Source organism: Nocardioides sp. F233 (genome assembly GCF_057813895.1).
Window position 1 is genome coordinate 1 of the sequence record NZ_JBVASH010000004.1, and the last position, 56609, is coordinate 56609.

55 protein-coding genes (1 of these 55 running past the window's edge) are annotated in these 56609 nt (G+C 71.9%); 35 read left to right on the forward strand and 20 right to left on the reverse strand.

Going from position 1 to position 56609, the window contains the following annotated elements:
* The 5 genes from ACZYRU_RS15985 to ACZYRU_RS16005 form a co-directional block, all read right to left on the reverse strand.
* Positions 1-661, reverse strand: a 661-nt coding sequence (locus tag ACZYRU_RS15985; RefSeq protein WP_488958090.1) for a DUF222 domain-containing protein, incomplete at its 3' end; no start/stop codon positions are given.
* 286 nt (positions 662-947) lie between these two features.
* Positions 948-1994: a DNA glycosylase AlkZ-like family protein gene (locus tag ACZYRU_RS15990; protein ID WP_488958091.1), complete on the reverse strand. Its 1047-nt coding sequence runs from the start codon at positions 1992-1994 to the stop codon at positions 948-950.
* 10 nt (positions 1995-2004) lie between these two features.
* Positions 2005-3675 (reverse strand): DUF885 domain-containing protein, encoded by a 1671-nt coding sequence (locus tag ACZYRU_RS15995; protein WP_488958092.1) that lies wholly within the window; start codon positions 3673-3675, stop codon positions 2005-2007.
* 58 nt (positions 3676-3733) lie between these two features.
* Complete coding sequence (locus tag ACZYRU_RS16000) at positions 3734-4090, reverse strand: DUF4345 family protein (protein ID WP_488958093.1); 357 nt, start codon at positions 4088-4090, stop codon at positions 3734-3736.
* Positions 4091-4144: 54 nt separating this feature from the next.
* The gene (locus tag ACZYRU_RS16005; protein WP_488958094.1) at positions 4145-5110 is read right to left on the reverse strand and encodes a helix-turn-helix transcriptional regulator; all 966 of its coding nucleotides are present in this window, start codon (positions 5108-5110) and stop codon (positions 4145-4147) included.
* Positions 5111-5164: 54 nt separating this feature from the next.
* Here ACZYRU_RS16005 and ACZYRU_RS16010 point away from each other — a divergent pair, with 54 nt between their 5' ends.
* The 9 genes from ACZYRU_RS16010 (at position 5165) to purE (ending at position 13351) form a co-directional block, all read left to right on the forward strand.
* Entirely contained in the window at positions 5165-6277 is a 1113-nt protein-coding gene (locus tag ACZYRU_RS16010; RefSeq protein WP_488958095.1) for an epoxide hydrolase family protein, read from the forward strand.
* Between the two features lie 90 nt (positions 6278-6367).
* Positions 6368-7441: a DUF1214 domain-containing protein gene (locus tag ACZYRU_RS16015; RefSeq protein WP_488958096.1), complete on the forward strand. Its 1074-nt coding sequence runs from the start codon at positions 6368-6370 to the stop codon at positions 7439-7441.
* Entirely contained in the window at positions 7438-8676 is a 1239-nt protein-coding gene (locus ACZYRU_RS16020) for a sulfotransferase family protein (protein ID WP_488958097.1), read from the forward strand. Before ACZYRU_RS16015 ends, ACZYRU_RS16020 begins: the two co-directional genes overlap by 4 nt.
* A 58-nt stretch (positions 8677-8734) precedes the next feature.
* Positions 8735-9562, forward strand: coding sequence for a biotin--[acetyl-CoA-carboxylase] ligase (locus ACZYRU_RS16025; RefSeq protein WP_488958098.1), 828 nt, complete (start codon positions 8735-8737; stop codon positions 9560-9562).
* Between the two features lie 29 nt (positions 9563-9591).
* The gene (locus ACZYRU_RS16030; protein ID WP_488958099.1) at positions 9592-10113 is read left to right on the forward strand and encodes a PH domain-containing protein; all 522 of its coding nucleotides are present in this window, start codon (positions 9592-9594) and stop codon (positions 10111-10113) included.
* On the forward strand, positions 10106-11032 hold the full coding sequence (locus ACZYRU_RS16035; RefSeq protein ID WP_488958100.1) for an adenylate/guanylate cyclase domain-containing protein: 927 nt from the start codon (positions 10106-10108) through the stop codon (positions 11030-11032). Before ACZYRU_RS16030 ends, ACZYRU_RS16035 begins: the two co-directional genes overlap by 8 nt.
* A 113-nt stretch (positions 11033-11145) precedes the next feature.
* On the forward strand, positions 11146-11472 hold the full coding sequence (locus ACZYRU_RS16040; protein ID WP_141799855.1) for a winged helix-turn-helix domain-containing protein: 327 nt from the start codon (positions 11146-11148) through the stop codon (positions 11470-11472).
* A 27-nt stretch (positions 11473-11499) separates the two neighbouring features.
* Positions 11500-12678: a 5-(carboxyamino)imidazole ribonucleotide synthase gene (locus ACZYRU_RS16045; protein WP_488958101.1), complete on the forward strand. Its 1179-nt coding sequence runs from the start codon at positions 11500-11502 to the stop codon at positions 12676-12678.
* 184 nt (positions 12679-12862) lie between these two features.
* Complete coding sequence (gene purE / locus ACZYRU_RS16050; protein ID WP_488958102.1) at positions 12863-13351, forward strand: 5-(carboxyamino)imidazole ribonucleotide mutase; 489 nt, start codon at positions 12863-12865, stop codon at positions 13349-13351.
* Between the two features lie 3 nt (positions 13352-13354).
* On the opposite strand, the gene ACZYRU_RS16055 is transcribed toward purE, so the two are convergent.
* A complete protein-coding gene (locus ACZYRU_RS16055) occupies positions 13355-13774 on the reverse strand; it encodes a CoA-binding protein (RefSeq protein ID WP_488958103.1) in 420 nt (139 codons plus the stop codon).
* Positions 13771-14463 carry a TetR/AcrR family transcriptional regulator gene (locus ACZYRU_RS16060; RefSeq protein ID WP_488958104.1) on the reverse strand — a complete coding sequence of 231 codons (693 nt, stop codon included), beginning with the start codon at positions 14461-14463 and terminating at the stop codon, positions 13771-13773. The genes ACZYRU_RS16055 and ACZYRU_RS16060 overlap by 4 nt, the downstream gene beginning before the upstream one ends.
* 89 nt (positions 14464-14552) lie before the next feature.
* Here ACZYRU_RS16060 and ACZYRU_RS16065 point away from each other — a divergent pair, with 89 nt between their 5' ends.
* The 5 genes from ACZYRU_RS16065 to ACZYRU_RS16085 all read left to right on the forward strand — a co-directional run bounded on the left by ACZYRU_RS16065 (position 14553) and on the right by ACZYRU_RS16085 (position 18684).
* Entirely contained in the window at positions 14553-15704 is a 1152-nt protein-coding gene (locus ACZYRU_RS16065) for an acyl-CoA dehydrogenase family protein (protein ID WP_488958651.1), read from the forward strand.
* Positions 15705-15805: 101 nt separating this feature from the next.
* The gene (locus tag ACZYRU_RS16070; RefSeq protein ID WP_488958105.1) at positions 15806-16414 is read left to right on the forward strand and encodes a hypothetical protein; all 609 of its coding nucleotides are present in this window, start codon (positions 15806-15808) and stop codon (positions 16412-16414) included.
* A 251-nt stretch (positions 16415-16665) separates the two neighbouring features.
* Positions 16666-17184, forward strand: coding sequence for a hypothetical protein (locus ACZYRU_RS16075; protein WP_488958106.1), 519 nt, complete (start codon positions 16666-16668; stop codon positions 17182-17184).
* Positions 17185-17253: 69 nt separating this feature from the next.
* Entirely contained in the window at positions 17254-18018 is a 765-nt protein-coding gene (locus ACZYRU_RS16080) for a class E sortase (protein WP_488958107.1), read from the forward strand.
* A gap of 93 nt (positions 18019-18111) precedes the next feature.
* The gene (locus ACZYRU_RS16085; RefSeq protein ID WP_488958108.1) at positions 18112-18684 is read left to right on the forward strand and encodes an LPXTG cell wall anchor domain-containing protein; all 573 of its coding nucleotides are present in this window, start codon (positions 18112-18114) and stop codon (positions 18682-18684) included.
* A gap of 298 nt (positions 18685-18982) precedes the next feature.
* On the opposite strand, the gene ACZYRU_RS16090 is transcribed toward ACZYRU_RS16085, so the two are convergent.
* A complete protein-coding gene (locus ACZYRU_RS16090) occupies positions 18983-20275 on the reverse strand; it encodes a glycoside hydrolase family 6 protein (RefSeq protein WP_488958109.1) in 1293 nt (430 codons plus the stop codon).
* Between the two features lie 93 nt (positions 20276-20368).
* Between ACZYRU_RS16090 and ACZYRU_RS16095 the strand changes: the two genes are divergently transcribed.
* On the forward strand, positions 20369-20512 hold the full coding sequence (locus ACZYRU_RS16095; protein ID WP_139622113.1) for a DUF1059 domain-containing protein: 144 nt from the start codon (positions 20369-20371) through the stop codon (positions 20510-20512).
* A 9-nt stretch (positions 20513-20521) separates the two neighbouring features.
* Here the strand turns inward: ACZYRU_RS16095 and ACZYRU_RS16100 are convergent, their stop codons facing one another.
* Both ACZYRU_RS16100 and ACZYRU_RS16105 read right to left on the reverse strand, forming a co-directional pair.
* Entirely contained in the window at positions 20522-21385 is an 864-nt protein-coding gene (locus ACZYRU_RS16100; protein ID WP_488958110.1) for a crotonase/enoyl-CoA hydratase family protein, read from the reverse strand.
* Between the two features lie 22 nt (positions 21386-21407).
* Positions 21408-22619: an LCP family protein gene (locus tag ACZYRU_RS16105; protein WP_488958111.1), complete on the reverse strand. Its 1212-nt coding sequence runs from the start codon at positions 22617-22619 to the stop codon at positions 21408-21410.
* Between the two features lie 23 nt (positions 22620-22642).
* Between ACZYRU_RS16105 and ACZYRU_RS16110 the strand changes: the two genes are divergently transcribed.
* The gene (locus ACZYRU_RS16110; protein ID WP_488958112.1) at positions 22643-23149 is read left to right on the forward strand and encodes an acyl-CoA thioesterase; all 507 of its coding nucleotides are present in this window, start codon (positions 22643-22645) and stop codon (positions 23147-23149) included.
* Here ACZYRU_RS16110 and ACZYRU_RS16115 read toward each other — a convergent pair.
* Complete coding sequence (locus tag ACZYRU_RS16115) at positions 23146-24024, reverse strand: LysR family transcriptional regulator (protein WP_488958113.1); 879 nt, start codon at positions 24022-24024, stop codon at positions 23146-23148. The two genes, ACZYRU_RS16110 and ACZYRU_RS16115, sit on opposite strands and share 4 nt — an antisense overlap.
* Positions 24025-24110: 86 nt before the next feature.
* Between ACZYRU_RS16115 and ACZYRU_RS16120 the strand changes: the two genes are divergently transcribed.
* Positions 24111-25070 (forward strand): threonine ammonia-lyase, encoded by a 960-nt coding sequence (locus tag ACZYRU_RS16120; protein WP_488958114.1) that lies wholly within the window; start codon positions 24111-24113, stop codon positions 25068-25070.
* A 72-nt stretch (positions 25071-25142) separates the two neighbouring features.
* Positions 25143-26615 (forward strand): LCP family protein, encoded by a 1473-nt coding sequence (locus ACZYRU_RS16125; protein WP_488958115.1) that lies wholly within the window; start codon positions 25143-25145, stop codon positions 26613-26615.
* 29 nt (positions 26616-26644) lie between these two features.
* On the opposite strand, the gene ACZYRU_RS16130 is transcribed toward ACZYRU_RS16125, so the two are convergent.
* Both ACZYRU_RS16130 and ACZYRU_RS16135 read right to left on the reverse strand, forming a co-directional pair.
* Positions 26645-27310, reverse strand: a complete 666-nt coding sequence (locus tag ACZYRU_RS16130) for an NADPH-dependent F420 reductase (protein WP_488958116.1) — start codon at positions 27308-27310, stop codon at positions 26645-26647.
* A 43-nt stretch (positions 27311-27353) separates the two neighbouring features.
* The gene (locus ACZYRU_RS16135) at positions 27354-28121 is read right to left on the reverse strand and encodes an inositol monophosphatase family protein (protein ID WP_488958117.1); all 768 of its coding nucleotides are present in this window, start codon (positions 28119-28121) and stop codon (positions 27354-27356) included.
* Between the two features lie 50 nt (positions 28122-28171).
* On the opposite strand from ACZYRU_RS16135, the gene ACZYRU_RS16140 reads away from it, so the two are divergent.
* Positions 28172-28567: a hypothetical protein gene (locus ACZYRU_RS16140; RefSeq protein ID WP_488958118.1), complete on the forward strand. Its 396-nt coding sequence runs from the start codon at positions 28172-28174 to the stop codon at positions 28565-28567.
* Here ACZYRU_RS16140 and ACZYRU_RS16145 read toward each other — a convergent pair.
* Positions 28564-30003, reverse strand: a complete 1440-nt coding sequence (locus ACZYRU_RS16145; RefSeq protein ID WP_488958119.1) for an AAA family ATPase — start codon at positions 30001-30003, stop codon at positions 28564-28566. The two genes, ACZYRU_RS16140 and ACZYRU_RS16145, sit on opposite strands and share 4 nt — an antisense overlap.
* 71 nt (positions 30004-30074) lie before the next feature.
* On the opposite strand from ACZYRU_RS16145, the gene ACZYRU_RS16150 reads away from it, so the two are divergent.
* Together ACZYRU_RS16150 and ACZYRU_RS16155 are read left to right on the forward strand one after the other, a co-directional pair.
* Positions 30075-30983, forward strand: coding sequence for a glycosyltransferase family 2 protein (locus ACZYRU_RS16150; RefSeq protein WP_488958120.1), 909 nt, complete (start codon positions 30075-30077; stop codon positions 30981-30983).
* Complete coding sequence (locus ACZYRU_RS16155) at positions 30980-31873, forward strand: glycosyltransferase family 2 protein (protein WP_488958121.1); 894 nt, start codon at positions 30980-30982, stop codon at positions 31871-31873. Before ACZYRU_RS16150 ends, ACZYRU_RS16155 begins: the two co-directional genes overlap by 4 nt.
* Here ACZYRU_RS16155 and ACZYRU_RS16160 read toward each other — a convergent pair.
* On the reverse strand, positions 31782-32912 hold the full coding sequence (locus ACZYRU_RS16160) for a phosphatase PAP2 family protein (RefSeq protein ID WP_488958122.1): 1131 nt from the start codon (positions 32910-32912) through the stop codon (positions 31782-31784). The two genes, ACZYRU_RS16155 and ACZYRU_RS16160, sit on opposite strands and share 92 nt — an antisense overlap.
* A 97-nt stretch (positions 32913-33009) precedes the next feature.
* Between ACZYRU_RS16160 and glf the strand changes: the two genes are divergently transcribed.
* From glf to ACZYRU_RS16185, 5 genes are all read left to right on the forward strand, one after another.
* Positions 33010-34212, forward strand: coding sequence for a UDP-galactopyranose mutase (gene glf / locus ACZYRU_RS16165; protein WP_488958123.1), 1203 nt, complete (start codon positions 33010-33012; stop codon positions 34210-34212).
* Positions 34209-36230: a glycosyltransferase gene (locus ACZYRU_RS16170; protein ID WP_488958124.1), complete on the forward strand. Its 2022-nt coding sequence runs from the start codon at positions 34209-34211 to the stop codon at positions 36228-36230. Before glf ends, ACZYRU_RS16170 begins: the two co-directional genes overlap by 4 nt.
* Positions 36227-37129 (forward strand): ABC transporter permease, encoded by a 903-nt coding sequence (locus ACZYRU_RS16175; protein WP_488958125.1) that lies wholly within the window; start codon positions 36227-36229, stop codon positions 37127-37129. Before ACZYRU_RS16170 ends, ACZYRU_RS16175 begins: the two co-directional genes overlap by 4 nt.
* Positions 37129-37896 carry an ABC transporter ATP-binding protein gene (locus tag ACZYRU_RS16180; protein WP_488958126.1) on the forward strand — a complete coding sequence of 256 codons (768 nt, stop codon included), beginning with the start codon at positions 37129-37131 and terminating at the stop codon, positions 37894-37896. The genes ACZYRU_RS16175 and ACZYRU_RS16180 overlap by 1 nt, the downstream gene beginning before the upstream one ends.
* A gap of 288 nt (positions 37897-38184) precedes the next feature.
* Complete coding sequence (locus tag ACZYRU_RS16185; protein ID WP_488958127.1) at positions 38185-40284, forward strand: N-acetylmuramoyl-L-alanine amidase; 2100 nt, start codon at positions 38185-38187, stop codon at positions 40282-40284.
* Between the two features lie 27 nt (positions 40285-40311).
* On the opposite strand, the gene ACZYRU_RS16190 is transcribed toward ACZYRU_RS16185, so the two are convergent.
* Positions 40312-41040, reverse strand: coding sequence for a TIGR03089 family protein (locus tag ACZYRU_RS16190; RefSeq protein WP_488958128.1), 729 nt, complete (start codon positions 41038-41040; stop codon positions 40312-40314).
* A gap of 50 nt (positions 41041-41090) precedes the next feature.
* Between ACZYRU_RS16190 and ACZYRU_RS16195 the strand changes: the two genes are divergently transcribed.
* The gene (locus ACZYRU_RS16195) at positions 41091-42170 is read left to right on the forward strand and encodes a mannose-1-phosphate guanylyltransferase (RefSeq protein WP_488958129.1); all 1080 of its coding nucleotides are present in this window, start codon (positions 41091-41093) and stop codon (positions 42168-42170) included.
* Positions 42171-42385: 215 nt separating this feature from the next.
* On the opposite strand, the gene ACZYRU_RS16200 is transcribed toward ACZYRU_RS16195, so the two are convergent.
* The 3 genes from ACZYRU_RS16200 to cofD form a co-directional block, all read right to left on the reverse strand.
* Positions 42386-43144: a DUF3105 domain-containing protein gene (locus ACZYRU_RS16200; RefSeq protein WP_488958130.1), complete on the reverse strand. Its 759-nt coding sequence runs from the start codon at positions 43142-43144 to the stop codon at positions 42386-42388.
* A 69-nt stretch (positions 43145-43213) separates the two neighbouring features.
* Positions 43214-44170: a coenzyme F420-0:L-glutamate ligase gene (locus tag ACZYRU_RS16205; RefSeq protein WP_488958131.1), complete on the reverse strand. Its 957-nt coding sequence runs from the start codon at positions 44168-44170 to the stop codon at positions 43214-43216.
* Entirely contained in the window at positions 44170-45228 is a 1059-nt protein-coding gene (cofD, locus tag ACZYRU_RS16210) for a 2-phospho-L-lactate transferase (RefSeq protein ID WP_488958132.1), read from the reverse strand. Before cofD ends, ACZYRU_RS16205 begins: the two co-directional genes overlap by 1 nt.
* 144 nt (positions 45229-45372) lie before the next feature.
* On the opposite strand from cofD, the gene ACZYRU_RS16215 reads away from it, so the two are divergent.
* The 3 genes from ACZYRU_RS16215 to ACZYRU_RS16225 all read left to right on the forward strand — a co-directional run bounded on the left by ACZYRU_RS16215 (position 45373) and on the right by ACZYRU_RS16225 (position 50005).
* Positions 45373-45627, forward strand: a complete 255-nt coding sequence (locus ACZYRU_RS16215; RefSeq protein WP_273520110.1) for a WhiB family transcriptional regulator — start codon at positions 45373-45375, stop codon at positions 45625-45627.
* A 93-nt stretch (positions 45628-45720) separates the two neighbouring features.
* Positions 45721-48579 carry a glycosyltransferase family 2 protein gene (locus ACZYRU_RS16220; protein ID WP_488958133.1) on the forward strand — a complete coding sequence of 953 codons (2859 nt, stop codon included), beginning with the start codon at positions 45721-45723 and terminating at the stop codon, positions 48577-48579.
* A complete protein-coding gene (locus tag ACZYRU_RS16225) occupies positions 48572-50005 on the forward strand; it encodes a DUF5719 family protein (RefSeq protein WP_488958134.1) in 1434 nt (477 codons plus the stop codon). The genes ACZYRU_RS16220 and ACZYRU_RS16225 overlap by 8 nt, the downstream gene beginning before the upstream one ends.
* Positions 50006-50024: 19 nt before the next feature.
* Here ACZYRU_RS16225 and ACZYRU_RS16230 read toward each other — a convergent pair whose 3' ends face one another.
* Entirely contained in the window at positions 50025-50483 is a 459-nt protein-coding gene (locus tag ACZYRU_RS16230; protein WP_488958135.1) for a metallopeptidase family protein, read from the reverse strand.
* 49 nt (positions 50484-50532) lie between these two features.
* On the opposite strand from ACZYRU_RS16230, the gene ACZYRU_RS16235 reads away from it, so the two are divergent.
* The 5 genes from ACZYRU_RS16235 to ACZYRU_RS16255 all read left to right on the forward strand — a co-directional run.
* Positions 50533-50916 (forward strand): DUF3499 domain-containing protein, encoded by a 384-nt coding sequence (locus ACZYRU_RS16235; RefSeq protein ID WP_488958136.1) that lies wholly within the window; start codon positions 50533-50535, stop codon positions 50914-50916.
* Between the two features lie 34 nt (positions 50917-50950).
* Positions 50951-52324, forward strand: a complete 1374-nt coding sequence (locus tag ACZYRU_RS16240; RefSeq protein ID WP_488958137.1) for a phosphomannomutase/phosphoglucomutase — start codon at positions 50951-50953, stop codon at positions 52322-52324.
* Complete coding sequence (locus ACZYRU_RS16245; RefSeq protein WP_488958138.1) at positions 52321-52512, forward strand: Trm112 family protein; 192 nt, start codon at positions 52321-52323, stop codon at positions 52510-52512. Before ACZYRU_RS16240 ends, ACZYRU_RS16245 begins: the two co-directional genes overlap by 4 nt.
* Position 52513: 1 nt before the next feature.
* The gene (locus ACZYRU_RS16250; RefSeq protein WP_488958139.1) at positions 52514-53539 is read left to right on the forward strand and encodes an SIS domain-containing protein; all 1026 of its coding nucleotides are present in this window, start codon (positions 52514-52516) and stop codon (positions 53537-53539) included.
* 192 nt (positions 53540-53731) lie between these two features.
* On the forward strand, positions 53732-56609 hold the 5' portion of the coding sequence (locus tag ACZYRU_RS16255) for a S8 family serine peptidase (protein WP_488958140.1). Its footprint extends 446 nt past the window's final position; only the first 2878 of its 3324 coding nucleotides appear in the window; its start codon is at positions 53732-53734; its stop codon lies off the right edge, out of view.

Consider the following 56609-nt stretch of genomic DNA (forward strand, 5'->3'; position numbering starts at 1 on the left):
CGAGCGCCTCGGCCCGACGGGACACCGCCAGGTCGAGGTCGTGTCCGTCGGCGGCATCCATCAGTCCGTCCAGGTGGACCAGCCCGTGCTCGTCGACTTCGCCGATGTCGAAGTGCCGGTGGTCGGCTGCGTTCTGGCGTTCGGCTTCGGCTCGTTCGGGGTCGAACCGCAGGACTGCTTCGGTGACGAGGCGTTCGAGCTGGGCCCAGCCGACGCCGGAGGCGTTGAACAGTTGCCGGTCCACGAACGCCGCTGCCTCCGCCGACAGGCCGCGGGTGAGGTCGGCGATACGTTCAGCCCGCCACGGGGCGAGCTTGCCTGTGGTGACGGCGTCGTAGACGTTGGGCAGCCGCCAGGCGCACTCGATGACCCGCCCGACATAGGCCTTGCCGCCATCGGGTGTGCGGCCGAGGACCGCGACGAGCTCCATCAACGCGAACTCCGAGACCAGGGGGGCGCCGGCACCGGCGATCGGGATGCCGGTGTCGAGGTAGCCCTCGGTGATCGTCGCGGCACCCTCGGGTGAGGACACGATGTGCTCGCCGGCCCATTCCACGATGGCTGCCCATTCGCGGACCAGGGAGGCCTGTCGGCCTTCGACCTCGGCGCGCAGCCCGGACAGCAGTGCTGCTGTCGAACGGGGCTGGGTTCCGAGATCCATGACTGGATTCTCCCACCCACCTCCGACACAAACGAACGCCGGAAACCCGCCTGTGGACAGGGGAAGCTCGATAGATGGGGTGTGGAGGATCGACGTCACCAGGTGCAGCTCGAGTGTCGTCGCGAGCCGCAACCCGACCGCCGAACCCAGCCACCTACGGCCCTTCCTCGTCGCTGCCGTTCGGAACGCAACCAGCTACGCGACCGAAGCGTGCGCACAGTTCCGGCAGCATCCCGGGTGGTCTCGTGACGGTCGCTGCGCGACCTCCTCAACCACTGAGGGGCGTTCACCCTCGGGCGAGGCCCATCCCCAGCCAGTCCGCGAGAGCGGTGAGCTCGGCGTCGACCGCGTCGCCGACCTCGGGCTCCCACGGGACGTCCTCGTGGAGCGCGTGCACGCGCAGGACCCCCGCCTTGCGGTCGGCCTTGGCGTCCAGCTTCCCGACCAGCCGGTCGCCGTGGAGGACGGGGAGGGCGAAGTAGCCCCACCGGCGCGACGCGGCGGGCTTGTACATCTCGAGCACGTACTCGAAGTCGAACAGGTCGAGTGCCCGCTCCCGGTCGTGGACCAGCCGGTCGAAGGGGGAGAGGAACGCACAGCGTCCCGAAAAGGCCGAGTCGACCGCGGCCAGGGCATCGGGATCGACCCGCCACGACCCGTCGCAGCCCTCGACGCTCGCTTCCGCACCGGGCCCGGACCGGGCGATCCCCAGTGCGGCGAGCTCGCGCTGGTCGAGGGCGGCCCGCGCGTCGTCGTACGCGGGGACGTCGAGCTCGCCCGGGTAGACCCGCTCGGGCAGGTCGTAGACCCGCAGCTTGCCGCGGCGTCCGGTGATCGCGACGTCGCCCATCAAGGTGAGCACCTCGAGCAGCCGGTTGACGTTCTTGTCGTTGTTCCACCCGCTCGACGCCCAGGGGACCTCGCAGGTGTCGGGGATCTCCGCGGCGGTGCGCGGTCCCTCGGCGTCGAGCAGCCCGAGCACGTCGGACCGGAACCGCTGGTTGGCTCCCAGCCACTCGTGGATCGTCGGGTGCAGGTCGTGGGGCGCGACGGCGAGCAGGAGCCCGATGTCGTCCATCGCGCGGACGTACGACGACAGCTCGGCCAGCGAGCGCTCGGTCTCCAGTGCGAAGGTCAGGTCGGAGTGCTCGTAGCCGTCGCCCAGCCGGGACCACAGCACCAGGTCGACGCTCGGCGCGACCGCCGCGGTCGGGTCGACCTGGAGCAGGGTCAGCTCGTCGACCACCTCCGCGACCGAACCGGTGCGGCGGGTGTCGAGGAGCTGCGCGCGAACCGCGATCCGGCGGGCCTGCTCCCGGTCGAGCCGGATCACGGCGCGTCCGTCAGAGCCGGCCCAGCGCGGCCTGGAGCGGGTCGAGGCCGAGGCTGCCGAGGTCGAGCGCCGCGGTGTGGAAGGCCTTGAGGTCGAAGGCCGAGCCGTGCCGGGCCTGTGCTGCGACGCGGGACTCGAGCCAGATCCGCTCGCCGACCTTGTACGACGGCGCCTGGCCCGGCCAGCCGAGGTAGCGGTTGACCTCGAAGCGAAGCGAGCCGTCGTCCATCCGCGAGTGGGCGCGCATGAACTCGTAGGCCAGGTCGGCGTCCCAGGTCTCGCCGGGACGCCAGCCGAACGGGTTGTCGGCCGGCACGGTCAGCCCGAGGTGGACGCCGATGTCGACGACGACCCGCGCGGCGCGGAAGCCCTGCATGTCGAGGAAGCCGAGCCGGTCGCCCGCGTCGGCGAAGTAGCCGAGCTCGTCCATCAGCCGCTCGGCGTACAGCGCCCAGCCCTCGCCGTGGCCGCTGACCCAGCACAGCAGCCGCTGCCAGCGGTTGAGCAGGTCGGCGCGGTGCACGGCCTGCGCGACCTGCAGGTGGTGGCCGGGCACGCCCTCGTGGAAGACGGTCGTCGTCTCCCGCCAGGTCGAGTAGCGCTCGTGGTCGTCGGTGAACGAGAACCACATGGTGCCGGGACGGGAGAAGTCCTCGGTGGGCGGCGTGTACCAGGCGCCGCCGTCGTTGATCGGCGCGACCTTGCACTGCAGGGTGCGGATCGGCTCGGCGATGTCGAAGTGCACGCCGTCGAAGTCGGCGAGGATCGTGTCGGACTTCTCCTGCATCCACGCCTGGAACGCCTCGCGGCTCCCGCAGTCGCGCGCCGGATCGGCGTCGAGCGCGGCGACGGCATCGGCGACCGAACCACCCGGGACGATCCGCCCGGCCGTGGCGGCCATGTCGTCCTCGATCCGCTTCAGCTCCTCCCAGCCCCAGCGGTAGGTCTCCTCGAGGTCGACGCTCGCGCCGAGGAAGTACCGGGACGCGAGCGAGTAGTGGTCGCGACCCACCCCGTCGACGTCGCGGCCGCGGGGGAGCAGGTCGGTCGTGACGAAGCGCCCGAACTCCGCGTACGCCGCCGACGCGCTGGCCGCGGCTGCCGCGAGCGCGTCGCGCTGAGCGTCCGGCGCTGCCGCGACGACGTTGGCGAAGTAGTCGCCCGCGGCCCCGGTCTGCCCGGTCCAGCCGCGCACCTGGTCGGCCACCTCGGCGTACTGCCGCTTCGCGGAGACCCGTCCGGCGGCCGCCTCCTCGAGCAGCGTGGTGCGGTAGCCCGCCAGCGCAGCAGGGACAGCAGCCAGCCGTGAGCCGATCGCGTCCCACTGCTCCGTGGTGTCGGTCGGCATCAGGTCGAACACCTCGCGCACGGCGTGGATCGCGCTCGAGATCACCGAGAACTCGCTGCGCTCGACGCCCGCGTCGGCCCGCTCGACGGTGAGGCCCACCCGCTCGAGGAAGGCCGCCTTGGCGACCTCCTCGCGCTCGTCGGCCGTGTCGAGCGCGGCGACGTCGGCCAGCGCCCGGCGGTGCAGCTCCTCGCCGGCCGCGAAGCCGTCGGGGGACAGGTCGGGCAGCTCCCCGTCGTGGCCGGGGATGCCGGCGTACGTCGCGGTCAGCGGGTCGAGGGCGGCGAGGTCCTCGACGAACTGGTCGGTGCGGGCGTCCACGAGTCGCGTCATGACCGGAACCCTAGGAGCAGGGGCCGACAACCGGCACCTCGATATCGCCCACGGCGGGTCAGGCTGTGGAGGAGGTCCGGCGGGCGCCCAGCAGCAGCGCCCCGGCCACGACCGTCTCCAGCGCGATGAACCCTGCCATCTTCAGGCTGGGGCGGCCCTCGAACACCGCCGACGCAGCCCGTCCTGCCGCCATCCCGGCGGTGGCGACCCCGATCGCCGTGCCGGAGGTCGGCGCGGCCACGAGACTCGCGGCGAACGCCAGCGGCAGGCCGCCGTAGACGGCCCGGATCTCGGTGCGGGTGTCGGCGTCGGGGGCGGCGTACCCGATCACCGCGGGCACGACGTCGGGCTTGAGGAAGGACGCGATGCCGAGCCCTGCGTAGGCCGCCGCACCGGAGGCGATCAGTCGGTTCATGCGGTCATCCTCGCCCGGTCGCCGCCCCGGCACATCCGACCGTGGTCGGATCGCTCAGGATCCCGCGACCGCGCCGGCGTACCGCTCCGCCAGCACCCGCAGGTGCTCGACCAGCGCGGCCGGCGTCTCGACGGTGAAGTCCAGCCCGAGCATGCCGATCCAGACCGCGACGACCTCCAGGCTGTCGCCGCCGGTGACCAGCACCGAGCGCCCGTCCGGCAGCGGCTCGACGACGCCGACGGCCGGGTTGATCCGGGCGAGGACCTCCTCGGCGGGCGCGTCGATGACCAGCCGGGCGTGCACGGACCAGCCGGTGCGGGCGACCTCGCGCACGACGAGCTCGGTGAGGTCGCCGGGCAGGGGAGCGGGCCGGAAGGTGCGGCCGCCGGGGATGCGCAGGGTCAGCCAGTCGACGCGGTACGGCGCCCAGCGCTCGCCCGAGGCGTCGACGGACCGGCCGACCACGAACCAGCGCCGCTGCCAGGCCACCAGCCGGTACGGCTCGATCTCGATCCGCTCCTGCTCGTCGCCGTAGAACGCGCGCAGCCCGCGGTGGTCGCGGATCGCGTCGGCGATCTCGGCCAGCACCCCGGCGTCGACCTCGGGGTCCTCGACGTTGGAGTCGGTGTTGACCGGGCCGGCCTCGGTGGCGTCGCGCAGCGAGGTGACCCGGCGTCGGAGCCGGTCGGGGAGGACGTGCTCGAGCTTCGTGAGCGCCCGGCCGCCGCTCTCCTCGAAGCCGGCCACACCGGTCAGCGTGCGCAGCCCGACGGCCACCGCGACGGCCTCCTCGTCGTCGAGCAGCAGGGGAGGGAGCTTGGCGCCGACGCCGAGCCGGTAGTGCCCGGTCCGCCCGCGCACCCCGTCGACGGGGTAGCCCAGCTCGCGCAGCCGGGTCACGTCGTTGCGCACGGTCCGCTCGGTCACGCCGAGCCGCGTGGCCAGCTCCGGAGCTGTCCACTCGACGCGCGACTGGAGCAGCCCGAGCAGCTCGAGGACCCTTCCCGAGGTCGTCTTCACGAGTCCGATTAAACAGGAACGAACCGTTCCGCTATGGCTCCTAACGTCAGTGCCATGAACCAGATCACGCCCTACGTCATCGACATCCCGCAGACCGACCTCGACGACCTCCGCGACCGTCTCGACCGCACCCGCTTCGCCCCCGCCGTCCCCGGCGACTCCTGGGACTACGGCACCCCCGAGTCCTACCTCCGCAGCATGGTCGAGCAGTGGAAGGAACTCGACTGGCGCGCGGTCGAGGCCCGCCTCAACGCGTACGACGGCTTCGTCACCGAGGTCGACGGCCAGCGGATCCACTTCCTCCACGTCCGCTCGAAGCACGCCGACGCCACGCCGCTGCTCCTGGCCCACACCTACCCCGGGTCGCAGCTCGACTTCCTCGACATGATCGACCCGCTCGTCGACCCCGAGGCCCACGGCGGCACCGCCGACCAGGCCTTCCACGTGGTCGTCCCGTCGATGCCGGGCTTCGGCTTCTCGACCCCGCTGGTGGAGACCGGCTGGACGATGAGGCGGGTCGCGGCGGCGTACGACGTCCTCATGCGCCGCCTCGGCTACGACTCCTACGGCATCCACGGCAGCGACGGCGGCGCGATGGTCGGCCGCGAGCTCGCGGTCGCGAACCCCGAGGGCTTCCTCGGCGCGCACGTCCTGCACCTGTTCTCCTTCCCGAGCGGCGACCCGGCCGAGTTCGAGGGCTTCGGACCGAAGGAGTACGCCGCGCTCGAGCACATGCAGTGGTTCCAGTCGGTCGGCGGCTACAACCAGATGAACGCCACCCGCCCGCAGACCGTCGCGGCCGGTCTGGCGGACTCGCCGGTGGCGGTCCTGGCCTACAGCGAGCTGTTCGAGAGCTTCGGCAACGGCACCAGCCTGGTCGCGCCGGAGCAGGTGCTCGCCCAGGCGACGCTGTACTGGCTGACCAACACCTACGGCGCGGCCGCGCGCTACCACTACGAGGAGCAGCACGCCGGTGCCGAGCCGGTCGTCAGCACCGGACGGATCGGGGTCGCGGTCTTCAAGGACGACTTCCAGACGATCCGCTCGCTCGCCGAGCGCGACAACGCGAACATCGCGCACTGGTCGGAGTTCCCGCGCGGCGGTCACTTCGCGGCGATGGAGGTGCCCCAGGACGTGGTCGGCGACCTCCGCGTCTTCTTCGCCTGACGCCGGAGACCAACCCCTTGCGAGCCATTACGTACAACCCATAACGTAATGGCTCGCAAGGGTGACGTGCGTCACCCCGAGAGGATCCCGATGACCGACCTGTCCCAGGCCTTCCACGAGCTCGTCGACGAGGTGAAGGGCGTCGAGCGTCGCTTCCTCGACGCCGACCCCGCCCTGCCCGAGGCCGACGTGCTCGACGGCTACCGGTTCGCGTTCAGCCTCCTCAAGGTCGCGCTCGAGGCCTACGTCTGGGCCGACACCGACCGCCCGCGGTTCGTCGACGTGATCACCCCGTCGATGAAGTGGGGCGGCGACAACTCCGACGCGTTCTACCAGCTCACCGCGCTCGACCCCGAGCGCACCTACCGGGTCCGCGGCCACCGTGCCGACGCCGTCTACCTCTCGCTCACCGTGTACGGCGGCCCCGACGACGGCCGCTACAGCGACCGGATCATCGCGACCGTCAACGACCGCGACCTCGAGATCGCCCCGGACGGCAGCTTCGAGCTGGTCCTCAGCGCCACGCCCCACGAGGGCAACTGGATCAAGCTCGAGCCGGACGCCGTCTTCGCGCTCACCCGCGACTACCTCGTCGACCCGGTGCAGGGCGTCCGCTCCACCTGGGAGATCGAGGCCGACGACCCGCCGGCCCGGCGTACCGACAGCGCCGAGGACCTCGCCCGCCGCCTCCGCGCGGCCCGCACCTGGGTCGCCGAGCAGGCCGCGATGGTGCCGGTCCGGGTCGGCCCGCCCAACGAGGTGGGGGAGCCGTACCCCGTGCCGACGACCACCTTCGGCTGGGCGGCCGGCGACGCGTCGTACGCCTTCGGCGCCTACGAGCTCGGCGAGGGCGAGGCCCTGGTCATCGAGGGCAGCTCGCCGGAGTGCGCGTTCTGGAACATGTGCCTGTGGACGCCCTACCTCCACACCTACGACCACCGCTACGAGCAGGTCACCATCAACGGCGGGCAGACGACCCACGAGCCGGACGGGTCCTGGCGGATCGTCGTCTCCGCGACCGACCCCGGCCACCCCAACTGGGTCTCGACCGCCGGGCGCGGGTCCGGCCTGATCTGGTTCCGCTGGTTCCTGCCCGAGCGCACGCCCGACCGCCCGGTCTGCCGCGTCGTCCCGGTCGCCGAGGTCGCCGAGGCGGTCCGGTGAGGACCGACACCGTGCGCTTCGACGACCTCGCCGCACCGGTCTACCCGGAGGCCTCCGCCCCGATCCGCGACATGCTCGCCGAGTACGGCGGCGCGCTGGTCCTCGACCCCGCCGTGCTCCGGGCGACGGCGGTCGAGCGCACCGGCCTGTCCGCGTGGGGCGACGAGCGCTTCGCCGAGAGGTTGGACGTGCTCTGCCGCTCGCTGCGCGAGGAGGCCGCGCTCTCGCCGGCCGGCTCCGCGATCGTGTTCGAGCAGCTCGTGCAGATCCTCAGCGGCCGGCTGCTCATCGAGGACCTGGTCGCGCGCCACCCCGAGATCGAGGACGTCGTCATCGACCGTCCGATCATCATCTGCGGGCTGCCGCGCACCGGCACCACGCACCTGCACAACATGCTCGCCGCCGACCCCGCCCTGCGGCACCTGCCGTACTGGGAGAGCCTCGAGCCGGTGCTCGCCGCGGCCGAGCAGGATGCCGACCCGGACCCGCGCCCGGCCCGCTGCGCCGCCGGCCTCGACCTGCTCGACGGCGTGATGCCCGAGTTCAAGCGGATGCACGAGATGACGGTCGAGCACGCGCAGGAGGAGCTCCAGCTCCTCGCATACGACGTCAGCGGGATGCTCTTCGAGTGCAGCGCGCACCTGCCGACGTGGAGCTCCTACCAGCGCACCAGCGGCCAGGACGCGTCGTACGGCTATCTCAAGCGGGTGCTGCAGGTCCTGCAGTGGCTGCGCGGCGGCGAGCGCTGGGTGCTCAAGTCGCCGCAGCACCTCGAGCACTACGGCCCGCTGCTGCGGACCTTCCCCGACGCGACCTTCGTGCTCACCCACCGCGACCCGGTCGCGGTGACCGCATCGGTCTGCACGATGGTCGCGTACACCGCCCGCATGGCCAGCGAGCACCCGGACCCGGTCGCGATCGGCCGCCAGTTCGCCGGCCGCCTCGAGGACCTGCTGCACGCCTGCGTCCGCGACCGCGACCTGCTCCCGGCCGCGCAGTCGATCGACATCCGGTTCGAGGACTTCATGGCCGACGAGGAGGGCACCATCGCCGCGATCTACGCCCTCGCCGACCAGCCCTTCGACGCCCGCGCGCGCGGGGCGATGGCCGCGTTCCGCGACGCGCACCCGCGCGGGCGGCACGGCTTCGTCGAGTACGATCTGGCCGCCCTCGGCCTCGACGCGGACGCGATCGACGACGCGGTCGCGGACTACCGGGAACGCTTCCTGGGCTGAGCATCGAGCTGAGACCCCGGGGTTTCCTCGAGGCCCGGGCTGCGCCAAGGTAGAGCCCGTGACTTCCGGTTCCACCCCGACCCCCACCCGTGGACCGCTCGACGGCGACCGTCTCGCCGGCGTGTCCGAGCTGACCCCCGACCTCTCCTTCGAGCTGCTCGCGGAGGCGCCGTCGACCAACGAGGTCGCCGCCGAGCGTGCCCGCGCCGGTGCGCACGAGGGCCTCGTGGTCGTCGCCGACCACCAGTCGTCGGGACGCGGCCGTCTCGACCGCACCTGGGAGACCCCGCCGGGCACCGCGGTGACCTTCTCGCTGGTGCTGCGCCCGACGGTGCCGCCGGCGTCGTGGCCGTGGCTTCCGCTGCTCGTCGGCCACAACGTCGCGAAGGCGATCACCGCGCTGGGCTACGACGCGAACGTGAAGTGGCCCAACGACGTCCTCCTCGACGGCGACCGCAAGGTCGCGGGCATCCTCGTCGAGCGGGTGGAGACCCCGACCGGCCCGGCCGCGATCGTCGGCGTCGGCATCAACGTCGCGATGACCGCCGACGAGCTGCCCGTCCCCACCGCGACCAGCCTCGCCGTCGCCGGTCCCGGCGCGCCCGACCGCACCTCGGTGCTGCTCGCGGTGGTCGCTGCCGTGCGTGAGGGGTACGACGTCTGGCAGGCCGGCGGCGAGCAGGGCACGGCGCGCCTCGCGACGTCGTACCGCTCCAACTGCGCGACCCTCGGCCGCGACGTGCGCGTCGAGCTGCCCGGTGGCGGGGAGCTGCTCGGTCGCGCCACCGACATCGACGACGACGGCCGGCTCGTGGTCACCACCGCCGACGGGACCGAGCGGGTCGGCGCCGGCGATGTCATCCACGTCCGCGCAACCTCGACCTGAACCGACGTACTTGGTGGAATGATCTGACCGTGGCCATCTCGAAGAAGCTGCTCAACCCCGGCGAGCGCCTCGTGCTCAGCACCCGTCAGCACCCCAAGGCGCTGTTCGGGCCGATCCTCGCGCTCGTCGTGCTGCTCGCAGCCGGCGTCGCTGCCCAGGTGATGCTCGACGACACCGGCTTCCAGCGGGTGCTCACGCTCATCGTGTGGGTGCTCGTCGCGATCGGGATCGCGTGGTTCTCGCTGCGCCCGTTCCTGGACTGGCTGACCACCGTGCACGCCTTCACCGACCGCCGACTGATCACCCGCAACGGGATCATCACGCGCCGGGGTCACGACATCCCGCTGGCACGCGTCAGCGACATCGCGATGGAGATCAACCTGCTCGACCGGCCGTTCGGCTGCGGCAGCCTGCTGATCTCCGACGCGTCGACCTTCGGCACCGTGCGGCTCAACGACATCCCGCACGTCGAGGCCACCCAGCGCCAGCTCAACGAGCTGCTCCACGAGCTGCACAGCGGGCCGGCGCCGCGCCGGGACGAAGGTGTCTGAGAGCGGTGAGCCCCGGCTCACCGCCGCCGAGGTGGCCGAGCAGGCCGGCCTGTCGATCGACCTGACGAGGCGCCTGTTCCGCACCCTCGGCTTCGCCGAGCACGGTGACGAGCGCGCCTACACCCGGGCCGACGTCGACGCGATGCGGATCCTCGCGGAGGGACCCGACGGCGAGGTCGTCGTACCGGACGTCGCTCTCAACGTCACCCGCGGCATCGGCATCACGATGGCCCGGCTGGCCGACTGGGAGGTCGGCGAGCTGGTGCAGCACGTCGCCGACGGCGCGCCCGAGGACGTGGAGGACCCCGGTGCCTGGGTGACCGCCCGGCTGGGGGAGCAGTTCGAGGACCTGCTCGTCTACGCGTGGCGCCGTCACCTCGCTGCCGCCATCGCGCGGATGGAGGCGGTCCGGGCGCTCGACGACGACCCCCACACCACCGACCTGAGCGTCGGATTCGCCGACATCGTCGGCTTCACCGCACTGTCCAACGAGGTCTCCCGGGAGCGGATCGGCGAGCTGGTCGAGGTCTTCGAGGCCCGCTGCGGTGACGTGATCGCCCGCGAGAACGGCCGGCTGATCAAGAGCATGGGCGACGCGGTGCTGTACGTGAACGACGATCCGATGGCTGCCTTCACCACCGCCGAGGGCATCATCAACGTGATCGGCCGCGACCCTCGGATGCCCGACGTCCGGGTCGGCCTGGCCACCGGCGGGGTGGTGCTGCGGATGGGTGACGTGTTCGGTCCGCCGGTCAACCTGGCTGCCCGACTGACCCAGGTCGCGCGCCGCAACCGGATCATCGTCGACCACGCGACGGCCGACCTGCTGCCGGGCGACCAGGTCGAGTCGCGTCCGCTGCCGGCCCGTCCGGTGCGCGGGTTCGGCGTGCTGGAGCCCGTCGCCGTCAGGCGAGCCTGACCTCCGTCAACCCACGTATCCGCTGGTCAGCGGTGGTTTTGGCGCGCCTTCTCAAGGCAAAATTCTTTGCATTCCGCGTCGCTGGAGGTCTCCGCGTCCTTACCTTGGCCCATGTGATCGAGGTGCAGGATGTCCGGGTCGACCCGTCGACCCGGCGAACGTGGCGTGGGGACCGCGAGATTCTGCTGTCGCGCAAGGAGTTCGACCTGGTGCACGCACTCATCGCGCGCGCCGGGTCGGTGGTCAGCCGCGAGGAGCTGATGCGTGACGTGTGGGGCGTGACCTTCTGGACGTCGTCGAAGACGATCGACGTCCACCTGGGGTGGGTACGCCGCAAGCTCGGCGACGACACCCGCCAGCCCCGCCTGATCACCACCATCCGCGGTCAGGGCCTGCGCTTCGAGCTCGGCATGGCCGCCGACGCCACCAGTTCCGCGTAGCGCCCCCGCATTGCGTAGGGTTCGGCCGTGTCGACGACCGAACCCGCGCCCCGGATCGCCGTGATCGGAGGCGGCCAGCTCGCCAGGATGATGGCCCAGCCCGCTGTGGCCCTCGGCGTACCGCTCCGACTGCTCGCCGAGGCCGAGGGTGTCTCGGCCGCCCAGGTCATCCCCGACCAGATGGTCGGTGACTACCGCGACCTGGCCACGCTGCGCACCGTCACGGAGGGCTGCTCGGTCGTCACCTTCGACCACGAGCACGTCCCGACCGAGCACCTGCGTGCCCTGGCCGCCGACGGCGTGATCGCCCACCCCGGCCCCGAGGCGCTGGTCCACGCGCAGGACAAGATCGTGATGCGTGAGGCGATGTCGCGCATCGGCGCGCCCCAGCCGCGCTGGGCCGTCGTCGCGACCGAGGCCGACGTCGAGGCGTTCGGCCTGCCGTGCGTCCTCAAGGTCTCCCGGGGTGGGTACGACGGCAAGGGCGTCTGGGTCGTCCGGACCCTCGCAGAGGCTGCCGAGCCCCTGGCGGTCGCTGCGGAGCGCGGCGTGCGGCTGCTCGCCGAGGAGCTCGTCGACTTCCGCCGCGAGCTGTCCGCCCTCGTCGCCCGCGCCCCGAGCGGCCAGGCAGCGGCGTACCCGGTCGTCGCGACGCTCCAGGTCGACGGCGTGTGCCGCGAGGTGATCGCCCCCGCGCCCGACCTCGACCCCGCCCTCGCCACCGCCGCGCAGGAGCTCGCGCTGCGCATCGCCGGTGAGCTCGACGTGACCGGCATCCTGGCCGTCGAGCTCTTCGAGGCCGTCGACGCCGACGGCCGCCCGGCCGTCTACATCAACGAGCTCGCGATGCGCCCCCACAACACGGGCCACTGGACCCAGGACGGCGCCGTCACCAGCCAGTTCGAGAACCACCTGCGTGCCGCCCTCGACCTGCCCCTCGGCTCGCCCGCCCCCCGCGCCCGCTGGACCGTGATGGTCAACATCCTCGGCGGCGACAACCCCGACGTCGGGCGCCTCTACGACGGCTACCCGCACGCCCTCGCCCGCGACCCGCAGCTGCGGGTCCACCTCTACGGCAAGGACCTGCGCCCGGGCCGCAAGGTCGGTCACGTCAACGTCTACGGCGACGACCTCGAGGACTGCCTCGAGCGGGGCCGGCACGCTGCCGCGTGGTTCCGCGGCGACCTCGGCAACGAGAGCGAGTAGCAACTCACTAGTGGTCATCTCCGGAAGTTCTCCGGGTGTCCCGCACCCCGAGCACGCACCTCGCGGCGTTGCAGACGCTCGCGAGACAACCCGGTATGGCTTCGCGCCTGCGCCTTGCGATGCGCGCAATCGGAGCACGGGCCACCCCCGAACAACTTCCGGAGATGACCACTAGGCTCGCGCCATGACTGCGCGCGTGGGCATCGTGATGGGCTCGGACTCCGACTGGCCGGTGATGAAGGCCGCGGCCGAGGCGCTGCGGGAGTTCGGCATCTCCTACGAGGCCGACGTCGTCTCGGCGCACCGGATGCCGGCCGAGATGCTGGCCTACGGCCAGGACGCCGCCGGGCGCGGACTGTCGGTGATCATCGCCGGCGCGGGCGGTGCGGCCCACCTGCCGGGCATGCTCGCGGCGGTCACGCCGCTGCCGGTGATCGGGGTGCCGGTGCCGCTCAAGTACCTCGACGGCATGGACTCGCTGCTCTCCATCGTGCAGATGCCGGCAGGGGTGCCGGTGGCGACGGTCGCGATCGGTGGCGCGCGCAACGCCGGCCTGCTCGCCGTACGCATCCTCGCGGCGACCGACCCGGCTCTGCAGAAGCAGATGACCGACTTCCAGGCCGAGCTGAAGCTCGCCGCCGAGGCCAAGGGCGCCGTCGTCCGCGACCAGTAGGGGTCAGCGAGCGCGCTTGCGCCACTCGATGGCCGGGCAGGTGTCCATGACCATCGGTACGCCGGCCGCCCGGGTCCGCTCGAAGGCGGCCTGGTCGACGATGCCGAGCTGGAACCACACGCCTCCGGCGCCGATCGCGACCGCCTCGTCGGCGAACCGTCCGGCGTCCTCGGAGCGACGGAACACGTCGACCACGTCGACGGGGAACGGCACGTCCGCGAGCGTCGCGTAGCCCTGCTCGCCGAGCACGACCGGTGCCGAGGGGTGGATCGGCACGATCTTCTTGCCGCGCGACTGCAGCAGCTCCGCGATCCGGTACGCCGTCCGGTCCGGGTTGCCGGACAGGCCGACGACCGCCCAGGTCGTGGCCTCGTCGAGCATCCAGTCGATGGCGTCGGGGTCGAGGTGCAGGGGGGAGGTCATGCAGTCCCAAGGCCCGCAGGGCCCGGGTTCTTCCCGAGCGCGTCGCGGACCTCCCGCACGACCTGCTCGACGTCGCGGCCGCCGCTGGTGATCACGATCGTCGGCGCGCCGCCGGCCGCCGGTCCGCGCAGCACGGCCAGCGCGTGGTCCAGGGCCCGGTCGACGAGCGCCCGGGCCGTGGCGGCGTCGTCGACCTCGCCGCGCAGCCACTGCCGCAGCACGTGGTTGTGCCCGATCACGACCGCGGAGGCGACCAGCTCGGCGCGCAGCGACCCGTCGGGCTCGGCGTCGAGCCAGCGGTGGACGTGCTTGCCGAAGAGCCGCACGTAGCGCTGCACGCTCGCGATCTCGCGGTCCCGGATCGCCGGGACGGAGCTGGCCAGCCGGTAGCGGGTGCGGGCGGTCTCGCCCTCGTCGAGGTAGTGGGCCAGCACGACTCCGGCCGCCTCGCGCAGCGCGACCTCGCGTCCCGCACCCGAGGCCGTGGCGAGCCGCTCGTCGACCCGGCGCAGCAGCGCCTCGTGGTCAGGCAGGACGACGTCGTCCTTGGTGGGGAAGTGGCGGAAGAAGGTGCTCCGGCCGGTCCCGGCGCGTGTGGCGATCTCGTCGACGGTGGTGGCGTCGTACCCCTGGCCGGCGAAGAGCTCGAAGGCGGCGGCGACGAGACGGTCGCGGGAGGTGGCGGGCACGGCCTGACCCTAACTCGACGGGACGGAGTCTCACTAGTACGATACTGAGTACCAACGAGATCAGGAGAGCCGTCGTGAGCGACTACCCGATGTACGCCCTGTCCGAGGAGCACCAGGCCATCCGCGAGGCCGTGCGCGCGATCTGCGACGCCAAGGTCGCCCCCTTCGCGGCCGAGGTCGACGAGCAGGCCCGCTACCCGCGCGAGGCCGCCGAGGCACTCCTGGCTGCCGACTTCCACGCGCCCCACGTCCCTGAGGAGTACGGCGGCGCCGGCGCCGACGCGCTCGCCACCGTGCTCGTCATCGAGGAGATCGCCCGCGCCGACGTGTCGGCCTCGCTGATCCCGGCCGTCAACAAGCTCGGCTCGCTGCCGGTCATGATCGGCGGCTCCGAGGAGCTCAAGGCCAAGTACCTCGGCCGCCTCGCGGCCGGCGAGGGCTTCTCCTACTGTCTCTCCGAGCCCGACGCCGGCTCGGACGCCGCCAACCAGAAGACCCGTGCGGTCCGCGACGGCGACGCCTGGATCCTCAACGGCACCAAGCGCTGGATCTCCAACGCGGGGGAGTCGGAGTTCTACACCGTGCTCGCGACCACCGACGCCGACGCCCGCAGCAAGGGCATCTCGGCCTTCGTCGTCGAGAAGGGTGATGCCGGCGTCTCCTTCGGTGCCCCGGAGAAGAAGCTCGGCATCAAGGGCTCGCCCACCCGCGAGGTCTACTTCGACAACGTCCGGATCCCCGGCGACCGGATCATCGGCGAGGAGGGCAAGGGCTTCGAGTACGCCATGAAGACCCTCGACCACACCCGGGTCACGATCGCCGCCCAGGCCGTCGGTGTCGCCCAGGGCGCTCTGGACTACGCGCTCGGGTACGCCAAGGAGCGCCAGCAGTTCGGCAAGGCGATCGCCGACTTCCAGGGCCTGCAGTTCCTGCTCGCCGACATGGGCATGAAGGTCGAGGCCGCCCGTCAGCTGACGTACGCCGCCGCCGGCCGCTCCGAGCGCGGCGACAGCGACCTGACCTTCTTCGGCGCCGCGGCCAAGTGCTTCGCCTCGGACGTCGCCATGGAGGTGACCACCAACGCGGTGCAGGTCCTCGGTGGCTATGGCTACACCCGCGACTACCCGGTCGAGCGGATGATGCGCGACGCCAAGATCACCCAGATCTACGAGGGCACCAACCAGGTGCAGCGGATCGTGATGGCGCGCCAGCTCCTCGCCGGGGTGCAGAGCGAGCTCTGAGATCACACGCATGGGCGGGTGTGGCCCTCTCTCGGGTGGGTAGGAAGCGGCCCGGGGGGACGTCCGGTCCTGCCCGACGTACTCACCCGAGGAGAAGCTCCATGCAGATGCGCCGGCTCCGCCAGGCCCTTGTTGCCGTCATCGTTCCCGTCGCCCTGGTCGGCCTGACGGTCGGTCCCGCCGACGCGGCCGCGAAGGCCCCGAAGATCCCCGCTCCCGCGAAGGTCGCTGCGGTCTACCCGAACCTCGCGGGTGTCGCGCCGACGACGTACTCCGGTGCCGCCAAGTCGAGCACCTGCACCCCGGCCACGCTGGTCAAGGGCGCCACGACCTCGAACGCTCTCTACTCGACCACCGCGACGCCGACGGCTGCGGCGCCGTACGTGACCGTCGCGGCCATCCGGTTCAAGTCGGCTGCCAAGGCCAAGGCGTACCTGAAGAAGGCCATCGAGTTCTCCAAGTGCGAGGCGGCGGCGCTCGGCTTCACCCTCACCGCCACGCCGTTCAAGTTCAAGGTCAAGGGCACCGACCAGCGCGTCGGCTTCAACGCCGTGCAGACCATCAGCGGCTACTCCGTCGCGAGCGAGACCCTGCTGGCTCGCAAGGGTGAGAAGCTCGTCAGCGTGACGGCCGTCTCCGGTGACGCCACCGTCCCGGCCCTCGCGCCGGCGCAGGCCCTGCTGAAGGTCGCGGTCAAGACCGCCCGCTGACCCACGTCAGACGGGGAACGCCCCGCAGCCCGCTGGGCTGCGGGGCGTTCTGCATGTCAGGCGTGCGAGGGAGACCCCTCTCCGATCCGCGGGTATCAAATGGTGTGACCCGAAGTAGCGCGTACAAGGTAAAAAAACTCCGGAACGGCCGTAACGAACCTCACAGGGGCCCGTTTGACCATCAAGTTCGCCCATCCACCGGGGCGATGGGCGAAGCGTCCGTTTTTCATCTTTCGGGAGATGGGGTCTAGATGCGTCGTTACCTGGTCCTGGGGAGTGCCGTCGTGGCGCCCCTCGCGTTCCTGCTCGCCCTGTTGGCGTGGGGGAGCCCCGCGTCCGCGGACACCTACACGCCTGCCGTGCCGACGTCGTGCCGGGTCAGCGTGCCGGCCGCCGTCGTGGGCGACCGCGTCGTCGTGCGGGTCCGGGTGAGCGCGGCCGGCAACGTGCAGCCGACCGGGAACGTGACCGTCGCGGTCGACAAGAACTTCACCAAGAAGGTGCGCTACGACGGCGTCGCCGTCGAGGTCCTCGGGCCGCGGCTGAGCCGTGGCGAGCACAAGGCGACCGCCACCTTCGTCCCGGACGATGCGAAGAAGTTCTCCGGGTGCCGCGACGGCGTGAAGTTCACCGTGGGTGCCGAGCAGGCCGGTGGGGGCAAGGGCGGGTTGCCCAACACCGGCGGTCCGCACCTGGGCTTCCTCCTCGCCGGGGTCGGGCTCGTGGCGACCGGTGGTGGACTCGTGGAGCGAGGCCGCCGCCGGGCGTGACACGCGGGTCCGCACCGCGTTGGATGGGGTGGGGCTGTCCGACGTGGGGCCCCGCGAGGAGGGAACCCCATGACCCAGACGGACCGGCCCGAGGGCACGGACGTCGCGCCCGAGCGCGTACGACGACGGCGCTCGCGCCCCGCAGACGCCCCGTCCGGCAAGGCATCGGTCTCGACGGGCCGCCGGATCTCGTTCTGGACCGGCTGCGGCCTGATCGTCGCCGGCCTCGCCGTGCTCGGCTGGGTGGCGTGGCAGTTCTGGGGTACCAACTGGCAGTCGGGCCAGCGCCAGGACGACGTACGTCGTGCGCTCCAGTCCGGCTGGGGTGACGGCCAGGACGTCGTCCGCACCGACTTCGGCAACGCCACCGCGATCCTGCACATCCCGAAGTTCGGCAAGGACTACGCGGTCCCCGTCCTCGAGGGCTCGAGCCAGGAGGTGCTCGCCGCGGGCGTCGGCCACATGGCCGACACCGCCGACGCGGGTGCCGCCGGCAACTACGTCCTCGCCGGTCACCGGGTGACCCACGGCGAGCCGTTCGCCGAGCTGCCCTCGCTGGAGCCGGGCGACGAGGTGGTCGTCGAGACCCGCGCCGCGACGTACACCTACGTCCTCGACACCGGCGGCGAGGACCTCGTCATCCCGTTCACCCAGACCTGGGTCCTCGACCCGAAGCCGGTGAACCCGAACGGCGGCACCCAGCCGCCCGCCGACGCGGGGGACCACCTGATCACCCTGCTCACGTGCTCCGAGATCTTCCACACCGACAACCGATCGGTCGTCTTCGGCCACCTCGTTGAGACGAAGCCCACAGGCGAGTCTGCAGCCGGCTGACCCGGCGCGGGTGATGTGCACTACGCTGAGCGACGCACTGCCCGTCACCTTGAACATCACGGGTCGTTGCATGGGGAAGTTCAAGGAGGACACGTGCTCAAGAAGCTGGCTGCGCTCGCCACGCTTGCCGCCGCATTCGCTGTCGCGCCGTCGGCGCCGGCGCTTGCGGATGACGGCTACACGGTCAAGATCCCGACCGTGACCCACATCCAGGTCATCACCGCCGAACCGGGTGAGCCGATCGTGCTGGAGGTCAGCGCGAGCGCCAACGCCCCGACGCCGCCCGCCGGCAACATCGCGGTCACCGTCTCCGCAGGCGGCAATGCCGCCCGTGGCGCCCAGGCCGCCGCTGCCAAGCCGGTCTTCTCGACCACGGTGCACTTCGTCGACAAGCCGATCCGGGTCACGGGTCCGCGCCTGCCCAAGGGCGGCTACCTGGCCCACGCGGCCCTGTCGCCCGACGACACGGCCCGGTTCCTGCCGTCGTCCGACACCACCACCTTCCGCATCGGCGCTGCCGGCGGCGGTGGCGGCGACAAGGGCGGCGCGCTGCCCAACACCGGTGGCCCGGACCTGATCTGGTTGGTCCTCGGCGCCGGGCTCGTCGCGGCGGGTGCCGGTGGGGTCAGCTACGGCCGCCGCCGCAGCGCCCTGGCTGCTGCCTGACGCACCACGAACCACCGCACCGGCCGTCCCCTCGGGGCGGCCGGTGTGTTTTTGCGCTGACCCGGCACAAAGTGGCTCCTGGATCACGCTGACCCGGCAGGAAGTGGCTCCTGGATCACGCTGACCCGGCAGAAAATCACGCTGCGTCAGGCCAGTTTGTGCCGGGTCGGCGTGGATCTCGGGGCAGTTCGGGCCGGGTCGGCCGGGTTCTCGGGCCAGTTCGGGCCGGGTCGGCCGGGTTCGGAAGCCAGTTCGGGCCGGGTCGGCGTGGATCTCAGGCCAGCTCGGGCCGGGTCGGTCAGGGAGCGAACCAGCCGGTGCTGCGGGCCATGCCGAGGGCGCGGTCGGCACCGCGCCAGTTGGCCTGCATGAACAGCCAGGGGCGGGCGTACCAGAGGAATCCGTCGACGTACTTCTTCGCCTCGCGGCTGGTCTGCTTCGACAGGCCCCAGCGCTCGTCGCCGACGCGGGAGGTCGGGGGGATGCCGAGAGTGACGCATCCGCGGCGGTCGGAGGTGGAGCCGCAGACGCGGGCGTTGTCGTTGACCCGGCTGCCCTGGGCCTCGACCTCGGGCCAGGTCATGCCGTTGCCGTTCTGGGCGGTGTCGATGACGAAGTGGACGCCCTTGATCCCGCGCTGGCGCAGGGTCCGGACCAGCTCGGCGCCGTAGGCGACGGACTCCTCGGCGCCGACGTAGTGGGTGGCGTTGAGGGCGAAGCCGCGGGCGCCGGCGATGCCGTTGGCCATCAGCAGGTCCGCGGCCTGGGAGGCGCGGGGGGCGCCGACCTGCGGCGTGCTGCTCCAGTCGGCGGCGCCGGCGTCGAGGTAGACGCTGGTGTTGGGCTGGGCGGAGAACGTCGTGACGGCGTACTTGATCAGCGAGCTGGTCACCGCACGGTTGGAGCACCACCAGAAGGGCAGGTCCGGCTGCAGGATGATCGCGGTGTGCTGGCGGCCGAGGGCGCGGGCGGCGTTGGCGATCCAGCGCCGATAGGTGTCCTGGGCGCCGCCGGAGGGAGCGCGGCCGCCGCAGACGGCGTGCTCCCAGGGGTCCATCCGGAAGATCGCGAGCTGGACGAGGACCTTCGGGTCGCCGCCGGAGGCGTTCGCGACGTACTCCCGCACGACCGAGCCGATCTGCTCCGGGGAGCCGCTCCAGTCGCCGAGCCACAGCGACTTGGGGCGCAGCGCGATCTTGCCCAGCTGCCGCTTCGTGTCGCCGCCGGCGGACTCGTAGGCGCGCCAGGTCTGCTCGAGGTCGCCCTTGTAGACGCCCCAGCGACGCTCGGCGAGCGGGTTCTTGAGGTTCTGCAGGTGGGCCGGCTGCGCCTTCTGCCAGACCTCCTTGTCCTTGACGTACGGCCGCTGCGTGCGCTGGACGTGGGGGAGGGCCGTCTTCGTCTGCTCGGCCGCGGGCGGCTCCGGCGTCGGCGTGGGGGTGGCCGTGGTCGGCGGCGCGGTCGTCGGTACGGCGGCCGCCGGCTCGGAGGGGCCGGGCTCCTGCTCGTTGCAGCCGGCCAGGGCCACGGTCGCGAGGACGGCGACCAGGGTCGCGAGGGTACGTCGGACGGGGGCTCCAGAGCTGCGCATCGCCGTCGAGGCTAACCCGACGGGTCCCTCCTCCCGAAGTCGCCGGAGCCCTAGACTGGAACGCGTTCCTGTTCGCCGTCCCCGGAGGTCCCGATGCCCTCGCTGCGTTGCCCCTGCGACACCACCCTGCGCGCCGACACCGACGACGAGCTCGTCGAGAAGGTGCAGGAGCACCTCGCGGCCGAGCACCCGGGACGGGAGTACAGCCGCGAGGAGATCCTCTTCATGGCGATGTGACCCTCGGGGTCACACGATCCGGGGCAGCTCCGACGCCTTGCCGCTGAAGTCGGGCGTGCGCTTCTCCAGGAACGCCGCAACGCCCTCCTTGCCGTCGCCGATCGACGTCCAGAACATGGCGAGCGAGTCGGTGAGGTGCGCCTCGAGCGGGTCCGCGGCCGCGCTGTTGCGGTAGAGCATCTGCTTGGCCAGCCCCAGTGCGACCGGGGAGCGGTCCTTCACGAACGACCGCGCCAGGTCGTACGCCGCCGGCAGCAGCTCGTCGGGCTCGTGGACGCTGCGCAGCAGCCGGCCGGCGAGAGCCTGCTCGGCGGTGAGGACGTCGGCGGAGTAGACCCACTCGAGGGCCTGCTGGATCCCGACGATGCGCGGCAGGAACCAGGTCGAGCAGGCCTCGGGCACGATGCCGAGGCGGCCGAAGACGAACCCGATCCGGGCCTTCGTCGAGGCCAGGCGCAGGTCCATCGCCAAGGTCATGGTGGCGCCGATGCCGACCGCCGGGCCGTTGATCGCGGCGATGACCGGCTTGGGCAGGGCGTGGATCGCCAGCGTGATCTTGCCGCCGGTGTCGCGCAGGCCGTCGGCGTACGGCGCCTCGTCGTACGCCGCCCGGAAGTCCTCCGGCGTCGGGGAGAGCGACTCGTCGAGCCCGAACACGTTGCCGTCGGCGGACAGGTCCATGCCGGCGCAGAACGCACGCCCGGAGCCGGTCACGACGAGCGCGCGCACGGCGTCGTCGCGGGCGTCGGTGGTGAACACCTGGAGCAGCTCGCGGGCCATGGTGAGGTCGAACGCGTTGAGCGCGTCGGGCCGGTGCAGGGTCAGCGTCGCGATGCCGTCGTCGTCGACCTGCCAGGTCAGGGTCTCGTACACGCGGGTCCTCCGTGGGTTGCGGTCAGCGGGCGAGGCCGGTGGCCGTGCAGAGATCGGCGGTGATCTCGTCGGTCCGGTCCGCAGCGATCTTGCCGAACAGCTGCTGGGCGCGCTTGGTGTCCCACGTGGTGTCGGCCCGGGCGAGCGGCACCGTGCACGACTTCTTCACCTTGGTCATCGCCAGCGCCCACTTGCCGGCGGCGACCGGGCCGGTCGTCTTGCCGAACCGGAAGAAGTCGGGGACGGCGCCGTTGAGCTCCCACCAGCGGACCGGGTTGAGCACGGACCACGGGGAGAGCACCTTGTCGCCGACCGCCGCGATCACCTCGCGCTGCTGCTGGACCCGGGCCAGGTCGGAGATCGGGCTGTACTTGCGGGCCCGCGAGTAGGCCAGCGCCGTCGCGCCGTCGACCTGCTGGCAGCCCTTCTTCACGTTGAGGCCGGAGTCCTTGTCCTTGATCCGCTGCTTGGGGCAGACCTGGATGCCGCCCACCGCGTCGACGACGCCGACCAGGCCACCGAAACCGATCTCGACGTACTGGTCGATCCGCAGCCCGGTCGCCTTCTCCAGGGTCTGGACGAGCAGCGGCGTGCCGCCCTTGGCGTACGCCGAGTTGACCTTGCTCCTCCCGAAGCCGGGGATCTCGAGCGGCGAGTCCCGGGGGATCGACACCAGCGTGGTCGGGCCGTCGCCGGTGTGCAGCAGCAGGATGGTGTCGGTCAGCTCGGAGGCGGCGTCACCGGTGTGGAGCTTGCGGCGCTCCTTCGGTGACAGGCCTGCGCGCGAGTCGCTGCCGACGAGCAGGTACGTCGTCCCCGGCTGCTCGGCCGGGCGGTCGGCGCTGGGCTCGAAGTCCACCTTGTCGACCTTGTTCCACGCGATGAGCGGGACGGCCACCAGGAACGCGAGCCACAGCACGAGCACCAGCGTCACCAGCCGCACGTAGGTGCGCGGCCGGGTCCACCGGCTGCGCTTCGGCATCCGGGGTGTCGGCCGGCCACCGCCGGGCTCGGGGGTGGCGCCGTACTGCTGGGCCGGGGGCAGCCGGACGGGCGGCGGCGGAGGCGCCGGCGACGACGGGGGAGGGTTCGCGCCCGGGCGTCGCTGGACCGGGATCCGGCGGGTGGGTTCGGGATCGGAGGAGCCGCGGGGACCGTCCTGCGAGCCGGATCCGTAGACCCAGTCGAAGTCCTCGCCGCCGGTGCCCCCGGTGTCGTTGCCACGCCCTGCCATGTCCATGACGCTACCGTCAGGGCGTGACAGAGATCGTCGCGGCACGCACGCCGTCGTACTCCCGCATCGAGCTGGCCACGCTGACTTCGCGCGCGCAGGCCAACCTGCTGGGCAACATCCACGGCGGCGAGGTGGTCAAGCTGGCCGACTCCACCGCGGGCGTCGTGGCGCAGCGGCACAGCGGTGGCCCTGCCGTCACCGCGGCGCTCGACGAGATGGCCTTCCTCGAGCCGGTCCGGGTGGGCGACATCATCCGGACCTTCGGCCAGGTCAACTGGGTCGGCCGGTCCTCGATGGAGATCGGCGTACGGATCGAGACCGAGCCGTGGGACGCGGCGGGCAGGGTGCTGCACGTCGGCTCGGCCTACTTCGTGTTCGTGGCCGTCGACGGCGCGGGCCACGGCCGTCCGGTGCCGGCGCTCGAGCCGGAGACCGACGAGGACCGTCGGCGGATGCACGAGGCTGAGGTACGCCGGGCCCACCGGCTCGCGCGGCGCCAGGAGATCGACGCGATCCGCGCCGGCTCCTAGGGTGCTGCCACCTCGGTGAGCGCCGCGGCCACGACATCGACCGCGGCGGGACGCGGGGGAGCGCCGTACGTCGAGAGCTGGACGTGGCGGTGCGTGGCGAGCGGGCGTCGTACGACGTCGCGGTTCTGGTGCGCGCGCAGGGCCAGCCCGGGCAGCACGGTGACGCCGAGCCCGCTCGCGACGAGGGACTGCACGGCGACGTAGTCGTCGCTCGCGAAGGCGATCGCGGGGGTGAAGCCGGCGTCCGCGCACAGGCTGAGCAGCTCGCGCCGGCAGCGCTCGCAGCCGGTGATCCACCCGGAACCGGCGTACGCACCGAGGTCGACGTCGCCGTCGGGCGGGGCGGCGGATGTGGGAGTGACCAGGTACAGCGGGTCGTCGACGACCGGCACCGAGGTGATCTGCTCGGGCTCGGGCTGGTCCGGGTACGCGAAGGTGAGCGCCAGGTCGATCTCGCCGGCGCGGAGCAGCTCGTAGGCCTCGGGCGGCTCGGCCTCGACCAGGTCGAGCTGGATCCCCGGGTGCCGGGTCGCGAGCAGGGCCAGCGCATCAGGGACCAGGGTGGCCGCGCCGGACGGGAAGGCCGCGAGCCGGACCCGGCCGGACTGCAGGCTGGTTGCGGCGGCGAGCTCGGCCTCGGCACGGGCGAGCAGGCCCAGGATCTCCTCGCCGCGACGTGCCAGTCGCTCGCCCTCCGGGGTCAGCCGGACCCCCCGCCCGACCCGCTGGAGCAGGACCGCGCCCGTCTCGGCCTCGAGTCGGCGCAGGTGGTGGGAGATCGTCGGCTGCCCGTAGTGCAGGTGGGCCGCGGCCGCCGACACCGAGCCGGTGCGGTGCACGGCGACGAGGGCCTCGAGACGGCGCAGGTCGATCACCACCCCAGCATAGATCGACGCTGTCGATCATTCCTGTCGAAAGGAACTATTGGACCGATGGGTGCCCGGTCGCCGACGATGGACCCATGGCCTTCGACCTCACGTACGACGACGTCCTCGCCGCCGCCGAGGTCGTCGGCGCCCACCTGCCCGTCACCCCGCTGCAGGCGCACCCGCTCCTCGACCAGGCGCTCGGTCGCCCGGTGCTGGTCAAGCACGAGAACGTGCAGCCGACCGGTGCGTTCAAGGTCCGCGGCGGCGTGCACCTGTCGGCGACCCTGACCGAGGCTGAGCGCGCGCACGGACTGGTCACCTGCTCGACGGGCAACCACGCCCAGTCGGTGGCGTACGGCGCCCGCCTGGCCGGCGTCCGCGCCACGATCGTGATGCCGGCCAGCGCCCCTGCGGCCAAGCGCGACGCGGTCGCGGCACTGGGTGCCGAGGTCGTGCTCGTCGGTGCCAGCCTCGGCGAGGCGGGCGAGCACGCCCGCGCGCTCGCGGCCGGGACGGGCGCGTCCTTCGTCTGCCCGACCGACCCGCGGATCGTGCTGGGCCACGCGACGGCGTACCTCGAGCTCTTCGGGCAGGCCCCCGACCTCGACACCCTGTTCGTCCCGATCGGCAGCGGCACCGGTGCTGCCGGCGCCTGCCTGGCCCGCGACGCGCTCGCTCCCGACTGCCGGGTCATCGGCGTGCAGTCGTCGGCCGCTCCCGCCGGCTGGCACTCGTGGCGCACCGGCCTGATCGAGGCCGCCCCGGCGACGACCCGGGCCGCGGGTCTGGCCACGACGACCGGGTATCCCCGCACCCAGGAGGTCCTGCGCGCCCGCCTCGACGACTTCGTGCTGGTCGACGACGACGCGATCGACGCGGCCGCGCGGCTGCTGGCCACCTGTGCGCACACGCTGGCCGAGGGCGCCGGCGCAGCCTCGCTCGCCGGCGCGATCGAGACCGAGACCGAGGGTGCCGTCGCGGTGGTCTGCACCGGCGCGAACGCCTCGGCCGACGAGATCGCCCGGCTCGCGAGCGCGGTCGCTGCTGCCTGACGCGCCCTGACTCGCCCCGGCTCGCGGCGCGTCGTCACCGGAGTGGCGCGTGGGACTGGTGATACTGGGCGGGTGCCTCAGCAGATGCCCGTCGACGAACGCGCCGCCCGGGTGCGGTTCCGCCGGGCCCTGACCCTGATGGCCTTCACCCTCGTGGTGCCCGGCTCGGCCCAGCTGCTCGCCGGCAACCGCGCGATCGGCCGCCTCGCGCTGCGGATCTGGCTGTTCTCGATCGGCACCCTGCTCGTCGTCGGCGTGTGGAGCTGGTTCGACAAGGGCGTCGCGCTGACCCTGGCGTTCAGCCCGACCGTGATGCTGGTGATCCGGCTGTACCTGATCGCCGGCGCCCTCGGCTGGGCCGCGCTCTTCGTCGACGCATGGCGGATCGGCCAGCCGCTCAGTCTGCGCCTCCCGCACCGCCGCGCCGTCGTCGGCATCAACGGCATCCTGTGCTTCTCGGTCGCCGGGACCATGCTCTTCGGCGCGCACCTCGCGGCCGCCCAGCGCGACTGGCTGACGATGTTCGCCGACGGCGACCTCGGCAGTGCCCACCACGGCCGCTACAACATCCTGCTCATCGGCGGCGACTCCGGCAACGACCGCTGGGGCCTGCGCACCGACTCGATGACCATCGCCTCGGTCGACGCCACCACCGGGCGCACGGTGATGATCGGCCTGCCCCGCAACATGCAGAACTTCCCGTTCCGCAAGGGCAGCGTGATGGCCGAGGAGTTCCCCAAGGGCTTCAACTGCGACGGCTGCTACCTCAACGGCGTCAGCACGTGGGTCGGCGACCACACCCAGCTGTTCAAGAACTCCGAGAACCCCGGCATCGACGCCACCGTCTCGGCGATCGAGGGCATCACCGACCTGGACATCAACTACTGGGTGATGGTCAACATGCGCGGCTTCGAGCGCCTGGTCAACGCGTTCGGCGGCGTCACCCTCAACGTCCGCTCGCGGATCCCCGTCGGCGGTCTCGGCGACGACGTCACCGGCTACATCGAGCCGGGCAGACGCAAGCTCAACGGCCACGACGCGCTCTGGTACGCCCGGGCCCGCGAAGGCTCCGACGACTACTCGCGGATGGCCCGCCAGAAGTGCGTGTTCTCCGCCCTCGTCTCCCAGGTCAGCCCCGCCCAGGCGCTGACCAACTTCCAGGAGATCGCCAAGGCGTCCAGCGCGATGATCCAGACGGACATCCCCGGCGGAGCGCTCAGCGACTTCGTCCAGCTCGCGTTGCGAGCTCGCACCCAGAAGATCTCCTCGGTCTCCCTCGTGCCCCCGCGCATCGACACCGCCCACCCCGACATCGACCTGGTCCAGCAGATGATCCGCAACGCGATCAACCGGGCCGAGGGCGACCCCAAGGCCGCCAAGAAGGGCACGACGCCGGCCGAGGCAGACACGCCGAAGGGCGGCGACGGCGGCAAGGCCACCGAGCAGCCGGCCCAGCAGCCCGGAACCGTCACCGGCGGATCGCTCGGGTCGCGCAACCAGGGCTACCAGGCCAACGAGACCGACGACGTCGCGGCGGCCTGCTGATCGGGTGACCAGCAGCGGTCAGCGCTCGTTCAGCGGACGATCTTGAAGTTGAACGACGAGCTGCCGAGCGCACCGAACAGGCGCAGCCAGACCGGAAGCATCATCTCGGTGCCTCGGGCGGTGGTGATGTCGCCGAGGTCGATGACGTCGGTGTGACCGAACTCCTCGAGCAGCGCCGTGGCGGTGCCCTTGGCGTCGGCGTCGTTGCCCGAGACGAAGACGCTCGACCCCTCCGGCAGGGTCTCCGGGTGGACCATCAGGTCGGCGTTGAGGGTGTTGAGCGTCTTGACCACCCGCGCGTCGGGGAAGGCGCGCTGGATCTGCTCGCCGAGCGAGTCGGTGTCCTTGACGAACAGCGTGGGCGGCATGCCCTGCGAGAAGTCGAGGGGGTTGGCGACGTCCAGGAGCACCTTGCCCGCCAGGTGGTCGGCGCCGGCGAGCTCCAGCACCTCGAGGGACGCAGCGCCGTTGGTCGCGCACACGACCACCTCGGCGCCCGCTGCGGCCTCGGCGAAGGTCGCCAGCCCGATCCGGGGGTGCGCGGCGGCCCAGGTCGTCCAGGACGCCGGGCCCTCGTCGCGGGCCCGTGTCGACTCGGGGTCGCGGGTGCCGACGACCACGGTGTGCCCGAGCTCGTCGAGCCGGCCGGCGATCGCGCGACCGACCATGCCGGTGCCCAGGACTGCGATGTTCATGGAGTGCTCCTCGGGTCGGGTGCTGCGGAGTGGGATCAGTGGGTCAGATCGGGAGGGCCGCCACCACGGCGTCGTACGTCGCCCGGTCGGGTGCGGCGACCAGCCCACCGGCCAGCTGCTGCGGCTGCATCGGGGAGCCGTCGTGCTGCCCGATGACGCCGCCGGCCTCGGTGAGGATGAGAGCGCCGGGGAGGTGGTCCCACGGCATGGAGCGGCTGTAGACGAGGGCCTGGGCATCGCCGGCGATGAGGTGCGGGTAGTCGACGCCGCAGCAGGCCCAGGTGAGCTCCAGGGCGCCGAGCTCGCCGAGCTCCTGGCCGACCCAGGCGCGCCGCGCGGTCCGGAACGGCACTCCGTCGCCGGCAGCGGTCACGGTGAGCCGCTCGCCGTTGCGCCAGGCGCCGGCGCCGTGCTCGGCGACGTACGACGTCTCGTGCTGAGGCTGCCAGATCCAGCCGCGGGTCACCTCGCCGCCCCGGACCTCGGCCACCATCACCGCGTGGTCGGGGGAGCCGTGGACGAAGTTCTTGGTGCCGTCGACCGGGTCGACGGTGAAGGCGTGCTCGGCGTTCGCGAACCGGTCGAGCAGCGTGGCGTCGGCCGCCATCGCCTCCTCGCCGAGCACGAGCGCGTCCGGGTACGCCGCCTGCAGCGCCGCCGTGATCAGGGCCTCCGACTCGTGGTCGGCCACGGTGACCAGGTCGCCGGGGTTCTTCTCCGCGACCTGCTCGTCGGAGAGCGCGCGGAACCGGGGGTTGATCACCTCCGCGGCGACGTCCTGGAGCAGGGTCAGCACGGCGGCAGTGTCCACGCCGCCACGGTAACGGGACACCGGGCAGCCAGGTGAGGTTGGGTGGGTCCATGCGCTTCACCGAGCACGAGCTGACCGCCGCACTCGCCGGCGCGGCCAAGGTCGCGCTGGCCGCCGACCGGCGCTTCCGCAAGCGGGGCGTCGACGTCGACGCCGCCTGGGAGCAGATGGACCGCTACCAGCGGTTCAAGGTGCTCGACGCACTCGGCGACCAGGTGCTGCCGGTCCTCGTCGCGCTGCCCGACGTCGACGTCGCCCCCGGCACCCGGCCGACGTACGACGACCGCCAGGTCGCCGAGGTCGTCGAGGGTCTGGTCGGCAGCGGCAAGGGACGGCTGCGCCGGGCCGTCGAGGTGAAGGGACGCACTGCCCTGGTCCAGGCCGCGCTCGCGGCGATCCCGCCCCGGCTCGACCCGGACGCGCTGCTCACCGGGGACGACCTCTAGTCACTGCCCTCCTCGTGCGGGGCGTCGCTGTAGCCCAGCACCGCCCGGGTCATCTGGTTGCGCGTGTCCAGCAGGTCGTCGAGGGCCGCGTCGAGGTCGTCGGCGCTGACCCGGATCGGGCCGTCGCCGGACGCCTGGGCGTCGCGCTCGGCCGCGACCACGGCTGAGCGGCGCAGCAGCTCCTTGAGGAAGGACGCGGTCACCCGCTCGGTCCGGTCCAGGACGGTGTCCAGCCGGCTCAGGTCGACCTCGAGGCTGCCGCGGTAGAGCTCGACGAGGCGGTGCCGGGACTCCCGGTCGGGCAGGTCGATGTGCACGGCCTGGTCGACGCGGCCGGGGCGCGAGGCGAGGGCGGGCTCGAGCAGGTCGGCGCGGTTGGTGGTGAGCAGGAAGACCACGTCGGCGTCCTCGTCGAGGCCGTCCATCTCGTTGAGGAGCGTGAACAGCAGCGGCGTCTGGCCGCCGTACCGGTCGCGTTCCTCGGCGATCAGGTCGACGTCCTCGACGACGATCATCGACGGCTGCAGCGAGCGGGCGACCGAGCAGGCCTCCCGGATGGCGTGCAGGGTGTCGCCGGTCAGCTCGACGACGGTGGTGCCGGTCAGCTCGCTGACGAGGTAGCGCACCGAGTGCGTCTTGCCGACGCCCGGCGGGCCGTAGAGCAGCAGCCCGCGCTTGAGGTGCTGGCCGGCCGCGCGGAGCCGGTCGCTGTTGCGGGCGACGCCCACGACCTGGCGGCGAAGGTCGGCGAAGGTCGACGCGGGCAGCACGAGGTCCTCGGGCGTCATCGCCGGCCGCTCGTGGAAACGGAGCAGCGACCCCCGCTCGCCGAACATGCTGCCGCCGAAGGACACCACCTGGCCGCGGTACACGTTGAGCTCGAGGGCCAGCTCGCGGATCCGTCGGCCCAGGTCCTCCGCGACCCCTGGCGCGGTCGCGATGACCTCGATGCTCACCTGCGAGTGGCCGCTGTCGGGGTCCGGCCCCACCAGGAGCAGGGCGGCGCGCGCCGTACCGGACCGGAGCAGGACCACTGCGGCCTGCATGCACTCGCGGGTCGCGCCGCCCGGGCCGCTCGGCAGCGCCAGCCGAGTGAGGTTGCCGGGCCGTGGCCCGAAGGGGTCGTTCGGGTCGTCGCCGACCAGGTCGGCGATGCCGAACGGGCCGCGGTGCCGGTGCCCCGTCACGCCGATGACACGGGTCTCGGGGCTCTCGGCGACGATGACGTCGAGCGCCGCCTGCACGTTGACGTGCTCGTACGACGGCCACTGCTCGCGCGCCACCGGCAGCTCGTCGACGGCGGTGTCGAGGTGCTCGCCGATGATCGTGCGGAAGGTCGGCTGGTCGGCGCTCCGGGCCCGCTGGGCCATGCCGCGCAGCAGGTAGCGGCCGTAGCGGCCGACGTCGGCGAGCGAGGGTGCCTGGTCCGTGGACATCGCACGAGGGTAGGTCGCGCCGACTCTCCGCGACACGGGTTTTCGGTGTCTTCCCCAGTAGGGTGACCGCCGTGCGAGTCCAGGCCGTCGTGGTGACCTTCAACAGGTTGGCGATGCTGCAGCGACTCGTCCCGCGGCTCCAGGAGATCGCCGGCCTGGAGCGGATCCTCGTCGTCGACAACGCCTCGACCGACGGCACGGGGGAGTGGCTGTCGACCCTCGGGGACGAGCGGGTCAGCCACGAGACGCTCGCCTCCAACACCGGTGGGGCCGGGGGCTTCCACCACGGGTTGGGCCGAGCCGTACGCGAGGGTGCCGACCTGGTCTGGCTGATGGACGACGACGGTCTGCCGGCCCTCGACTGCCTCGACCTCCTGTTGGAGCGACAGCAGCGCGACGGCCTCGATTTCTGCGGCCCGGCCGTGCTCGCCGAGCAGGACACCTCGCGACTCTGCTTCCCGATCCGGTTGCCCGGCGGCACCCGGGTCGTGCACGACATGTCCGCCGTCGAGGCGGCCGCGCGCGACGGCCTGATCGACGACGTCGTGATCCCGTTCAACGGCGTCCTCGTCACCCGTGAGCTGGTCGAGCGGATCGGCCTGCCTCGCGAGGAGTTCTTCATCTGGGGCGACGACGTCGAGTACCTGTGGCGCGCGCAGCGGGCCGGTGCCCGGATCGCGACCGTCGTCGACGCCCACTTCCTGCACCCGGCGACCGATGACCTCGGCACGCCGATGATGTTCGGGCGCACGACGTACAACCACACCGCGAGCGACCTCAAGCACTACTGCATGGCCCGCAACAACACGCTCAACCTGCGCACCTACCGCGGCTGGGTGCACGTGCTGCTGTTCTGGCTGAAGACCGTGTGGTTCTACCTGTTCACGAAGCCGCAGCCGGCGCGGATCCCGTTGAGCGCCCGCGCCGCGGCCGCCGGGCTGCGCGGTGACTTCACCGGCCACCGGAGGTACCTGAAGTGAGCGCCGAGAAGGTCGCCGTCGTCGTCGTCACCTTCAACCGCGCGGACCTGCTCGAGCAGATGCTGGCCGGCCTCGCCGCGCTCGACCGCGCCCCGGACGCGGTGTTCGTGGTCAACAACGCCAGCACCGACCACACGCGCGAGGTGCTCGAGCGCAGCACCCTCGCCGGCTTGGTGCCGATCCACACCACCGACAACCTCGGGGGAGCGGGCGGCTTCCGGCTGGGCCTGCAGACTGCCTACGACCGGGGCTTCGACGCGATGTGGCTGATGGACGACGACGTCGTCCCGGCTCCCGACTGCCTGACCCGGCTCCTCGAGGCCGACGGCTCCTGCCTGATCGCGGTCCGCGAGGACCGCGCGGGGGCACTCGTCGAGAAGGCCGCGCTGCGCTTCGACCTGCGCAACCCGCTGGCGATCCGGCCGAAGACGGCGAGCATCGACTCGACGTACCCCAGCCGTGCGGCGATGCCGGCGACCGTCGAGGTCGAGAACGTCGCCTTCGAGGGCTTCCTCGTCCGGCGCGAGGTGATCGACCGGATCGGCCTGCCCGACGCGTCCTTCTTCATCTTCTACGACGACGTCGACTTCGCGATCCGCGCCCGCCGCGCCGGCTTCGCGATCCGGGCGGTGCGCGACGCCGTGCTCGTCCGCCAGCTCGACTTCGACCAGCAGCACGACCTCGCCGGCTGGAAGGGGTACTACATGTACCGCAACCTGTTCGTCGTGCACTTCCGGTACGGCGAGAACCTGCTCGTTCGGCTCAAGCCGGCGCTGATCGCGCTGGTGGTGGTCCTGCTCAGTCCGCTGCGGGGCGGTCGGGCAGAGGCAGCGAACGTGACGCGAGCGCTTCGGGATGGCTGGCGGATGCGGGCCCTCCCGACGCGCTGACCTCGGGCACCAGGCGCACGCGCAGGCCGACCCGGTTGCCGGTCGCGATGCCGGCGATCCACACCGCGAACGCGCCGACGGCAGCGCCGGCGAGCACGTCGACGAAGAAGTGCCAGCCCAGGTAGACGGTGGCGAGCACGGTCAGGCCGAAGAAGGTCCACGCGCCGATCCGCACCCAGCGGGCCAGCTTGACCGCCTGCACGATGAGGCAGATCGTCATCATGATGCCGACGTGCAACGAGGCGAACGCCGCGATCGTCTGCAGGCCGGACTCGCCGTGGGTGGCGAGCGTGTTGACCCGGTCGGTCCACATCGAGTCGGCGAGCTTGCTGACGTAGGTGTCGGGCAGGTCCGCGAAGGTGCTGCTGTCGGAGTAGATCGGGCCGACCGTCGGGACCAGCACGTAGAGCAGCGCGCCGAGCGCCCAGTCGACGGCGACGGCCGTGACGTACCACTCACCGGCGCGCGTCTGCCGGGTCCAGACCAGAGCGATCGCGATCGACACCGGGACCAGCGCGATCCACACGATGTAGACCGACGAGAAGAAGTGGGCCGCGATGCCGGTGCCGAACCAGGCGTGCAGCACGGCGGCCGGGTCGTGGCCGGCGAAGAGGAACTTGTCGATCCCGGCCAGCGGGTCGTCGTAGATCTTCTCGTGAACGAACGGCGCCATGCTCTTCACGTTGCGGAACGCGGCGTAGCAGAGGTACCAGGCGATCACGCCGTTGAGCGCGAACTTCCAGTGCGACAGCGGCCAGCGCTCCCGCATCACCGTGCGGAAGGCGGCGCGGATCCGGCGCAGCCAGCCGCCGCCCGGCCGGCCGGCGCCCATGAAGGTGTGGGGCACCACGTCGAGGGCGATCGCACCGAGGACGATCGCGGGGAACCGGATGTAGCCCGGCACCAGGCTGTCGGGGTCCTGGATCGGGATGTTCTCGAACTTGGAGAACGCCACCGTGGCAACGGCCAGACCGAGGCCGGCGAGCCAGGCAAGAGCAAAGGACGGCGCGCCGCGTCCGGTCGACTGGTGGGTATACACCAGAACAGGATATTCGTCACCTCCCCCAGTGGGTGAACAGGGCATGGCCGCGCGTCCGAATGGGGAACTGGTCGACGGGTCCGTAAACTCACCGATCGTGTCTCTCACCTCGTCGAACCCCGACCTCCCTGATCTGGTCGTCGTCGGCTCCGGATTCTTCGGCCTGACCATCGCGGAGCGCTGCGCCGCCGAGCTCGGCCTCAAGGTCCTGGTCCTCGAGCGCCGCTACCACCTCGGCGGCAACGCCTACAGCGAGTTCGACCCGGAGACGGGCATCGAGGTGCACAAGTACGGCACCCACCTGTTCCACACCAGCAACGAGCGCGTGTGGGAGTACGTCAACCGGTTCACCGAGTTCACCAGCTACCAGCACCGTGTGTTCGGCCGCTACCAGGGGCAGGTCTACTCCCTGCCGATGAACCTCGCGCTGATCAACAGCTTCTTCGGCAAGAGCCACACCCCCGACGAGGCCCGGGCGCTCATCGCCGAGCAGGCCAGCGAGATCGACACCCGGGACGCGAAGAACCTCGAGGAGAAGGCGGTCAGCCTGATCGGTCGCCCGCTGTACGAGGCGTTCATCAAGGGCTACACCGCCAAGCAGTGGCAGACCGACCCCACCGAGCTGAGCGCGGACATCATCACCCGCCTCCCGGTGCGCTACAACTTCGACAACCGGTACTTCAACGACACCTACGAGGGCCTCCCGGTCGACGGCTACACGGCCTGGCTGACCCGGATGGCCGAGCACCCGAACATCGAGGTGCGGGTCGACACCGACTTCTTCGACGTCGCCGACGACTACAAGGGCAAGGTCCCGATCGTCTACACCGGCCCGGTCGACGAGTACTTCGACAACCAGGAGGGTCGCCTGTCGTGGCGCACCGTCGACCTGGTCCAGGAGACGCTGGACGTCGACGACTACCAGGGCACCGGCGTGGTCAACGCCAACGACGCGGACGTCCCGTTCACCCGCGAGCTCGAGTTCAAGCACCTGCACCCCGAGCGGGCGGCCTCGTACAAGCCCGGCCGTACGGTCGTCGTACGCGAGTTCAGCCGGTTCGCCGAGGAGGGTGACGAGCCCTACTACCCGATCAACACGGCCGACGACCGTGCGAAGCTGCTCAAGTACCGCGATCTCGCCGAGAAGGAGCCCATGGTGCTCTTCGGTGGCCGCCTCGGCACCTACAAGTACCTCGACATGCACATGGCCATCGCCTCGGCGCTGTCCATGTACGACAACAAGCTCAAGCCGCACTTCGCCGACGGTGCCGAGCTCAAGAGCGGTGGGGTGGACGCGTGAGCAGCACCGAGACCGTGCAGCGCCTGCTGCAGCGCCAGATCCTGCCGCTGGACACCGACCCGGACGTCCTGCCGCTCTACCTCGACTGCGAGGAGACGAACCTCGACGAGGACAAGTACGTCGTCGGCGGCTCGCGCGCGGCCAAGGAGCTCAACAACGCCTCGATCCGGCAGAAGACCGCGACCGGACGCACGGTCCGGCCCGACCAGGTGCTCTCCCGCACGGCCGTGCTGGTGCCGTCGGGGGAGAAGGTCTCCTTCGGCACCTACTTCAACGCCTTCCCGGCCAGCTACTGGCGCCGGTGGAGCGTCGTCGACGCCGTCACCCTGACCGTCACGGTCCGCGGCGCCGGCGCGACCGTCATCGTCAACAAGTCGATGGCCAACGGCCGCCAGCAGAAGGTCGACAGCGGGGTCACCGAGGCCGAGGGCCCGACCACGCTGACCTTCCCGCTGCCGCTCGGCCCGTTCATCGACGGCGGCTGGTACTGGTACGACGTCGTGGCGGGCCACGGCGACGTCACCGTCGAGTCGGCTGAGTGGACCGCCGCCGTACCGGCCGACCGCGCCGAGCACGGCACCGTCGACCTGGCGATCACCACCATGAACCGGCCGGACTTCTGCGCCAAGCTGCTCGCCCAGCTCGGCACCCCCGAGCTGCTGCCCTACCTCGACACCGTCTTCGTGATGGAGCAGGGCACCCAGCTGGTCCGCGACAGCGAGTTCTTCCCCGGCGCCGAGGCCGGCCTCGACGGCCGGCTCAAGGTCCTCCAGCAGGGCAACCTCGGCGGCTCGGGCGGCTACGCCCGCGGCCAGCTCGAGTCGGTCCGCAAGGGCACCGCGACGTACGCGATGATGATGGACGACGACGTCGTCTGCGAGCCCGAGGGCATCATCCGCGCGGTCACCTTCGGCGACCTGGCCAAGCGCCCGACCATCGTCGGCGGCCACATGTTCAGCCTCTACGCCAAGAGCCGGCTGCACAGCTTCGGCGAGATCGTCCAGCCCTACCGGTTCTGGTGGATGTCGCCCAAGGACGGCTTCCAGGACTGGGACTTCGGTGCGCGCAACCTGCGCTCCGCGCGGTGGCTGCACAAGCGCCAGGACGTCGACTTCAACGGCTGGTTCATGTGCATGATCCCGCGCCAGGTGCTCGAGGACATCGGCCTGTCGCTGCCGCTCTTCATCAAGTGGGACGACTCCGAGTACGGCCTGCGCGCCAAGGCGGCCGGCGTACCCACCGTCACCTTCCCGGGCGCCGCGGTCTGGCACGTCCCGTGGACCGACAAGAACGACGCCCTCGACTGGCAGGCCTACTTCCACCAGCGCAACCGGTTCGTCGCGGCGCTGCTGCACTCCGGCTACCCGCGTGGTGGCCGACTGCTCCAGGAGAGCTTCGCCTTCGACCTGGCCCACCTCGTCTCCATGCAGTACTCCACGGTGGAGCTGCGGATCCAGGCGCTCGAGGACGTCCTCGCCGGCCCGCAGGGCCTGCACGGGATGCTCGGCACCCGGCTCGGCGAGGTCAACGCCTTCCGCAAGCAGTTCTCCGACGCCCAGCTCCACGCCGACCCCGACGACTTCCCGCCCGTGCGGCGCGACAAGCCGCCGCGCAAGGGCAAGGACCTCAGTGACGTCCCCGGCCGCCTCTCCAAGGCGATCACCGCCGGTCTGGCGCCGGTCCGCCAGCTGAAGAAGCCGCGCGACCTGTCCCGCGAGTTCCCGGAGGTCGAGATCCGGGCGATGGACGCGAAGTGGTACCGGATCGCCGGCTTCGACTCCGCGATCGTCTCCATGAACGACGGCACCTCCGCGGCGCTCTACCAGCGCGACCGCGAGCGCTACAAGGCGCTGGTACGTCGTACCGTCCAGCTCCACAACCGGTTCCGGCGAGACTGGGACGAGATCGCCGCGCAGTACCGCGGGGCGCTCGGCGACATCACGTCGCCCGACACCTGGGAGAAGACCTTCGCTCCGTGGATCGAGGGGACCGACGCGACCGAGGGGGAGGGCCGATGACCGCCGATGCTCGAGGTGCCCGGCACATCGATGACGAGCCCGGCCTGCCGCCGCTGCGCCCGCCGTCTGCCGAGAACGGTCTGATCGGCGTCTTCAAGCGGCGCTACCTGCTCAGGCTGCTGGTGACACGCGAGATCAGCGCGCGCTACCAGGGTTCGTTCCTGGGGCTGCTCTGGTCCTACATCAACCCGCTGACGCAGTTCTTCATCTACTACTTCGTCGTCGGGTACATCTTCAACCTGCACGCGAACATCCCGAACTTCGCCATCCACCTCTTCGCCGGGCTGACAGTGGTGCACTTCTTCACCGAGACCTTCGGCGCGGGCACCCGGTCGATCGTGCGCAACCGTGCCCTGGTGGTGAAGATGGCCATGCCACGGGAGATGTTCCCCGTCGCCACGATGATGGTGTCGCTGTACCACGTGCTGCCTCAGATCGTGATCCTGACCGTCGCGTCGTTGATGTCGGGCTGGACGCCCGAGCCGGTCGACCTGATCGCGCTGGTCCTCGGCCTGCTGATCTGCGGTCTGCTCGGCCTGGCTGGTGCGCTGTTCTTCAGCGCTGCCAACGTCTTCTTCAGCGACTTCGGGAACATCGTCAGCGTCTTCAACAACTTCGTCCGCTGGGGCGTGCCGATGATGTACTCCTACTCCATGGTCGACGACCGCTTCGGCCGGTTCGCGCAGTACTACCTCTACAACCCGCTGGCGGACGCCGTCCTGCTCTTCCAGCGGGCCTTCTGGGTCGGCACAGTGCCACCCGGGCACGAGGCCGTGAGGGCCATGCCCGAGCACCTGATCATGCACGGATTCATCATTCTCGTCGCATCGATGGGCGTGCTCGCCGTCGCTCAATTCGTCTTCAGCCGACTCGAGAACAAGATCCCGGAGCGCCTCTGATGGCCAAGTCGATCGTGGTGGAGAACGCCACCAAGTACTTCACCCTGCGCTACCACCGCACCTTCAAGGAGGTCACGGTCGCGAAGGCCAAGGGCCGCAAGACGGGGGAGACCTTCCGCGCGGTCGACGACGTGTCCTTCAGCGTCGAGCTGGGCGAGTCGGTCGGGATCATGGGCCTCAACGGCTCGGGCAAGAGCACGCTGCTCAAGATGATCAACGGCGTGATGCGGCCCGACGAGGGGTCCATCCTCACCCGCGGGCGCATCGCGGGCCTGATCGCCACCGGCGCCGGCTTCCACAACCAGCTCACCGGGCGCGAGAACCTGTACCTCAACGCCGCGATCCTCGGCATGACGGAGCAGGAGATCAAGCGCAAGTTCGACTCGATCGTCGACTTCGCCGACCTCGGCGCCACCCTCGACGGACCGGTCGGCCACTACTCGTCCGGCCAGAAGGCGCGACTCGGCTTCGCGATCGCGATCCACGTCGACTCCGACATCTTCCTGGCCGACGAGGTCCTCGCCGTGGGCGACAAGCCGTTCCGGATCAAGTGCATGAAGAAGATGCGCGAGATCCGCAACAGCGGTGACCGCACGCTCTTCTACGTCAGCCACTCTCCCGAGTCGGTCATCAAGATGTGCGACCGCGTCCTGGTCCTGGAGAAGGGGCGCCTCGGCTTCGACGGCGACCCGGTCGAGGCCGTCCACTACCTGCGCTACGACGAGGACGACGACCTCGACGACGACTCGCTCGCCAACGACATCTGAGTGGGATGGCGCGAGCGGGTCGCTCGTGCCTCGCGCCGCGCTGCCGCGCACGCAGTCGCTCGTCCCGACAACGCCCGTGGTCACCCGCAAGGGGACCGCGGGCGTTTCGGCATTTCCGGGCTCAGATACCCCTGCTCCGGGTCGATCTACAAATTTGCAGGCGATCGGCGTGTCGAGTGGAAATTACACGATTGTAGTTACTCACTTTCCCTTCCCAGACTCGTGTGACGCATGTGAAAGTTGCTACTCGTGTGACACCTTCCCCGCACACACGTCTGGAGCAGAACCATGTCGCCGTACCCCACGGAGATCCCCGAGCACACCCGGCGGAGCCGGTTCGTGACGCTGTGCCAGCAGGCGCTGGCCCTGGCCGTCGTCGTCGCCGTCCTCACGCCCGCCGCACGCACCGTGACCATGGAGGTCCGCCCGGCAGAGCCGGGTGCCACCTCCGTGCCCGGCACGGTCAGCCTGCAGGCTGCGACCACCCCGCTGACGGTGCCGACCGCCACGGTCGACCCGACCGTGACGTCGTACTCGCTGACCCCGTCGCCGACCGCCGTCAGCGGCCGGGTCACGCTGCACGGGAGCGTCAAGGAGCTGGCCGACGGCGGTGACAAGGTCACCAGCGACGCGCTGCCGGTCGAGGGCTACGGCACCGTCGGCGTGACGTGGGAGCACGGCGCCACCGTCCCCGAGGACGGGATCACGGTCGACGTCCGCACCCGCACCGGCGACACCTGGAGCGACTGGACCGTCGCCGACTACCACGACGAGCACGGCCCCGACCCCGACAGCGAGGAGGGCCAGCACACCCGTCCCGGCACCGAGCCGGTCCTGGTCGGCGACGTCGACCAGGTCCAGGTGCGGGTCGAGACCAGCGACGTCGCGCCGGCCGACCTCCAGGTCGCCGTCATCGACCCCGGTACGCCCACCGCCACCGCGAAGGAGGGTCCCGCGATCACCTCGGGTGCCTCGGCCGCGACCACCTCCGGCGACGAGAGCGCGCGGCCCGGTACCGACGGCGCGATCGCGATGCAGGCAGCCACGACCGGTGCGCCGCAGCCGCAGATCTACTCGCGGGCCCAGTGGGGCGCCCCGGAGGACCCCAGCTACAAGCCCAAGTACGGCACGATCAGCGCCGGCTTCGTCCACCACACCGTGAACGCCAACGACTACCGGCCCGAGGACGTGCCAGCGATCCTGCGCGGCATCTGGAAGTACCACGTCAAGACCCGGGGTTGGAGCGACATCGGCTACAACTTCCTCGTCGACCGGTTCGGCCGGATCTGGGAGGGGCGCGCCGGTGGCGTCGACAAGCCGGTCGTCGGCGCCCACACCCTGGGCTACAACGACTACTCCTTCGCGATGTCCGCGATCGGCAACTACGAGACCGCGCAGCCGACGCCCGAGATGATCAACGCGTACGGCGCCCTGTTCGCCTGGAAGCTCTCCCTGTCCGGCGTCGACGCCAGCTCGATGAGCCAGACGGTCGGCAAGAGCACCTTCGCCGCGATCAACGGGCATCGTGACGCCGGCAAGACCGCTTGCCCCGGCAAGTACCTGTACGCGCAGATCCCGGCCATCCGGGCGCTCGCCGCCCAGATCCAGCAGGGCGCGCTGCTCGGCCAGCTCAACGGCAACTACATCGGCTCGGCCAACCCGGACATCGTCGTACGCAAGGCCTCGACGGGCCGCCTGGTCCTCCACGACCTCGACAGGGTCGGCGGGCAGTGGGCGATCGCGGCGACCGTCAAGACCAACGTCTTCGCTCCGTGGGCCAAGCAGGTGCTCCGGGTCGGCGACTGGGACGGCGACGGGCTCAACGACCTGATCGCGATCCGCAAGAGCGACAAGGCGCCCGTGCTCTTCCGTGGTTCCGGTGGCGGGATGTTCCAGCCCGCGCAGGTGCTGCCGGGCAGCTTCGCCGGCGTGAAGATGCTTGCTGCCGTCGGGGACATGACCGGCGACAAGCTGCCGGACCTGATGGGCCAGCCGAACGGCGGCCAGATGCAGATCTGGCCGGGCAACGGCGTCAACGGGTTCCAGGCGGCCGTGCCCGCCGCGGGCCAGGTCCCGGGCAAGCGATTCGTTCCGGTCGGCCGCTGGAACAAGGACGGCTCGCCGGACGCGCTGGTCAGCAACGGCACCGCGCTCTCGCTCTACACCGGCATCCTGCCGGGCGGCTGGGCCGCTGCGAAGGCCATGAAGTCGGGCGTCAGCGGCTACGACTGGGTGATCGGCCTCGGTCCGATGGCCAGCGGCGGCAAGGTCGTCGTGGTCCGCAACAAGGCCACCGGAGCGGTGTACGCGCTGGAGAAGACCAAGGCCAAGAAGCTCGGCTCGCCGGTCTTCCTGACGAAGCGCAAGAAGTACGACCTCGCGGGCTAGTCCCGCGTACCGATCCGTCCTGGTCGTTCAGGCGGGGAAGCGGGCCGTGGCGTGCTCGGCGACGTACGTCGCCTCGAGCCGCTCCGGTTCGGCCCGAACGACCAGGACGAGTGAACCGCCCGCAAGGAGCGGTTCGCAGAGGATCGCCGGCTCCGAGACGGGGTCGGCGACCGCGAGCAGGCGGCCGTCGCCGACCAGACCGGTGACGGCCGCCTCGCTCCACAGTCCGGCCTGGCTCAATGTCCGGCCACCCACCTCGAGGGCGAGGTCGTCGCCCTGCGGCGGGTCCCAGGCCGAGAAGGCGTCGGGCTGGGACCAGATGTCGATGCCGACGTCGGTCACCCCGGGCGGGACCGGCTCCGCGAACCGCACGCCGAGCGGCAGCAGAGCACAGGCCAGGACCGCCAGCTCGCCGGTTCGCGCGGCCCAGTCGGCCAGGGTGTCGGGGCCGCACACGACCGCCGCCAGCTCCGCGTCGTCGGTACCGGAGACGACCAGGCCGCAGTTCCAGGCGGCGCCGAGGAGCACGGTCCCGAGCCAGTGCGGTGGCAGGTCGATCGCGATCCGGTCGCCACGCTCCAGCCCCAGCTCGTCGACGAGCAGCGAGCTCGCCTTTGCCACCCAGTTCGCCCACGTGGTGACGGACAGCTCGACCCGCTCACCCGTCGCGTGGTCGTAGAAGGTCACCAGCGGCTGGCCCGGGTCGGTGCGCAGGCGGGCGGCCAGGACGGCGGGGAAGGTGGTCGGGGTCGTCACGACACGAGCCTAGGGTTCGGCCGTGCGTCGGTGGGCCATAGGGTGCGGCCATGGTCCTCGACGAGATCCCCGGCTTCTGGGCCGTGGTCCCCGCCGGCGGCGCCGGGACGCGGCTGTGGCCGCTGTCGCGCTCGCACGCTCCCAAGTTCCTCCACGACCTCACCGGTGCTGGTCGCACCCTGCTCGAGCAGACCCAGGACCGGCTCACCCCGCTCGTGGGCGACCGGGTCCTCGTCGTCACCGGCGCAGCGCACCGTACGGCGGTCCGCGGCCAGCTCACGAGCCTGCCGGAGGACGCCGTCGTGGCCGAGCCGTCGGCCCGCGACTCGATGGCCGCCATCGGCCTGGCGGCCGCCCTGCTCGAGGCCCGCGGCGCCGAGGTGATGGGCTCCTTCGCCGCCGACCACGTGATCCCCGATCCGGAGCGCTTCGGCGCCTCCGTGGCCGAAGCCGTCGCCGCCGCCCGCGAGGGCTGGCTGGTCACCATCGGCATCGAGCCGACCTTCGCCTCGTCCGCGTTCGGGTACATCCGCCAGGGCGACCCGCTGCCCGGTCACCCGACCGCACGCCGTGTCGTCGAGTTCGTGGAGAAGCCGTCGGTACCGGTGGCCGAGGAGTACCTCGCGACCGGTCAGTACCGGTGGAACGCCGGCATGTTCGTCGTACGCCCGACGGTGCTGCTCGACCTGCTCGCCGAGCAGGACCCCGGCTTCGCCGCCACCCTGCGCGCCATCGCCGCCGCACCCGAGCACCTGGCCGAGCTCTGGGAGACCCTCCCGAAGATCGCCATCGACCACGCCGTCGCCGAGCCCGCGGCCGCCGCCGGCAAGGTGGTCACCATCCCCGGCACCTTCGCCTGGGACGACATCGGCGACTTCGACTCCCTCGCCACGCTGCTCGGCGACGACGACGCCTGCAGCGTCCTCGGCGACGCTGCGCTCACCCAGCTGATCGGCGCGAGCGGGATCGTGGTCCCGCAGTCCGGGCGGACGGTCGCGGTGATCGGGCTGGACGACGTGGTCGTCGTCGACACGCCTGACGCCCTGCTCGTCACCACCCGCGCCCGGGCGCAGGAGGTCAAGAACGTGGTTGCTGCGCTCAAGGACCAGGGCCGCACCGACCTCGTCTAGCGCGACCCGGCACAAACTGGCTCCGCAATGGCGCCGACCCGGCAGAAACTGGCTCCGAAATGGCGCCGACCCGGCAGCAACTGGCTCCGAAATGGCGCCGACCCGGCAGAAAGTGGCCTCGCACGAGGCCACTTTCTGCCGGGTCGGCGGTTTTTTCGAGCCACTTCGCGCCGGGTCGGCGCAAACCCCGGGCTAGTTTCTGCCGGGTCGGCGACTCAGTAGGCGTAGGGCTCGGGCGCGTCCGTGAACGGGTACTTGTCCATGAACTTGCTCAGCGAGGCACCGCTGACCTCGGAGCAGTACTGCCAGGCGCCGTACTGCTTCTGGGTGTCGGGGTCGACGCGCCAGTGGGTGAAGGCGATGTGCTGGCCCTTCGGGAATTTGCCGACCTCCTTCTCGTCCGCCTTGGTCCACGGGGCGACCTTGAACTTCAGTCGCTGGTTGGTGTCGTTGGCGTCCATGATCTTGGCGATGGCGCGCATGGCCGAGATCTCGGAGGAGTCGTCGTTCGCGGTGGTGTCGTACCAGAGGATCGTGTAGCCGTGCTCGCTGTTGTGCACCAGCGCCTCGAGCTCGGGGCGGGAGTCCTCGGTGTAGAAGCGGTCGCCGATCGGGGTCGGGGCGACGCCGGCGACGTTCCAGTGCGCGCCGAAGGCCGGCGGGGCGTCCTTGTAGTCGACCTGCTGGCCCTCGGGGACGTGCTCGCCGCTGCCCGTGGCCTCCTTCTCGGTGATCTCGCCGCACACGCTGGCGGAGGCACCGATCTCGGCGACGCTCTTGCCCTTCCACTTCTGGTCGTTGACCATGTCGCGGATCTTCGGGTAGAGCGCAGCGCCGACGATGATGAGCGCGACCGCGACGCAGACGCCGACGATGGCCATGCCCTGGCGCTTGTCGGCACGCTTCTGCTTGCGCCGGATGTCGTCGATGACTTGGCGGCGCTCCGACTTCTCGGACTTGCTGGACTTGGCCACGTGCGGGGTACCTCGTCTTGGTCGTGAAGGGCATGCGGGAGCACGCCCCGTGCGGCGAACGCGGTGAGTCTACGGAGTCACCGGTCGAAACCGCAGGTCGGTGTCGACATCGCCGGTCTCCGTGCTGTGCCAGCCGTGGGCGAACGCGACGATGTCGGCGGCCGCGCGCCGCTCCCTGTCCGCGTGTACGACGTCCGCCGCCGTCGCGCGGGCGGTGATCCCCGCGCGGCCGAGCGCGGCGACGAACTCGGCGGCGTCGACGGGGCTGCCGAACGGGGTGCGCGCGCCCGGGTGGGCGGCGACGGCCTGGATGACGGCCTCGCGGGCGCCGTACCCGAACAGGTCGGCGCCGTCGGCGCGGATGAGGGAACGGGCGCCGGGGCCGTCCTCGCCGCGGGCGAGGACCAGGTCGGCGCGGCCACGCAGCACGGCGCAGGGGCGGGCGCCGAGCTTGCCCTGGGCGAGCTCGACGGCGGAGGCGATCTCGTCGGCGACGGCGGGTGCGGTGACGGCGAGCTCGTTGCCGTGGGCGTCGACCCGGCCGGCGAAGGACTCGAGCACGGCCAGTCCGGCGGCACCGATGGCGATGTCGGTCTGGCCTTCGCGCCAGGCCCGGCCGGCGGTGTCGGTGACGACGACGCCGACGTTGACGCCGCGCCGCTCGGCGACCGCAGCCCGCAGCGCGCGGGCGGAGGCGTCGGGGTCGAGGGGGAGCAGGACCACGGATCCGGCGACGACGTTCGAGGCGTCGACGCCGGCAGCCGCCATGGTCAGGCCGAGGCGGTTGCGCACGATCCGGGTCGGGCCGCGGCGCGCGACCAGGCGGTCGGTCTCGGCGTCGATCCACGCCTCACGGTCGCCGTCCTCGATCCGGCCCTCTGCCTTGCTGACCACCTTGCTGGTCACCACGAGCACGTCGCCGTCGACGAGGTCCTCGGGGCCGAGCGCGGCGAGCAGGGCGGCGGCGAGGTCGTCGCCGGGCTGGATCTCGGGCACGCCGTCGGGCGCGGTCACGCTCAGCGCCATCAGCGCACCAGGTCGATCGCGGCCGCCGCCATCGCTGCAGTGGCGTCGTGGTCGGTCATCATCAGCGGTACGGCGGCCGCACGGATCCCCGCCGCCTCGAGCCGCGCCACCTGGGCGGCGTCGCGCTCGTCGACCAGCCAGCCGTCGAGCACCCCGCCGGCCGCGCGGGAGCCGTAGTTGAGGCCGACGCCGGCCGCGCTGACCTCGACGCCGATCGAGGTCAGCATCTGCTCGGCCATCCCGCGCACGTGGCTGTCGCCGACGATGGGGGACAGGCCGACGACCTTCGCGTCGCTCGCGCGAACGGCCTCCCGCAGGCCGGGGACACCGAGGATGGTGCCGACCGACACGACCGGGTTCGACGGCGGCAGCACCACCAGGTCGGCGCCCGTGATGGCGTCGACCACGCCCGGTGCCGGGGAGGACTGGTCGAGGCCGACGAACACGACCTGCTCGGCGGGTACCTCGGCGCGCAGCCGGACCCAGTACTCCTGGAAGTGCACGACCCTCTTGCCGCTGACGCTCTCGGCGTCGGCGACCGCGACGTGCGTCTCGACGCGGTCGTCGGTCATCGGCAGCAGGGTCAGCCGGTCGCCGTACGTCGGCTCCAGCCAGCGCTTGCACAGTGCCTGCGTCACCTGGGAGAGCGGGTAGCCGGAGTCGAGCATCTGGGTGCGGACCAGGTGGGTGGCGATGTCGCGGTCGCCGAGCCCGAACCAGGTCGGCTCGACGCCGTACGCCGCCAGCTCCTCCTTGGCGCTCCAGGTCTCCGCCCGCCGGCCCCACCCGCGCTCGAGGTCGATCCCGTCGCCGAGGGTGTACATCACGGTGTCGAGGTCGGGGCACACCTTGAGGCCGTGGATCCACCAGTCGTCGGCATTGTTGGCGACCACCGTCACGTGGGCGTCCGGGGCGACACCCGGTAGGGTTCCAGCGGCGATGCCGTGGAGCAGGCCTTGCAGGAAACGGGCTCCGCCCATGCCGCCCGAGAGGACGGTCAGCTTCCGCACGGGTCGGCCGATGAGTCCACTGGCGGTCGCGTCAGGTGTCGAGTCCACGGGGGACAACTGTGCCGTGCCCGTAAAAGGCTGCGAGCACGGGGCTCCCCATAGCAGACTCGACCTTGACTGTTTGGGTATGACACGTATGTAATTCCAGAGATGTCGTTCGGGGCATCGGGTCGAGACGTAAGGGGCGTAATCGTGAGGGAACTGTTCCTGGTCGAAGCAGATTCCGAAGAGCTGGGGTGGCAGGAGCGTGCGCTCTGCGCGCAGACCGACCCCGAGGCGTTCTTCCCGGAGAAGGGAGGATCGACGCGCGAGGCCAAGAAGGTCTGCCAGACCTGCGAGGTGCGCATCGAGTGCCTCGAGGCGGCGCTGGGCAACGACGAGCGCTTCGGTATCTGGGGTGGCATGTCGGAGCGCGAGCGCCGCAAGCTGAAGAAGCGAGCCGTCTAGCGACAACAACGGCACGGCGCCGGTCCCTGCCGACGGTTCGCCCCCTTCGGGCCGTCGGTCGTAGGGTCTGACCTCGTGTCGCAACAAACCGAGGTGGCTGTCCTCCTGGTCAGCCACGACGGCAGCACCTGGCTGCCGGCGGTCCTCGACGGCCTGCTCGCGCAGACTGCGCCCCCCACGCGCGTGGTGGCCGTCGACACCGGCAGCAAGGACGGCAGTGCCGACCTGGTCCGGGCCGCGCTGGCCGATCGGCTGCCCCTCGAGCAGCGGTCGCTGGCCGGCGACACCGGGTTCCCCGACGCCGTCGCCGAGGGTCTGCTCGTGCTGGGCGAGACCGGCACGACCCCGGACTGGGTGTGGCTCCTCCACGACGACGCCAACCCCGCGCCCGACGCCCTCGCCGCCCTGCTGGCCGCCGCCGCAGCGCGACCCGACGCCGACATCCTCGGCCCCAAGCTGCGCGAGTGGCCCTCGCTGCGACGGCTCCTCGAGCTCGGCGTCACCATCAGCGGCACCGGCCGGCGCGAGACCGGGCTGGAGCGCGGCGAGTACGACCAGGGGCAGCACGACGAGGTCCGCGAGGTGCTCGCGGTCAACTCGGCCGGCATGCTCGTGCGGCGCGAGGTACTCGAGGAGCTCGGCGGCTTCGACCGTGCGCTGCCGATCTTCGGCAACGACATCGACCTCGGGTGGCGCGCCGCCGCGGCCGGCCGCACCACGCTGGTCGTCCCCGACGCCGTCGTGTTCCACGCCGAGGCCGCACACCGCGGCATCCGTCGCACGCCGCTGACCGGCCGGCACACCCACTTCCAGGAGCGCCGCGCCGCGCTCTTCACGCTGCTCGCCAACGGCCGGGGAGCCACGCTCCCGCTGCAGGTGCTGCGGCTGACCCTCGGCTCGCTGCTGCGCGTGCTCGGTCTGCTCGGCGTCCGCGCCGTCGGCGAGGCGCTCGACGAGCTCGCCGCCCTGGTCTCCGTGCTGCGACACCCCGGCCAGGTCCGGGCCGCGCGCCGGGCGCGGCGTACCGCCAGCGCCGGCGGCACCGACCGTGCCCGGGTACGACGGCTGCTGGCTCCGTGGTGGCTGCCCTACCGGCACGGTCTCGACTTCGCCGGCGATCTCGTCGCTGCCGCGACCAACCAGGCCGCTGACGTCGCCGACCGGCGCCGGATCGCGGCCGCCGAGCGCGACGCCGCGGTCGGCCCGCCGCCCGCCCGGCACCGCGACGAGGACGAGGATTTCGCCGACACCGGCATCGTCGTCCGCTTCCTGACCAACCCGGTCGCCGTCGCGACCGCGGTCACCGTGCTGGCGCTGCTCATCGGCGTGCGTGACGTCGTCGGCGGGGTCGCCGGCGGTGCGCTGTCGCCTGCCCCCGGCAGCGTCGGCGACTGGTGGGCGCTGCACCTGGAGGGGCGGCACCCGATCGGCTTCGGCAGCGACGTGCCGGCGCCGCCGTACGTCCTGCCGCTCGCGGTGCTCGGCCTGCCGTTCGGCCCGTCGCTGCTGATGTCCCTGCTGATGGCGTTCGCCGCGCCCCTTGGGCTGTGGGGTGCCTGGCGCTTCCTGCGGGTGGTCGGCCGCCTCGTCACGCCGTACGGCGCACCGCGCTGGCTGCTCCTGTGGGGCTCGGTGACCTGGGCGCTGGTGCCGCTGGTCGCCGGCGCCTGGGGCGGCGGCCGCTGGGGGGTCGTCGTCGCGGCAGCCGTGCTGCCCTGGATGGCGCACGCCGCGCTCGGCTTCGCCGACCCCGACGCGGCCCACCGTTGGCGAGCCGGCTGGCGCACCGGCCTCGCGCTCGCCCTGCTGACCGCCGTCGCACCGCCGGCCTGGCTGGTGGTCGCGGTCCTGATCGGGGTGCTGCTCGGCTGTGCCGTGCGGCTGCTGCCGAGCGAGGCCGGCGACCGCTCGGTGTGGGGGCCGCCGGTCCTCGCGCTCGCGGTGCCGCTGCTGGTGCTGCTGCCATGGTGGCTTCCGGCCCTGCTCGAGGGCGGGATCGCCGGCACCGTGCTCGACGTCGGTCGCTGGCCCACAGCCGCGACCTCCGGCTGGGACCTGCTCGCCGGACGCCTCGGCGGCCTCGGCGCCCCGATGCCGGTCGGCTACGCGCTGCCGGTGCTGGCCCTGCTGGCACTGGTGCCGCGCACGACCCGGATCCCCGTCGTCGTGTGCTGGCTGGTCGCTGCCGTGACGGCCGTGGTCGCCGTACCGCTGGCGATCACGACCATCGACATCGCCGGCCCGGTCGGCCAGCAGCCCGGCCTCGGCGCCGTCCTGCTGGTGCTGCAGGGGGCGTGGATCACCGCGATCCTGCTGGGCGGCCTCTCGCTGCACCACCTCGGCGACCGGGCGAAGCCGGCGCAGGCCGTGCTGGCGCTGTCCGGCGTCGTCGGGCTGGTGGCGCCGCTCGTCGGTCTCGTGTGGTTCGCCGGCTGGGGCGCCGAGCAGCTCGACGACCCGCCGACCTCCGACGTCCCCGTCTACATGGCCCAGCGCGCCGAGCAGGCCGAGCAGAACGGCGTCCTGGTGCTGCGCGGCAGCAAGGACACCGGCCTGCGGTACGACGTCCACCGCGGCGACGGGCTGAGCGTCGGAGAGGACGAGATCGCCGCGCTCACGCCGGAGGACACGAAGGCCACCTCCACCATCCGCTCGCTGGTCACCTCGCCCGACCCGGACGCCGTGGCCCGCCTCGCCGACCTCGGCATCCTCTACATCGTCCAGGCGGCGCCGGCCGACGGCTCGGTCGCCGCGAGCCTCGACGCCACCACCGGCCTCGTCCAGGCGAGCTCCGAGCGGGGCACCCGCGCCTGGCAGGTCAGCCCGGAACCCGGACCGCTACCGAGCCACCACGCGTGGCTGCGCTGGATCCTGCTGCTCATCCAGGCCGCCGCGGTCCCGGTGCTGGTCGTGCTCGCCCTCCCGCCGCTGCGAAGGAACCGCGATGAGTGATCCCCAGCAGACCCCGTCCCGCTCCGGCGGACGCCGTGCGTCCGTGGTCCGGCGCCGACGCGTCGACATCCTCGTGGCGCTGGCGATCCTGCTGCCCGCCGTGGTGGCGCTCGCGATCGGCGCGATCGGTGACGAGCAGTCGCCCGTCGCCGGGCCGCAGCCGCCGGGTACCGCCGAGCTCACCTCCGCCACCGTCGTGTGCCCGGGCGGCACCCGCGCGTCGAGCTCGACCCGCGTCGGCCGCACGCCCGGCGTCGCCGGCGGTGAGCTCGCGGTGCTCACCGCTCCGGCGGACGGTGCCGAGGCGGATGCGGGGGCTCCGGTCACCGCGGACGCGGGGAGCTCGGCCGTCGTACCCGACAGCTCGGGGCCGGTCGTCCTCGACGGCAGCGGGACCGCCGCCCCTGGTGTCGTCGCCGGCCGCGACGACCCGCTGGCCGTGCCCGAGTGCCGCGCCCCGGCGTACGACGAGTGGCTGGTCGGCCTCGGCGCCACCGCCCGCTACGCCACCACCCTCGAGCTGGTGAACCCCGACGACGGCGAGGCGGTCGTCGACGTGGCGCTGTCCGACGCCGACGGTCCGGTCGAGGAGCCCGCGCTGCGCGGCATCCAGGTGCCGGCGCACGGCGTGCACCGGATCGACCTCGCCGCCTCGGCGCCGCGTCGCGAGCTGACCGCCGCGCACGTCACCGTGACCCGGGGTCGGGTCACGCTCACCGCGCGCACCACCCGCGACCAGCTCGGCCGCGGCCGGGTCACCACCGACTTCCTGCCGACGCAGGCGGCGCCCGACACGGACAACCTGATCCTCGGCGTGCCCGAGGTCGCCCGCGGCGCCTCGCTGCTCGTCGCCAACCCGGGCGACAACGAGGTCCGGGTGCAGGTCCGGCTGGTGACCGCCGACGCCACGTTCACCCCGACCGACGCACCCGAGGTCGCCGTCGGGCCGCACGCCATGCAGGAGGTCGACCTCGGCCCGCTGCTCTCCGGCGAGAGCGGCGCCGGCGTAGTCGGTGTCGTCGTCGAGTCCGACGACCCGGTCGTCGCGTCGGTACGGCTGGTCTCGCGCAAGGACCTGGTCCTGCTCGCGCCCGCGATCGAGGTGCGTGAGCCCACGGCCGCGGTGCTGCCGACGGGGGACAAGACCCTCCTGCTCGGGCACGCCCTGCGCACCGGCGTCGTCCACGTGACGTCGTACGGCGCCGACGGGGCGGTCCTGCGCGAGGACCAGGTCGAGGTCGCGCCCGACCGGGCCGCGTCCCTCGCGCTGCCGCCGGAGGCCGTGCTCGTGGCCGTCGAGCCGCGCAACACCCGGATCGCGGGTGTGGTGTCGATGCCGACCGGCGGTGGGCAGCCGGGACTTGCGACGCTGCGGCTGCGCCCGGCCGAGACCCACGCCCGGATCCCGGTCGTCTCGCCGGACTGACCGGTCGCCCGGGCCGGCGTCAGTCGTCGTCGAGGTCGGAGGGGTAGCGCGGGTCGACGTCGTGCGGCTCGATGCCGAGCAGCTCGGCGACCTGCTCGACCACGAGCGCCAGCACGATCGCCTCGAGGTCGCCCCGGTCGGCCGCGCGGTGCTCGAGCGGGCGGCGGAACACCACCAGCCGGGTCGGCGTCGTACCCGATCCGCGCACGAGCGAGGACAGCGGCACCCGGCCCGAGTCCCAGTCGTCGGGGAGCTGCGGCGCGTCCTCGACGGCGTACTCCACCAGGCCGAGGTGCTCGGACCAGCGCGCGTCGATGTCGGTGACGACGTCGAGCATGATCTTGTCGAACACCTCGCGCCGGCTCCGCGGCAGCGGCGGCCGGTGCCCGGTCGCGGACAGCGGCTGCACCGCCGGACCGCGCATCCCGCGCCCGCGCCGGTCGCGGCGTCGGCGGGGGACCAGCTCGTCGTGCTCCATGCCGCGAGCCTATCCACGGGTTGCCCGGGAGGGCGGTAGCGTCTGCGCCGTGAGTCAGACGGCGAACGCGGGTCCGCAGAGCCTGCGAACCTGCTCGCGCACGGCCTGCGCCCGGCGCGCGGTCGCCACCCTGACCTACGTGTACGCCGACTCCACCGCGGTCCTCGGCCCGCTCGCGACCTACGCCGAGCCGCACGCCTACGACCTCTGCGACGTCCACAGCGAGCGGCTGTCCGCCCCGCGCGGCTGGGAGGTGGTCCGGCTCTCGCTCGGCACCCAGCAGCCCGGACCCAGCAACGACGACCTGCTCGCGCTCGCCGACGCGGTCCGCGAGGCCGCCCGCCCGGTCCGGCGCGAGCCGGTCGAGGCGCCCCGCGAGCCCGGTCGCGAGGTGGCCCGCAAGGGGCACCTGAGGATGCTCACCACCGACTGAGTGCACCGGCCCCCGGATGCCCTAGGGTCTGGGCATGGCCACGACCAGTCCTGACAACCTCGGCAAGGTCTTCAAGGCCTACGACGTGCGCGGTCTCGTCGGCGAGCAGCTCGACGAGGAGCTGGCGCGGGCGACCGGGTCGGCGTACGTCGAGGTGCTCGGCGTCGACGCCATGGTGATCGGCTACGACATGCGCCCGAGCTCGCCGTCGCTCGCCGGCGCGTTCGCCGAGGGCGCCACCGCTGCCGGTGCCGACGTCACGATGATCGGCCTGGCCTCGACCGACCAGCTCTACTTCGCCTCGGGTCACCTGAACCTGCCGGGCGCCATGTTCACCGCGAGCCACAACCCCGCGGCGTACAACGGCATCAAGATGTGCCGTGCGCTGGCGCAGCCCGTCGGCATGGAGAGCGGCCTCGCCGAGATCCGCGACCGGGTCGCGGCGGGCAACCCGCCGGCCGCCGGTGCCCGGATCGGCGCGGTCGGCTCCCACGACGTGCTGCAGGCGTACGCCGCGCACCTGCTCACCCTCGCCCCGGTCACCGGCCGCAAGCTGAAGGTCGTCGTCGACGCAGGCAACGGCATGGCCGGTCACACCGCCCCCGCCGTCTTCGGCCGCCTCGCCGACCAGGTCGAGATGGTGCCGCTCTACTTCGAGCTCGACGGCACGTTCCCCAACCACGAGGCGAACCCGATCGAGCCGGACAACCTGGTCGACCTGCAGAAGGCGGTCATCGCCGAGCAGGCCGACATCGGCCTGGCCTTCGACGGCGACGCCGACCGCTGCTTCCTCGTCGACGAGCGCGGCGAGCTGGTCTCGCCGTCCACGCTGACCGCCCTCATCGCCGCCCGCGAGCTCGCCAAGGAGCCCGGCGCCACGGTGATCCACAACCTGATCACCTCGCGCGCCGTGCCGGAGATCGTCACCGAGCTCGGCGGCACCCCGGTCCGCACCCGCGTCGGGCACTCCTACATCAAGGCCACCATGGCCGAGACCGACGCGATCTTCGGCGGCGAGCACAGCGGCCACTTCTACTTCCGCGACTTCTGGCGCGCCGACTCCGGCATGCTCGCCGCGCTGCACGCGATGGCGGCGCTGGCCGAGTCCGACCGTCCGCTGTCCGAGCTGCTCGCCAGCTACGCCCGCTACCCGCTCAGCGGTGAGATCAACAGCACCGTCGCCGACCAGGACGCGGTCCTCGCCGCGCTGGAGGCGTCGTACGGTGGCCGGGACGGGGTGAGCGTCGACAAGCTCGACGGTCTGAGCGTCGGCCACGAGGACTGGGCGTTCAACGTGCGCGCCTCGAACACCGAGCCGCTGCTGCGGCTCAACGTCGAAGGAAAGGACGAGTCCACCATGGCCCGAGTCCGGGACGAGGTTCTCGCGATTATCCGGAGTGGCAAGTGAGTGCCGCGCAGGGCGGGATCTCGCCCGAGCTGCTGGCGATCATCGTGTGCCCCTCCTGCAAGGGCGAGCTCGCGGTGACGCCCGCGGGGGAGTCCGTGGAGCTGGTGTGCCAGGGCTGCGGGTACGCATACCCGGTGCGCGACGGCATCCCGGTCCTGCTGGTCGACGAGGCCCGTAAGCCGGCCTGACATGGTCTGGTTCGACGAGTCCCGGCTGGACGACGAGGCGGCGCTCGCCGCCGCCGACCTGCGGTTGCGCACGCTCGCCGAGTCCGGCGCCCGGGTACGCCGGGAGGTCGGCGACTCCGCCGAGGCCATCGCCGAGGCGGTGTCCCGCTCGATCGAGACCCGCCCGCGCGCGGTGATCGCGGCCGGGCCCGACTCCCGCCTGCTGCGGGCCGTGCTCGAGCCGTTCTGCCCGGTGCCGTTCGTGGCCTGGCCCTCCCCGGCCCTGCCCGGCTGGGCCGGCAGCCTCGACCTCGTCGTCGTGCTCGCTCCCGAGGGAGGAGACGCAGGTACGGCGCTGGCCGTGGCCGAGGCCGCGCGCCGTGGCTGCCAGCTCGTCGTGGCCGCGCCGCCCGGGTCGATGGTCGCCGAGCACGCGACCGGCCGGTGGACCACGCTGCTGCCCACCAGCACCGGCGACCAGCTCGCGACCGCCGTCGCCATGCTGTCCTTCCTCGACCAGGTGCACCTCGGCCCGAGCGCCGAGCCGGAGGCCGTGTCCGAGGCCCTCGACGCGGTCGCCATCGCCTGCTCGCCGAACCGCGACATCTCGATCAACCCCGCGAAGATGCTGGCCATCTCGCTCGCCGACGCCGCCCCGCTGGTCTGGGGTGGGTCGGTCCTCGCCGCCCGGGCCGCGCGCCGGATCGCGGAGTCGATCCGTCGTACCTCCGGCCGCACGGCGCTCGCCGGCGACGCCGAGCACCTGCTGCCCGTGGTCGAGGCGGCTCGCCCGCGCAACGTGTTCGCCGACCCGATCGCCGACGGCACCGGCGATCGCCGCCCGGTGCTGGTCATGCTCGACGACGGCGTCGACGACCCGGTCGTCCGCGACCAGCGACAGCGCCTCGAGGATGCGGCCCGCAGCCAGGACGTCCGGATCGAGCACGTCGCCTCCGAGGCGGCCGGTGAGGTGGCCCGCTACGCGTCGCTGCTGCTGAGTGGCACGTACGCGGCGGAGTACCTGCGCCTGGGTCTCGTCGCGGACTGAGACCGGCACCCTTCCCGGGCGATCCCCAAACTTGGGCAATTGCCTCGGCGGGGTCCGTCCTGCCCGCGTGATGGCGACAAGATGCCGGGTGACGCCCAGCAGAGCGAAGGGACACCGACGCGCACGCGGCATCACCACCACTGCCTCAGGCGCGACGCTCCCTGCGACCACCACAGCACCCAGGGAGATGTCATGCGCATTCACAGGAGGGGACTGGCTGCCTTCGTCGCGCTGCTGGCCCCGCTGACCTTCATGGTCGCCGCGCCGGCGGCCGGAACCGGACCGGGTGACCCGCCCGATCCCACGGCGGCCGCGCTGGTCGCGACCCCCTTGACCCCCGCCTCCCGGGTCAAGGCGTTCAAGGCCGACTCGAGCACGTTGGCGCAGACCAGTCCGGGCCTGCTCGACCGCACCGGGACGGCGCCGGTCGCGGTCATGGTCAAGCTCGACCAGGACTCCCTGTCGGCGTACCGAGGCGGTGTCGACGGCCTCGAGGCGACCAGTCCGTCGGTGACCGGCCACAAGATCCAGCCCGGCTCAGCGGCGGTCCGCGCCTACCAGGCCTACCTCGACCAGAACGAGCGCGCGTTCACCCACGACCTCGCGCAGCGCGTCCCGGCCGCCCACGTGACCGGCAGCTACCGCACCGTCTACGGCGGTGTGTCGGCCATCGTGCCCGCCAACAGCGTGCGCACGATCCTCGGCATCGACGGGGTCGTCGCGGTCCAGAAGGACGCGCTGCGGCAGCCCCTCACCGACTCCAGCCCGGAGTTCCTCAACGCCGGACCGGTGTACGCCGCCCTCGGTGGCAACACCAACGCGGGCGCCGGCGTCATCTACGGCAACCTGGACACCGGGGTCTGGCCGGAGCACCCGTCGTTCGCCGACCAGGGCAACCTGGCGGCACCGCCGGGGCCTGCCCGCGCCTGCGACTTCGGCGACAACCCGCTGACCCCCGCGGTCGACCCGTTCGTGTGCCAGCACAAGCTGATCGGCGGCGCGCACTTCACCGACGCCTACGACGCGACCATCGGCGACGACCCCTTCGCGGGCACGGCGCGTGACAGCGAGGGCCACGGCACCCACACCGCGTCCACGGCGGCCGGCAACGTCCTCTCCAGTGCGCCCGTCTTCGGCGTGGAGCGTGGCCCGCTCGCCGGTCTGGCGCCCGGTGCCTGGGTGATGGAGTACAAGGTCTGCGGTCCGCAGGGCTGTCTGTCCTCCGACTCGGCCAGGGCCGTCGAGCAGGCGATCGTCGACGGTGTCAGCGTCATCAACTACTCGATCTCCGGTGGCACCGACCCGATGACCGACCCGGTCGAGCTGTCCTTCCTCGATGCCTATGCGGCCGGTGTCTTCGTCGCCGCCTCCGCCGGGAACGACGGGCCGGGTGCCGGCACCGCCAACCACCTCTCGCCGTGGGTCACGACGGTCGGCGCCTCGACCCAGCGCCGCGAGTTCGCGACCACGCTGCACCTCACCGCCGACAACGGTGAGACCTTCACCGCCGACGGCGCGTCGATCACCGGTGGCGTCGGCCCGCTCCCGGTGGTGCTGTCCTCGTCGGCGCCGTACTCGAACGCCAACTGCTCCGCGCCCGCCGTACCCGGCACGTTCGCCGGCAAGATCGTCGCGTGCCAGCGTGGTGGCGGCATCGGTCGCGTGCAGAAGGGGTTCAACGTCAGGCAGGGCGGGGCAGCCGGGATGATCCTCTACAACCCGGCCCTGGCCGACGTCGAGACAGACAACCACTGGCTGCCGACCGTGCACCTGGCCGACGGCACCGACTTCGTGGCCTTCATGGGCTCCCACACCGGCGTCACCGGCCAGTTCGCGGCTGGCGAGAAGCGCGACGGCCAGGGCGACGTGATGGCGGCGTTCTCGTCGCGGGGGCCGGGCGGCGCCTTCATCAAGCCGGACGTCACCGCGCCCGGCGTGCAGATCCTGGCTGGCCACACCCCGGTGCCCAATGACGTCACCGGCGGTCCGCCGGGCGAGCTCTTCCAGGCGATCGCAGGCACCTCGATGTCCTCACCGCACGTCGCCGGTGCGGCGCTCCTGCTGCGCGACACCCACCCCGGCTGGTCGCCCGGCCAGGTGAAGTCCGCGCTGATGACCCGGTCGCTGACCGACGTCCTCAAGGAGGACCTCACCACCCCGGCCGACCCGTTCGACATGGGTGCCGGCCGGATCGACATCGGTCGCTCGGACGTCGTCCCGCTGACGCTCGACGAGACGGCGGCCCGGTACGCGGCGCTGACCGGTGATCCCGTGCACGCCGTGGACCTCAACGTGCCGTCGATCAACGCTCCGGTGCTGCCGGGTCGGCTGACGACGACCCGCGTGGTGCGCAACGTGTCAGGGACGACGCAGAGGTTCGTGGCGTCCGCCACGGCCCCGGCTGGTTCCTCGATCAGGGTCTTCCCGGCGTCGTTCAGCGTCGATCCCGGGGCCACCCGGACGCTGAGCATCACCATCAGCACCGACGCTCCCCAGGGCGCCCAGCAGTTCGGCGAGATCCAGATCCGGCGGAGCAGCGGTGCGAGCCGCGCGATGCACCTGCCGGTGGCCTGGATCAGGACCCAGGGACAGGTGACCCTGGACCAGTCCTGCGTGCCCGACTCGATCCGTCGGGGCAGCTCGACCACGTGTGCGGTGGCCGCGACCAACCAGTCCTTCGAGAGCCAAACGGTCAGCCTGAGCACGACGACCTCCGCCAACCTGACGATCACGAGCGCGTCGGGCGCGACGGTCGTCGGACCGCACCGCGCGCGCAAGGGGCCGATCAGCCTCGCCGGAGCGCAGAACGGCGTGCCGTCGGTGGCTCCCGGCTCGCTGTTCGGCTACATCCCGCTCGATGCGTTCGGCATCACGCCGGTGGCGATCGGTGACGAGGAGATCATCAACTTCAACGTGCCCGCCTACCGCTTCAACGGCAAGAGCTACACCGCCGTGGGCGTCGACTCCAACGGCTACCTGGTGGCCGGCGGTGGTTCGTCGGAGGACAACGAGTGCTGCAACCTGCCCACCGGTCCCGACCCGGCGCCGCCGAACAACATGATGGCGCCGT

Bases quoted from the DNA above. Each gene is read 5' to 3' on its own strand.
- ACZYRU_RS16000 (WP_488958093.1), bottom strand. From the start codon at position 4,090: ATGAACCGACTGATCGCCTCCGGTGCGGCGGCCTACGCAGGGCTCGGC.
- ACZYRU_RS16230 (WP_488958135.1), bottom strand. From the start codon at position 50,483: ATGGAGCACGACGAGCTGGTCCCCCGCCGACGCCGCGACCGGCGCGGG.
- ACZYRU_RS16075 (WP_488958106.1), top strand. From the start codon at position 16,666: ATGCGTCGTTACCTGGTCCTGGGGAGTGCCGTCGTGGCGCCCCTCGCG.
- ACZYRU_RS16130 (WP_488958116.1), bottom strand. From the start codon at position 27,310: ATGAACATCGCAGTCCTGGGCACCGGCATGGTCGGTCGCGCGATCGCC.
- ACZYRU_RS16090 (WP_488958109.1), bottom strand. From the start codon at position 20,275: ATGCGCAGCTCTGGAGCCCCCGTCCGACGTACCCTCGCGACCCTGGTC.
- ACZYRU_RS16095 (WP_139622113.1), top strand. From the start codon at position 20,369: ATGCCCTCGCTGCGTTGCCCCTGCGACACCACCCTGCGCGCCGACACC.
- ACZYRU_RS16205 (WP_488958131.1), bottom strand. From the start codon at position 44,170: ATGGCGCTGAGCGTGACCGCGCCCGACGGCGTGCCCGAGATCCAGCCC.
- ACZYRU_RS16120 (WP_488958114.1), top strand. From the start codon at position 24,111: ATGGCCTTCGACCTCACGTACGACGACGTCCTCGCCGCCGCCGAGGTC.
- ACZYRU_RS16105 (WP_488958111.1), bottom strand. From the start codon at position 22,619: ATGGCAGGGCGTGGCAACGACACCGGGGGCACCGGCGGCGAGGACTTC.
- ACZYRU_RS16240 (WP_488958137.1), top strand. From the start codon at position 50,951: ATGGCCACGACCAGTCCTGACAACCTCGGCAAGGTCTTCAAGGCCTAC.
- ACZYRU_RS16145 (WP_488958119.1), bottom strand. From the start codon at position 30,003: ATGTCCACGGACCAGGCACCCTCGCTCGCCGACGTCGGCCGCTACGGC.
- ACZYRU_RS16140 (WP_488958118.1), top strand. From the start codon at position 28,172: ATGCGCTTCACCGAGCACGAGCTGACCGCCGCACTCGCCGGCGCGGCC.
- ACZYRU_RS16180 (WP_488958126.1), top strand. From the start codon at position 37,129: ATGGCCAAGTCGATCGTGGTGGAGAACGCCACCAAGTACTTCACCCTG.
- ACZYRU_RS16175 (WP_488958125.1), top strand. From the start codon at position 36,227: ATGACCGCCGATGCTCGAGGTGCCCGGCACATCGATGACGAGCCCGGC.
- ACZYRU_RS16065 (WP_488958651.1), top strand. From the start codon at position 14,553: ATGTACGCCCTGTCCGAGGAGCACCAGGCCATCCGCGAGGCCGTGCGC.
- ACZYRU_RS15995 (WP_488958092.1), bottom strand. From the start codon at position 3,675: ATGACGCGACTCGTGGACGCCCGCACCGACCAGTTCGTCGAGGACCTC.
- ACZYRU_RS16010 (WP_488958095.1), top strand. From the start codon at position 5,165: ATGAACCAGATCACGCCCTACGTCATCGACATCCCGCAGACCGACCTC.
- ACZYRU_RS16185 (WP_488958127.1), top strand. From the start codon at position 38,185: ATGTCGCCGTACCCCACGGAGATCCCCGAGCACACCCGGCGGAGCCGG.
- ACZYRU_RS16250 (WP_488958139.1), top strand. From the start codon at position 52,514: ATGGTCTGGTTCGACGAGTCCCGGCTGGACGACGAGGCGGCGCTCGCC.
- ACZYRU_RS16055 (WP_488958103.1), bottom strand. From the start codon at position 13,774: ATGACCTCCCCCCTGCACCTCGACCCCGACGCCATCGACTGGATGCTC.
- ACZYRU_RS16080 (WP_488958107.1), top strand. From the start codon at position 17,254: ATGACCCAGACGGACCGGCCCGAGGGCACGGACGTCGCGCCCGAGCGC.
- ACZYRU_RS16015 (WP_488958096.1), top strand. From the start codon at position 6,368: ATGACCGACCTGTCCCAGGCCTTCCACGAGCTCGTCGACGAGGTGAAG.
- ACZYRU_RS16195 (WP_488958129.1), top strand. From the start codon at position 41,091: ATGGTCCTCGACGAGATCCCCGGCTTCTGGGCCGTGGTCCCCGCCGGC.
- purE (WP_488958102.1), top strand. From the start codon at position 12,863: ATGACTGCGCGCGTGGGCATCGTGATGGGCTCGGACTCCGACTGGCCG.
- ACZYRU_RS16225 (WP_488958134.1), top strand. From the start codon at position 48,572: ATGAGTGATCCCCAGCAGACCCCGTCCCGCTCCGGCGGACGCCGTGCG.
- ACZYRU_RS16070 (WP_488958105.1), top strand. From the start codon at position 15,806: ATGCAGATGCGCCGGCTCCGCCAGGCCCTTGTTGCCGTCATCGTTCCC.